Annotated in this window: 47 protein-coding genes and 2 tRNA genes (2 of these 49 cut by a window edge); 26 read left to right on the top strand and 23 right to left on the bottom strand. The window is 63.5% G+C overall.

The genetic code is table 11. The annotated features are described in order from the left end of the window. Positions 1-123 carry the 5' end (the start) of a hypothetical protein gene (locus tag FJ936_RS30415; RefSeq protein ID WP_181171003.1) on the bottom strand. Its footprint begins 144 nt before the window's first position, so the window shows 123 of its 267 coding nt (coding positions 1-123); it begins with the start codon at positions 121-123; its stop codon lies off the left edge, out of view. A gap of 363 nt (positions 124-486) precedes the next feature. Here FJ936_RS30415 and FJ936_RS03280 point away from each other — a divergent pair, with 363 nt between their 5' ends. Continuing rightward, positions 487-1,248 carry a Stf0 family sulfotransferase gene (locus FJ936_RS03280; protein WP_015319279.1) on the top strand — a complete coding sequence of 254 codons (762 nt, stop codon included), beginning with the start codon at positions 487-489 and terminating at the stop codon, positions 1,246-1,248. A gap of 66 nt (positions 1,249-1,314) precedes the next feature. On the opposite strand, the gene FJ936_RS03285 is transcribed toward FJ936_RS03280, so the two are convergent. The 5 genes from FJ936_RS03285 to FJ936_RS03305 form a co-directional block, all read right to left on the bottom strand. Further along, a tRNA-Gly gene (locus tag FJ936_RS03285) sits at positions 1,315-1,388 on the bottom strand. Positions 1,389-1,440: 52 nt separating this feature from the next. Next, complete coding sequence (locus FJ936_RS03290; RefSeq protein WP_140787184.1) at positions 1,441-3,372, bottom strand: acyltransferase family protein; 1,932 nt, start codon at positions 3,370-3,372, stop codon at positions 1,441-1,443. Between the two features lie 206 nt (positions 3,373-3,578). After that, the gene (locus tag FJ936_RS03295; protein ID WP_140787185.1) at positions 3,579-5,072 is read right to left on the bottom strand and encodes a hypothetical protein; all 1,494 of its coding nucleotides are present in this window, start codon (positions 5,070-5,072) and stop codon (positions 3,579-3,581) included. Beyond that, positions 5,069-5,527 carry a GtrA family protein gene (locus FJ936_RS03300; RefSeq protein ID WP_140787187.1) on the bottom strand — a complete coding sequence of 153 codons (459 nt, stop codon included), beginning with the start codon at positions 5,525-5,527 and terminating at the stop codon, positions 5,069-5,071. The genes FJ936_RS03295 and FJ936_RS03300 overlap by 4 nt, the downstream gene beginning before the upstream one ends. Before the next feature lie 32 nt (positions 5,528-5,559). Continuing rightward, complete coding sequence (locus tag FJ936_RS03305) at positions 5,560-6,588, bottom strand: glycosyltransferase family 2 protein (protein WP_210241762.1); 1,029 nt, start codon at positions 6,586-6,588, stop codon at positions 5,560-5,562. A 341-nt stretch (positions 6,589-6,929) separates the two neighbouring features. On the opposite strand from FJ936_RS03305, the gene FJ936_RS03310 reads away from it, so the two are divergent. Further along, positions 6,930-7,193, top strand: a complete 264-nt coding sequence (locus FJ936_RS03310; RefSeq protein WP_140614732.1) for a DUF6460 domain-containing protein — start codon at positions 6,930-6,932, stop codon at positions 7,191-7,193. A gap of 3 nt (positions 7,194-7,196) precedes the next feature. Here FJ936_RS03310 and FJ936_RS03315 read toward each other — a convergent pair whose 3' ends face one another. Further along, the gene (locus tag FJ936_RS03315; protein ID WP_015319253.1) at positions 7,197-8,099 is read right to left on the bottom strand and encodes a histone deacetylase; all 903 of its coding nucleotides are present in this window, start codon (positions 8,097-8,099) and stop codon (positions 7,197-7,199) included. A gap of 132 nt (positions 8,100-8,231) precedes the next feature. Between FJ936_RS03315 and FJ936_RS03320 the strand changes: the two genes are divergently transcribed. Next, entirely contained in the window at positions 8,232-9,572 is a 1,341-nt protein-coding gene (locus tag FJ936_RS03320; protein WP_140787189.1) for an MATE family efflux transporter, read from the top strand. On the opposite strand, the gene FJ936_RS03325 is transcribed toward FJ936_RS03320, so the two are convergent. Both FJ936_RS03325 and FJ936_RS03330 read right to left on the bottom strand, forming a co-directional pair. Beyond that, positions 9,565-10,644, bottom strand: a complete 1,080-nt coding sequence (locus FJ936_RS03325; protein ID WP_140787191.1) for a quinone-dependent dihydroorotate dehydrogenase — start codon at positions 10,642-10,644, stop codon at positions 9,565-9,567. The genes FJ936_RS03320 and FJ936_RS03325 overlap by 8 nt on opposite strands. Next, positions 10,641-10,991, bottom strand: a complete 351-nt coding sequence (locus FJ936_RS03330) for a DUF952 domain-containing protein (protein ID WP_015319250.1) — start codon at positions 10,989-10,991, stop codon at positions 10,641-10,643. Before FJ936_RS03330 ends, FJ936_RS03325 begins: the two co-directional genes overlap by 4 nt. A gap of 107 nt (positions 10,992-11,098) precedes the next feature. On the opposite strand from FJ936_RS03330, the gene FJ936_RS03335 reads away from it, so the two are divergent. Next, positions 11,099-11,533 carry a hypothetical protein gene (locus tag FJ936_RS03335; protein WP_140787195.1) on the top strand — a complete coding sequence of 145 codons (435 nt, stop codon included), beginning with the start codon at positions 11,099-11,101 and terminating at the stop codon, positions 11,531-11,533. Between the two features lie 122 nt (positions 11,534-11,655). Next, positions 11,656-12,315, top strand: coding sequence for a response regulator transcription factor (locus FJ936_RS03340; protein ID WP_015319247.1), 660 nt, complete (start codon positions 11,656-11,658; stop codon positions 12,313-12,315). A gap of 133 nt (positions 12,316-12,448) precedes the next feature. On the opposite strand, the gene FJ936_RS03345 is transcribed toward FJ936_RS03340, so the two are convergent. After that, positions 12,449-15,958, bottom strand: coding sequence for a PAS domain-containing hybrid sensor histidine kinase/response regulator (locus FJ936_RS03345; protein ID WP_141906085.1), 3,510 nt, complete (start codon positions 15,956-15,958; stop codon positions 12,449-12,451). A 241-nt stretch (positions 15,959-16,199) separates the two neighbouring features. Between FJ936_RS03345 and mscL the strand changes: the two genes are divergently transcribed. Both mscL and FJ936_RS03355 read left to right on the top strand, forming a co-directional pair. Beyond that, entirely contained in the window at positions 16,200-16,619 is a 420-nt protein-coding gene (gene mscL / locus FJ936_RS03350; RefSeq protein WP_141906086.1) for a large conductance mechanosensitive channel protein MscL, read from the top strand. A gap of 112 nt (positions 16,620-16,731) precedes the next feature. Then, positions 16,732-17,898, top strand: a complete 1,167-nt coding sequence (locus FJ936_RS03355; RefSeq protein WP_141906087.1) for a pyridoxal phosphate-dependent aminotransferase — start codon at positions 16,732-16,734, stop codon at positions 17,896-17,898. Between the two features lie 65 nt (positions 17,899-17,963). Here FJ936_RS03355 and hemA read toward each other — a convergent pair whose 3' ends face one another. Beyond that, positions 17,964-19,241: a 5-aminolevulinate synthase gene (gene hemA / locus FJ936_RS03360; RefSeq protein WP_141906088.1), complete on the bottom strand. Its 1,278-nt coding sequence runs from the start codon at positions 19,239-19,241 to the stop codon at positions 17,964-17,966. A gap of 279 nt (positions 19,242-19,520) precedes the next feature. Between hemA and galE the strand changes: the two genes are divergently transcribed. The 3 genes from galE to FJ936_RS03375 all read left to right on the top strand — a co-directional run bounded on the left by galE (position 19,521) and on the right by FJ936_RS03375 (position 23,713). Then, positions 19,521-20,516, top strand: coding sequence for a UDP-glucose 4-epimerase GalE (gene galE / locus FJ936_RS03365; RefSeq protein ID WP_140614724.1), 996 nt, complete (start codon positions 19,521-19,523; stop codon positions 20,514-20,516). Between the two features lie 118 nt (positions 20,517-20,634). After that, the gene (locus tag FJ936_RS03370; protein WP_141906089.1) at positions 20,635-21,885 is read left to right on the top strand and encodes a D-amino acid dehydrogenase; all 1,251 of its coding nucleotides are present in this window, start codon (positions 20,635-20,637) and stop codon (positions 21,883-21,885) included. Position 21,886: 1 nt separating this feature from the next. Next, positions 21,887-23,713: an alanine racemase gene (locus tag FJ936_RS03375; protein WP_141906090.1), complete on the top strand. Its 1,827-nt coding sequence runs from the start codon at positions 21,887-21,889 to the stop codon at positions 23,711-23,713. On the opposite strand, the gene FJ936_RS03380 is transcribed toward FJ936_RS03375, so the two are convergent. The 7 genes from FJ936_RS03380 to FJ936_RS03410 form a co-directional block, all read right to left on the bottom strand. Continuing rightward, on the bottom strand, positions 23,714-25,090 hold the full coding sequence (locus tag FJ936_RS03380; protein WP_141906091.1) for an FGGY-family carbohydrate kinase: 1,377 nt from the start codon (positions 25,088-25,090) through the stop codon (positions 23,714-23,716). Next, the gene (gene rhaM / locus FJ936_RS03385) at positions 25,087-25,404 is read right to left on the bottom strand and encodes an L-rhamnose mutarotase (protein WP_140614720.1); all 318 of its coding nucleotides are present in this window, start codon (positions 25,402-25,404) and stop codon (positions 25,087-25,089) included. Before rhaM ends, FJ936_RS03380 begins: the two co-directional genes overlap by 4 nt. Further along, entirely contained in the window at positions 25,404-26,405 is a 1,002-nt protein-coding gene (locus FJ936_RS03390) for an ABC transporter permease (protein WP_140614719.1), read from the bottom strand. Before FJ936_RS03390 ends, rhaM begins: the two co-directional genes overlap by 1 nt. Next, a complete protein-coding gene (locus tag FJ936_RS03395) occupies positions 26,402-27,382 on the bottom strand; it encodes an ABC transporter permease (RefSeq protein ID WP_141906092.1) in 981 nt (326 codons plus the stop codon). The genes FJ936_RS03390 and FJ936_RS03395 overlap by 4 nt, the downstream gene beginning before the upstream one ends. Next, positions 27,379-28,920 (bottom strand): sugar ABC transporter ATP-binding protein, encoded by a 1,542-nt coding sequence (locus FJ936_RS03400; protein ID WP_141906093.1) that lies wholly within the window; start codon positions 28,918-28,920, stop codon positions 27,379-27,381. Before FJ936_RS03400 ends, FJ936_RS03395 begins: the two co-directional genes overlap by 4 nt. An 83-nt stretch (positions 28,921-29,003) precedes the next feature. Further along, positions 29,004-29,999, bottom strand: coding sequence for a rhamnose ABC transporter substrate-binding protein (rhaS, locus tag FJ936_RS03405; protein ID WP_141906094.1), 996 nt, complete (start codon positions 29,997-29,999; stop codon positions 29,004-29,006). Positions 30,000-30,053: 54 nt separating this feature from the next. Then, positions 30,054-30,857: a DeoR/GlpR family DNA-binding transcription regulator gene (locus FJ936_RS03410; protein WP_140713945.1), complete on the bottom strand. Its 804-nt coding sequence runs from the start codon at positions 30,855-30,857 to the stop codon at positions 30,054-30,056. Positions 30,858-31,044: 187 nt separating this feature from the next. Here FJ936_RS03410 and FJ936_RS03415 point away from each other — a divergent pair, with 187 nt between their 5' ends. The 3 genes from FJ936_RS03415 (at position 31,045) to ggt (ending at position 36,501) form a co-directional block, all read left to right on the top strand. After that, a complete protein-coding gene (locus tag FJ936_RS03415; RefSeq protein ID WP_141906095.1) occupies positions 31,045-33,147 on the top strand; it encodes a bifunctional rhamnulose-1-phosphate aldolase/short-chain dehydrogenase in 2,103 nt (700 codons plus the stop codon). A gap of 112 nt (positions 33,148-33,259) precedes the next feature. Further along, entirely contained in the window at positions 33,260-34,552 is a 1,293-nt protein-coding gene (gene rhaI / locus FJ936_RS03420) for an L-rhamnose catabolism isomerase (protein ID WP_140787216.1), read from the top strand. A gap of 215 nt (positions 34,553-34,767) precedes the next feature. Then, positions 34,768-36,501 (top strand): gamma-glutamyltransferase, encoded by a 1,734-nt coding sequence (ggt, locus tag FJ936_RS03425; protein WP_140787218.1) that lies wholly within the window; start codon positions 34,768-34,770, stop codon positions 36,499-36,501. A gap of 81 nt (positions 36,502-36,582) precedes the next feature. On the opposite strand, the gene FJ936_RS03430 is transcribed toward ggt, so the two are convergent. Beyond that, complete coding sequence (locus FJ936_RS03430) at positions 36,583-36,924, bottom strand: hypothetical protein (RefSeq protein ID WP_015319229.1); 342 nt, start codon at positions 36,922-36,924, stop codon at positions 36,583-36,585. Positions 36,925-37,194: 270 nt separating this feature from the next. Between FJ936_RS03430 and FJ936_RS03435 the strand changes: the two genes are divergently transcribed. From FJ936_RS03435 to FJ936_RS03445, 3 genes are read left to right on the top strand one after another with little or no spacing between them, the layout of a single operon-like run. Further along, positions 37,195-38,121, top strand: coding sequence for an ABC transporter substrate-binding protein (locus tag FJ936_RS03435; RefSeq protein WP_246680397.1), 927 nt, complete (start codon positions 37,195-37,197; stop codon positions 38,119-38,121). Continuing rightward, entirely contained in the window at positions 38,114-40,162 is a 2,049-nt protein-coding gene (gene fhuB / locus FJ936_RS03440) for a Fe(3+)-hydroxamate ABC transporter permease FhuB (RefSeq protein ID WP_140787220.1), read from the top strand. Before FJ936_RS03435 ends, fhuB begins: the two co-directional genes overlap by 8 nt. A gap of 28 nt (positions 40,163-40,190) precedes the next feature. Beyond that, positions 40,191-41,048, top strand: coding sequence for an alpha/beta hydrolase-fold protein (locus FJ936_RS03445; RefSeq protein WP_141906096.1), 858 nt, complete (start codon positions 40,191-40,193; stop codon positions 41,046-41,048). A gap of 9 nt (positions 41,049-41,057) precedes the next feature. Here FJ936_RS03445 and FJ936_RS03450 read toward each other — a convergent pair whose 3' ends face one another. From FJ936_RS03450 to FJ936_RS03460, 3 genes are all read right to left on the bottom strand, one after another. Continuing rightward, the gene (locus FJ936_RS03450) at positions 41,058-41,492 is read right to left on the bottom strand and encodes a hypothetical protein (RefSeq protein WP_015319225.1); all 435 of its coding nucleotides are present in this window, start codon (positions 41,490-41,492) and stop codon (positions 41,058-41,060) included. A gap of 463 nt (positions 41,493-41,955) precedes the next feature. Continuing rightward, a tRNA-Phe gene (locus FJ936_RS03455) sits at positions 41,956-42,031 on the bottom strand. A 172-nt stretch (positions 42,032-42,203) separates the two neighbouring features. After that, on the bottom strand, positions 42,204-43,076 hold the full coding sequence (locus tag FJ936_RS03460; protein WP_140614694.1) for a helix-turn-helix domain-containing protein: 873 nt from the start codon (positions 43,074-43,076) through the stop codon (positions 42,204-42,206). A 104-nt stretch (positions 43,077-43,180) separates the two neighbouring features. Here FJ936_RS03460 and FJ936_RS03465 point away from each other — a divergent pair, with 104 nt between their 5' ends. From FJ936_RS03465 to FJ936_RS03485, 5 genes are all read left to right on the top strand, one after another. After that, the gene (locus FJ936_RS03465) at positions 43,181-44,452 is read left to right on the top strand and encodes an ABC transporter substrate-binding protein (protein ID WP_140660714.1); all 1,272 of its coding nucleotides are present in this window, start codon (positions 43,181-43,183) and stop codon (positions 44,450-44,452) included. A 94-nt stretch (positions 44,453-44,546) separates the two neighbouring features. Next, entirely contained in the window at positions 44,547-45,407 is an 861-nt protein-coding gene (locus FJ936_RS03470) for a sugar ABC transporter permease (protein WP_015316252.1), read from the top strand. Beyond that, positions 45,404-46,240, top strand: a complete 837-nt coding sequence (locus tag FJ936_RS03475; protein WP_140660715.1) for a carbohydrate ABC transporter permease — start codon at positions 45,404-45,406, stop codon at positions 46,238-46,240. Before FJ936_RS03470 ends, FJ936_RS03475 begins: the two co-directional genes overlap by 4 nt. A gap of 8 nt (positions 46,241-46,248) precedes the next feature. Further along, positions 46,249-47,343 (top strand): sn-glycerol-3-phosphate ABC transporter ATP-binding protein UgpC, encoded by a 1,095-nt coding sequence (ugpC, locus tag FJ936_RS03480; protein ID WP_141906097.1) that lies wholly within the window; start codon positions 46,249-46,251, stop codon positions 47,341-47,343. 36 nt (positions 47,344-47,379) lie between these two features. Next, positions 47,380-49,407: an aldo/keto reductase gene (locus FJ936_RS03485; protein ID WP_141906098.1), complete on the top strand. Its 2,028-nt coding sequence runs from the start codon at positions 47,380-47,382 to the stop codon at positions 49,405-49,407. A gap of 17 nt (positions 49,408-49,424) precedes the next feature. On the opposite strand, the gene FJ936_RS03490 is transcribed toward FJ936_RS03485, so the two are convergent. Next, a complete protein-coding gene (locus FJ936_RS03490) occupies positions 49,425-50,300 on the bottom strand; it encodes an AraC family transcriptional regulator (RefSeq protein WP_141906099.1) in 876 nt (291 codons plus the stop codon). A 248-nt stretch (positions 50,301-50,548) separates the two neighbouring features. Between FJ936_RS03490 and FJ936_RS03495 the strand changes: the two genes are divergently transcribed. The 5 genes from FJ936_RS03495 to FJ936_RS03515 all read left to right on the top strand — a co-directional run. Then, entirely contained in the window at positions 50,549-52,015 is a 1,467-nt protein-coding gene (locus FJ936_RS03495) for an alpha-glucosidase/alpha-galactosidase (protein ID WP_141906100.1), read from the top strand. 101 nt (positions 52,016-52,116) lie between these two features. Then, positions 52,117-54,198, top strand: a complete 2,082-nt coding sequence (locus tag FJ936_RS03500) for an ABC transporter substrate-binding protein (protein WP_141906101.1) — start codon at positions 52,117-52,119, stop codon at positions 54,196-54,198. Between the two features lie 134 nt (positions 54,199-54,332). After that, the gene (locus tag FJ936_RS03505) at positions 54,333-55,340 is read left to right on the top strand and encodes an ABC transporter permease (protein WP_141906102.1); all 1,008 of its coding nucleotides are present in this window, start codon (positions 54,333-54,335) and stop codon (positions 55,338-55,340) included. Continuing rightward, positions 55,341-56,477 carry an ABC transporter permease gene (locus tag FJ936_RS03510; protein ID WP_015316260.1) on the top strand — a complete coding sequence of 379 codons (1,137 nt, stop codon included), beginning with the start codon at positions 55,341-55,343 and terminating at the stop codon, positions 56,475-56,477. Positions 56,478-56,487: 10 nt separating this feature from the next. Continuing rightward, positions 56,488-57,671, top strand: the 5' portion of a protein-coding gene (locus tag FJ936_RS03515; RefSeq protein WP_141906103.1) for an ABC transporter ATP-binding protein. The gene runs 484 nt beyond the window's last position; the window shows 1,184 of its 1,668 coding nt (coding positions 1-1,184); it begins with the start codon at positions 56,488-56,490; its stop codon lies beyond the right edge, outside the window.

The following is a 57,671-nucleotide window of genomic DNA, read 5'->3' on the forward strand; positions in this document are numbered from 1 at the left end:
CTGGACAAGCCGGATCCGGCTGTCTTCGAAGGGGATGAAGCGGTCGAGGTAGAGCAGGTCTCGCATCGCGACTGGCATTTTCGCCGCCATCATGGCCACGATGGCTACTGGCGTCGTCGCCACGGGCGTCGCCGCGGCTGGAGACGAGTTTGCCGCAGCTACTGGCGCCATGGCCGCCGCCGTACCCGCTGCTGGCGCGAGCGCGTCTGGCTCCGCGTATGGCTGTAATCTCTTCTTGCTGACGCTAAGCCGGCCACCGCAGGTGGCCGGCACCTGTGTTCAGTCTCTTCAAGTCCGGCGTTGATTACCCAACTGTAACGTGTTTGGGACTCGCACTTTTGCCTAGCTGCCGCCGAATCGGCGGAACCATATGAGCCTTTGTCCGTTGAAGCCTGTTTAAAGCGGAGCTTTGACCATGCCGAGGGACCACCAAGAAGAACGGCATTCTGCAATCAAGATCATGCGTGCCGCGGAGAAGCGGCACGCATGAAGGGCGTCGCCATACTGACCGAAGCCCGCAGCGGCTCCGAATGGCTTGGCAGTCTCACGAACAGCACGGGATTGTTGGGCAAGTCGGCCGAGTGGCTCGATACGGCCAATCTGGGGTGCAAGCCGAAATCCTTCGATGACCTGATGTCCGCCGTGATCGATCGCGGCGGAACCGCAAACGGCACGTTCGCCGTGAAACTGTTTCCGCGGCATCTTCACTGGTCGCAGGCCAGATATGGAGTTGACTTCCTCGCTGAATGCAGCCGGCGCCATGCCATGGGCTTGGTCCTGCTGGAGCGGCGGGACCGCCTTCGCCAGGCGATTTCCTATTGCCGGGCAAAGGCGTCGGGGCATTGGAAAAGCACGATGGACGGCGCCGATCTGGTTCCGCGATACGACTTTGCCGGCATCTGCCAGGCCTATTTCCTGATCGAGCAGAGCTATGCCTTCTGGGAAGCTTACCTGCGGCTGGCCGATCTGGCATACGATCACTTTTTTTATGAGGATCTGTTGGACGATCCTCGGCCGTACGTTGCGTCGGTGGCCCGGCAGTTGTCGGTTGAAATGCCGGACGGAGGGTTCGAAACGAATTTACGCCTGCAGCGGGACGATCTCACCGAAGATTGGGCGGAGCGGTTCCGCAACGACGTCAAATCGGAAGACCTCCTGGCGCATCTGCCCAGGAAGGTGGCGCCGCGGAACATCAACAATCTCGCCCGGTTCCTCCTCAAGAAGCAGATGCTAACCGGACAGGCCTAGGCGAATCCCGATAGTGCTGCCAATCGGACAGGGGCCGGCCTAGGCAATCGGCTTTTCGCATCAGACTGGAGCGGGTAGCGGGAATCGAACCCGCGCGTTCAGCTTGGGAAGCTGACAGGCTACCATTACATCATACCCGCGCTGCAGCCTCGTTATCATGACGGCATGGCCTCGGGCAATCGCAAACCGGTTTCACAAGGCGGGCTTCGCCAACTCACCGGTGACGGTCGGCGTTGGCTCCCTGGCCTTTGCGACTTCGCCGCCGGCGGCGAAGCTCGGCCAGTATTTCGAGATGGCCAGCGTCGCGCCGGCGGAAGAGAAATGGCCATAGTCGAAATAGAGAAACTGCTTGCTGCCGGCATCCGCATAGGAGCAACCGGTTGCGTCGCACAGATAGGTGAGCGGGTCGATGAAGGTCGCGCCGTTGGCGAAGAGTTGCACCTGCTTGTTGATGTCGGGATCCATGGCCATCGGCCAGGATGTATTCGCGGCGCCCTCGTGTTTTGCAAAGAAAGCGATCTTCTGGACGTCGGCGATGAACTCCGGAGACTGGCCGATGACATAGACCTTGACACCCATGTCGCGTAGCCGGTCGATCGTCGTCTGCAGGCCATCGAAGCCCCTGGCCTGGTAGTCGGTCCATCGACCGCTCAGGATCACCGCCTGGATATTGGCATCACGGATGATCGACAGCGCCCGTTCGTTGAAGCGGGTGCAGGCCGGCCGGGCATAGGAAAAATAGCTCAGGTTGGGTGGGCAGCCGGCATAAGTATATTGGACGACGTTGGCCTGGATTTTCTGCGCGTTGGCTTCCAGGCCCGATACGTAGTGAGCCGCGAAGGAATCGCCCCACAGCAGCACATTGGTGGCAAAGCCGTGCGTGCGCGTGCAGCCGGCAAGGTTCCAATCCTCGATCCGGCTCGCACCCTCATTGAAGCAGACACCGTTGCGCCAGTCGCCCACCAGGATCCGTTGCGTCGAGAAATCCGGGAACCGCTGCGGAAAGCCCTTGCCCAGCACACCGGCCAGACCGCCGACGCACAGCAGGGCGATCGCCGTCGCCGAAAAGGCGAAGATCGGCAGCGGGGCGGTCAAGGCCCGCTTCCGCCGGAAAGGCTGCTCGACATATTTCCACGAGAAGGTCGCCAGGGCGACGCTGGCCACCGTCATCGCGACGATCATCGGCACCGAGATGGCCTTCAGCGAGAGGTAGTGGACGAAGGAGTTGATCGGCCAGTGAACAAGGTAGAGCGAATAGGAGATGAGGCCGATCCAGACCATCGGGGCGAACTGAAGCACACGCGTGGCGAGGGGCACGGGTCGGTTCGCATGGTTCTGGCCCGCATAGATCAGCAGGGCCGTTCCGACGCAGGGAAACAGGGCGTTATAGCCCGGAAACGGGTCGCTCTCCGAGATCGTTAGGAAGCCGAAGCCGAGCAGTGCAAAGCCGGCCAGGCCGATCAGTTCCGTCGCCGGCCGGCTGGCAAGTGGCGGCGGCCTTTTCAGCATCAGCATGGCGCCCAGCGCCAGTTCCCAGATGCGTGTCGGCAGCAGGTAGAAGCCGGCGGTCGGCGCCAGCGTGGTCGCCATCACCGCCAGGGCAAAACTGCCGATGGTGATGGGCAGAAGTATCGTCAGCCAGCGCTTCGAGGCATAGCGGTAGATCAGATAAACCAGGATCGGCGCGAAGATGTAGTACTGTTCCTCGACCGAAAGCGACCATGTGTGGAGCAGCGGCCGCAGTTCGGCGTCGATCGAAAAATAGTTCGTCGTCTTCCAGAAATAGATGTTCGACCAGAAGGTCGAGGCAGCGATCACGCTGAGGCTGAATTCGTGCAAGTCCGACGGCAGGAGGATGAACCATGCCGCGATGCTTGCAAGCAAGATGACGAAGGTCAGCGCCGGCAGGATGCGCCGTGCGCGGCGCCAGTAGAAGCGGCCGATCGAAAACTGGCCGCGCTCGAGATCATCCAGCAAGCTGCCGCTGATCAGATAGCCCGATATGACAAAGAAAATATCGACGCCGGTGAATCCCCCTGGGATGGCGGACACGCCAAAATGAAAGAGCACCACGGGCAGCACGGCAACGGCCCGCAGGCCGTCGATGTCGCGCCTGTAGTTCATTCGGACAGTCCGCGGCTCGCGGCCCGCCGATCTCGTGCGAAGCATGCCACGCCACTCATGCGACGATGCCTTGGTTGTGCGAAAAATCGTGACGCGTGGGGTTCACAGGCTCTCCTCTGCGAAACGATTTTGCTGCACTGCAACATGAGTGTCAAGCCGGAACGCCATGCCTTGAACGCCGGCGAAGCCGGTTTGGAAGCGGCCGATCAGGTTGCCGGCAGGTAGATCACGGCATAGTCATCGGCATAGGCCCGCTTCCAGCCCAACTCGGCGAAGAAGGGGATGCGGGTATCCGCGGCTGTAAGCAGTGCCCAGCCGATGGCGTATTTCTTCAACTGCGCCTCGAGCAGTGGTTTTCCGCCGGTCTGCCCCGTCGCCTCATCCGCTTTTGTGAACCCGCCCAGGAACAGCTGGTCCGTCCTGCCGTCGACATAGGTCTTGATGTCGTGGAAAATCAATGTGCCGCCGAAATTGTAGGAATTCAGCACATTGCCTGCGAGGTGGTGATCCCTGGCGAACGCAAGGGCGCCGCTGGCTGATGTCTTTGGGCTCGGCGCGACCTGGTAGGCGGCGTTGTTGAGCGCAAGCATCGCAACGACCAGCGACACCGCCGTCGCGCCGCGGAGCAGATGGAACCGGCTGGCGAAGAATTTTTCCAGTCCGTCGCGCTCTTCTTTCAGCCAGGCGCCTGCGGACAGGGCGGGATATTGGCGCGCGACCTCGACCGCGACCACCAGGGGAACAAGCAGGAAGAACAGATAGACGAACCGCAGATGCGAAAGGTAGACGTGCAAGGTGAAGACGATGAACAACGCCTTCGCCCAGCCGATCCGTAGCCTCGATGTCAGAAGCCCGAAAAAGGCCAGCAGTATCGCGGCTTCCTGGAGGACCTGTTCCTGGGCATTGAACGGCCGCCACTCCAGGATCAGCGGCACCGCCTCATTGCCATAGGCGACGGTGAGCGTGGCCAGGATGGCCTGCACGCCATAAGGGTGTATCAGGCTGACCAACGGACAGAGCAGGCCAAACGCCACCCACTTCGCCAAAAGTGCGGGTTTCGACAGGCCGGTGCGCGCCAGCAGATCGAGGCCGGCGAAGGCGGCGATGATGAAGCTCAGAGTGAACGTGGCATGCAGGTTCGCCCACAATACGACCAGACCGAGCAGCCAGAGCGGCGGGGCCTTCTCGTCCTGCGCGGCACGAAACAGCATCGTCGTCCAGACGACGATGATCGGTAAGGTGAAGACGTGCGGGCGCGCCGTATAGATCGGGCTGATCAGGAAGGCCGCGACGAATGCCAGCGCCACGGCCAGAACCGGTTTCAGGTGCGCGCTGAGGAACCATCCCGACAGGAAGACCGCGAGACAGATCGTGCCGATGATCAGCGTGACGACGCCGTTCCAGCCACCCGCGCTGTAGGCAAGGGCCAGCAGAACCTGCCCCAGCCATTCCTTGGCGATCCACGGTTGGCCGGCGAAGGTGTAGGAATAGGTGTCGACGGTCGGAAGCGTCCCGTTTGCCAGGAAATCCAGCCCCACTTTGACATGCCACCAGCTGTCGGGGTCCTGCAGGGTTGCGCTGGCAAAGGTTGCCAGAACCGTCGCCATGACACCCGCGCCGATGAGGCAGAATATCAGCCTGGCGCGCTGTGCGTCCTCGAGCGGCGAGAACACTGGAACGATTGCCTCGACCTTGTTCATGTCGCCGCTCCAGCGGACTTCATGTCGATCGCGACCAAGACAGTGTCCTTTGCCGCGCCGACGAAGACGAAACGGACGGAGCCGAGATAGAAGAGGACCGAGTAGAGGCAGTTTCCCGCCAGGTGGACAAACGGATTTTCGACGACGCCGGCGGACATGGCGGCGACCGCTACCGTCAGATTTGCGGTATAAGCCACAACGAAGGCAAGCGCATACCGCACCGCCGTGCCGGAGCGAAAACCGCCTGCACGGCCGAAGGTCCAGCGGCGGTTGAGGAAGAAGCCAAGGACAAGACCGCCGGCATAGCCGGTCATGTTGGCGGCGATGTCGCCAAGGCCCAGCTTCAGCCCAGCCAGGATAAGACAACAGCCCAGCGCCGTGTTGAGCAGCCCGACCGCGCCAAACCGCAGCATCCGCGAAAAGCCGGCCGGAACAGTCGACCATATCCTGCCCATGGCGTTCCCGTTACCCACGGTCGACCCTTACCTCAACGACGGGCCGCCCGTTTCACTATTTCCTGGAGGCGGTGGACCGGCAGGTCCTGGTCCTCGGCCGCCGCCTGGCTTCGTGAAACGATCTCGTTGACGAAATAAAGCGGTCGCCGCTTCGTCTCCATGTACATGCGGCCGAGATACTCGCCGAAAATGCCCAGCACCAGAAGCTGGACGCTGCCCAGGATAAGCATGATCGCGGCAAGGCTCGTCCAGCCCGGCAGAACATTGCCGATAGACCATTCGAACAGCGTATAGCCAAGCACGACCAGGCCGAGCAGGCCGAACATCATGCCCAGCAGCGAAGCGAAGCGCAAAGGCACGATCGAAAAGCTGGTCATAGCGTCGACCGCCAGAAGAACCATCTTCTTCAGCGGGTAGTGCGTTGCGCCGGCAAAGCGCCGCTGCCGTTCATAGGGAAAGGCGGCCTGCCTCAGCCCGATCCAGCTCACCATGCCGCGAATGAACCTGTAGCGTTCGGGCATCGCGATCAGATGGTCCAGCGCGCGCCGGCTCATCAGCCGGAAATCTCCGGAGTCCGGCGCGATCTCGACATCGACCATCCGGCCGAGCAGGCGGTAGAACATCGAGGCGGAGGCCAGCTTGAACCAGCTTTCGCCCTCCCGTTTTACCCTTTGGCCGTAGACCACGTCGAAGCCTTCATCCATTTTCGCCATCATTGCGCTCAATAGTTCGGGCGGATCCTGAAGGTCGGCGTCGAGGATGAGAATGCGTTGGCCGCGGCAGAATTCCAGCCCGGCGCTCAAGGCGATCTGATGGCCGTAGTTGCGGGCAAGGTCGATGGCGACCACATGGTCGTCCTTTTCGGCCAGTTCGAAAACGGCATCACGGGTTCCGTCGGTCGCTCCATCGATGACGAGCACGACCTCGTAGGAGAGGCTTTGCTCGAGGCATGCCGCGCTGACGCGTCGATGAAGCTCCGCCACGCCGTCGCGCTCATTGTAGCAAGGCACGACGACCGACAACATGGGTGCGCGGTGCGCGCCGATTTTTCCCGTTCCCACCAAAGCCTGGCTCCCGCTTGGGAATGGCAATAGCGGCAATTGGTTAGAAAACAGAAAACAGGTAAGCCGGGGGTCGTGCGGCCGCCACGCTTGGCGGCGCCGATGGCACGTGTCACGAACGAACCGGCAGTTCCATGCGGATGCGGGCACCGCGCCATAAGCCCGCCAGGATCCGGCTTTCACCAGCTGTGGCAGGGCAGAGCGCCCTCCCGATGGCGCCCAACATCTGCCGCGGCTTATCAATTCCCCCGCACCGGCCCCTGGCGGCTTGATGGATGGCCGCCAAGCACGTATCTCTGCGCCGTGCCCATGAGTCGGGGCATCTCAATCGGGAGACGGCCTTGTCCGCACTGACGCGCTTTCTCGGTGACTCGCCGCTCAGGATTGTTCTGAAGCTGCTGGTGGTATCCTTTCTCGTCGGCCTGGTCATGAACGCTTTCGGTTGGTCGCCGATGGACGTGTTCTACGGCATCCAGAAGTTCTTCATTGATCTATGGAATCTCGGCTTCCACGCCATCGACCGTTTCCTCGGCTACATCCTGCTCGGTGCCGCGATCGTCGTGCCAGCCTTCATCCTGCTCAGGATCGCCAACTACCGGAAGTGACCTTCAGGCATAGTCCGATGCGACCTCGAACAAGATGGCGTGGCGCGCGGCAAGTGCCGGCACATCGGTGGAATAGCCGCCGCCGATGACACCGCAGACGGGAATGCCGAGCGCCCGGAAATGGCCGATGACCATCTTGTCGCGGGCGCGCAGGCCTTTGTCGGAAAGCGACAGCCTGCCGAGCCGGTCCTCGGCATGGACGTCGACGCCGGCATTGTAGAAGACGATGTCCCAACGCGCCTGGGCCGACAGCTCCAGCAGGATGGTATCGAGCCTTTCGACATAGGCGGCGTCGCCCGTGCCGTCGGGCAGGGCGACGTCGAGGTCGGAGGCGATCTTGCGCGCGGGGTAGTTGCGCTCGCCATGCATGGAGAAGGTAAAGGCGCGCGGCTCGTCGCCCAGAATATCCGCCGTGCCGTCGCCCTGGTGCACGTCGAGATCGACCACCAGGATACTGTGTGCCGCGCCCTCCTCAAGCAGCACCAGCGAGGCGACGGCGACGTCGTTGAAAGTGCAGAAGCCGGCGCCTTGCGCGCGCCGCGCGTGATGGCTGCCGCCGGCGGTGTTGCAGGCGATGCCGTGACGCAGGGCAAGCCGCGCCGCCGCCACCGTGCCACCGGCGGCAAGCTGCGCGCGCAACGAGACGCGCGGGCCGACCGGAAAGCCGATCTCGCGCTCGATTTTTTCCGGGACCGAACAACCGAGAACCTGCTCGACATAATCTGTCGCATGGGCGAGCTTAAGCCACGACGCAGGCGCGGGTTCGGCTGTGTTGAGCGCCCCGGCTCCGGCCAGGCCGCGTGCTCGCAAGGCCTCCATCAGCAGCGGATATTTGCTCATCGGAAAGCGATGGCTGGTCGCGAAGCCGGCGTCGTAGTCGGGATGGTGGACGATCTGCAGGGGCATGAACTGGATCGGACGGTTTCGCGCCAGAGCGGGATTTCGGTTGGCCGCCGCGGAAGGGCGATTGCGCGGCGGCCGGAAAATGGGGCACATCGGTTCCCCGATCAAGCCGCAAATCAGCAAGGCAGCAATCCTTTGGACAAGGGCGCCATCCCAACCGAAGCCAGGGCGTTTTCCGTCACCAACCGGTCGGTGCTTGCCATCGCCGTGCCGATGACGCTCGCCTATCTGACGACGCCGCTGCTTGGCCTCGTCGATACGGCTGTTGTCGGCCAGTTCGGTGACGCCGCCTTGCTTGGCGGCCTGGCCGCCGGCGCGCTGGCTTTCGACGTCGTCTTCACCACCTTCAATTTTCTGCGCTCGGGTACCACCGGCCTCGTCGCCCAGGCTTTCGGGCGTGGAGACGCGCTGGAGGAACAGGCGGTGTTCTGGCGCGCCGTGCTGATCGCGGTCGTTGCCGGTGTCGTGCTGGCAGCGCTTTCACCGCTCATCGCCGTTGGCGGCCGGTGGTTCATGGACGCCGGGCCACGCGTCAGCGACGCGATGGGTGTCTACATCAGGATCAGGCTGCTTGCCGCCCCGTTCTCGCTGATCAACTACGCCATCCTCGGCTACGTGCTGGGGCGCGGCGAGGGCGGGCTCGGCTTAATCCTCCAACTGGTGCTGAACGGCACCAACATCGCGCTGTGCTTCCTGCTCGGCCTTGAGCTCGGCTGGGGTGTTTCCGGCGTCGCCTGGGCAACCGTCACCGGCGAATTCCTCGCCATGCTGCTTGGTCTCGCGATCGTGGTTCGCCGGTTCCGATCCACCCCGCCCCTGCCTCGGCAGCGCCTGCTCGATATGGGCGCCTTCCTGCGCATGCTGTCGCTCAACCGCGACATCATGATCCGCTCGTTCTCGCTGCTCGCCGCCTTCGCGCTGTTCACCCGCCAGGGCGCGCAGTTCGGCACGGTGACGCTGGCCGCCAATGCGGTGCTGATGAACTTCTTTCTCGTCGCCGGCTATTTCCTCGACGGGTTCGCCACCGCCGCCGAACAACTCGCCGGCCGCGCCGTCGGCGCGCGCTCCGAACAGCCCTTCCGGCAGGCGGTGCGGCTGACCCTGTTCTGGGGCCTTGGTCTGGCCGGTGCCGCGACGCTGGTGCTGCTCATGGCCGGCACCAACCTGATTGCCGTCGTAACGACGTCGCAGGAGGTCCGCGCCGTGGCCGACACATACCTGCCTTGGGCCGCGTTCACCGCGCTGAGCGGTGTGCTCGCCTTCCAGATGGATGGTGTCTTCATCGGCGCGACCTGGTCGCGCGACATGCGCAACATGATGCTCTTGTCATTCCTCGCCTTTGCCGCCGCGCTGATCACGCTGGCGCCCGCCTTCGGCAATCACGGCCTGTGGGCGGCGCTGCACGTCTTTCTGCTGGTGCGTGGATTGAGCCTGCTGACAATTCTGCGGCTGCGGATGCAAACCGCGTTCAGCTGAGCGGCTTCGACGCCCATCGGTCGAGATGGCTGTCGCGCAACTCGCGCATCGACCTGAGTTTTTCCGTCTCGGCAAAACGTGTCATTCCGGCGACGATCCGGCCCGGCAGCGCCGGTCCGCCATAGATCATGCCGGTGTAGAGCTGGACGAGATCGGCGCCGGCGCGGATCTTTTCCAGAGCCGTCTCCATTGAGTTGACACCGCCGACACCGATGATGGCCATTTCGGGCCCGAGCAGCTTGCGCATCCTGGCCAGCACGATGGTCGAGCGCTCGAATAGCGGCTTTCCCGAAAGCCCGCCTGTCTCCCGCGCGGCATCGTTGCTGCGCAGCGCCGGGCGGGAAATGGTTGTGTTGGAAACGATGATGCCGTCGATCTGCTTTTCGATGACCGCGGCGGCGATATCCTCCAGTTCGGCCTCGACCAAATCAGGCGCGATCTTGAGGAAGATCGGCGGCTGCGCGGACGCTGCAGTGCGCGCGGCCCTGACCCGGGACAATAATTCGCCGAGCTGCTCGCGCGCCTGCATGGTGCGCAGGCCTGGTGTATTGGGCGAGGAAATGTTGACGGTGAGATAGCTGGCATAAGGAGCAAAGCGGGAAACGCCGCTCTCATAGTCGCCGACGCGGTCGGTGCTGTCCTTGTTGGCACCAATGTTGACGCCGACGATGCCGCCGCGCCCCAAGCGCGCCACAAGCCTTTTTTCGGCGGCCGCATGGCCCTCATTGTTGAAGCCCAGCCGGTTGATGACAGCTTCATCCGATGTCAGCCGGAAGATGCGCGGCTTCGGGTTGCCGGCCTGCGGCAGCGGCGTCACCGTGCCGACTTCGGCAAAGCCAAAGCCGAGGCCAAGCAGCGCGTCGGGTACTTCGGCGTTCTTGTCGTAGCCAGCCGCCATGCCAAGTGGGTTCGGGAAATCGAGACCGCAAAGGCTGACCTTCAGCCTCGTATCGCGTACCGTCCGCGCGCCGCCCGGCAGGCCGCAGCGCAGTGCCGCGATCGACAGGCCATGCGCGGTTTCCGGATCGAAGGTGAACAGCAGTTTCTGGCCGATCCGGTCGAGCACGCTCATTGCCCCTCCAGGGCCGGGAACTGGTGGGTACCGTCGGCCCCAAGCGGCAGCGGCTTGACCCAGAGCACCGCTTTCAGGTCGAGCACGCCGTAGAGGTGCGGAAACAGCGCGCCGCCGCGCGAGATTTCGTATTTCAGCGCATCACCCAGGCGGTTTCCGTCGACGGCGACCAGCAGAAGGTCGGTCTGGCCCTGGAAATGCTTTGCCGCGGTTTCCCTGGCCTGCGCCGCCGTCGAAAAATGGATGAAGCCGTCGGCGGTGTCGATCGGCGCTCCGGCGAAGCGGCCTTTGGCTTCGGCCTCGCGCCAAGGCGCTTGCGGAGTTATCTTGTAGATAATCTGTGACATGGTTGCGCTATAATCCGAACCAGTCGCGCGGGGAAGGCCAGGCCAAGGGTCTTCCCCATTTCCGGCGCAAACATGCGATATTTGAGGCCTTGGCCATGGAGGACAACATGCGTCTGCAGCACATCTTGATCCCCGCCGCGCTCGTTTCGCTGATCGCGGCTTCAGCTTATTCGGAAGAAACAGACCGCTACCGGCTGGAAAAGTCGGCCACCGGCTATATCCGCATGGATACGCAGACCGGCGCGATGTCGATCTGCGAGGAGCGTTCGGGCCAGCTCGTCTGCAAGATGGCGGCCGACGAACGCGCCGCCTACCAGGACGAGGTCGATCGCTTGCAGGCCTCGATGAAGGCGATGGACGAGCGCGTCACCAAGCTGGAGAATTCGCTCTCCGCCCGTCTCGAATCGAAACTGCCGAGCGAGGAGGATTTCAACACGACGATGAGCTACATGGAGCGCTTCCTGAAGAGCTTCATGGGCATCGTCAAGGATATGGACAAGGACAGCGGCGACGGCGCCCGGCCCAACTCGCAGAAGACCTGAGCGCCATAGACAAGGGAAAACGCGGCGCGCTGGCTTTGCCGCTTGAAAACCGTGCGCAGCCCCTCATAATCGTCCAACTGATCCCGCAAAAAGCAGTAAATCGGGGATTCGGGGAGGGACATTTGCCGTCAGGCTATTCTTTCGTGATCGCCGACGATCATCCGCTGTTTCGCGGCGCGCTGCGCGAGGCGCTTGCCGGCATCGGCAATGTCGCCGCCATCCATGAGGCCGGTGATTTCGAAAGCGCCAAGGCATTGGTCGTGGCCAATGAAGATGTCGATCTGGTGCTGCTCGACCTGTCGATGCCTGGCGCCAGCGGCCTCTCCGGCCTGATCTCGTTGCGCGGTATCCATCCTGCGGTGCCGCTGGTCGTGGTGTCGGCGCATGACGACCCGGCGACCATACGGCGCGCGCTCGATCTCGGCGCCTCCGGTTTCATCTCCAAGTCGGCCAGCATGGAGGAAATCCGCGGCGCCGTGCAGTCGGTGCTTGCCGGCGACATCGCGGCACCTGTCGGCGTCGATCTCGGCGTCGAACGCGATCCCGAAATATCGGACCTGATCAAACGATTGCAGACGTTGACCCCGCAGCAGACCCGCGTGCTCGGCATGCTGGCCGAGGGCCTGCTCAACAAGCAGATCGCTTATGAACTCGGCGTCTCCGAGGCGACGATCAAGGCGCATGTCTCGGCCATATTGCAAAAGCTCGGCGTCGACAGTCGCACCCAGGCGGTGATCCTGCTGTCCAAGATAGGCAGCGACCCGCTGCAGCCGGCGGGCTGAGTGCCGGCTGCTTGGCTCGGTCGGAACTTTTAACTTCGGCTCGCCGCATCGACCTGTTCCGATGCGCTCGCCGACATGTTCTGCGCCTATCTCGAAGCCCTGGAGCACCAGGCCTGATTCAGGCGCTTCGATGTCACTCCGCCGCCCGCACCATCGGCCTGAACCTGGCCATCATCGAACGCAGCACCGCCGGCTTCAACGGCTTGTTGATCATCGGGATGTCCAGGCCTGCCGCGGCTGCTCGTACCTCGTTGGAACGGTCGGCCGTGACCAGCACGGCCGGCAGGTCGTCGCCGTGGGTGGCTCGCAGCCTGATAATGATATCGAGACCGGTTTCGCGGTCGAGATGGTAGTCGGCAAGCACGATGTCCGGACGGTCGATCGCGGCCCTCTCCAGATCCTCCGAGCCGGTCACCGTGGCGACATTGCAGCCCCAGCCCTCGAGCAGCAGCCGCATGCCCTCGAGGATACGGATGTCATTGTCGATGCACAGCACATGCAGGCCGGAGAGCGAAGCCGCCGCGCGGGCCGGCGCCCTGGTCTCGACCTCGCGTCGCGGCACCTGCGCGACCGCCACGGGCAGGATGACGGAAAAGCGCGTGCCCTTGCCCGGGTTGGAGAAGATACGGATCTCAAGCCGCAACACCCTGGCGATGCGGTCGACGATGGACAGGCCAAGACCAAGACCTTCTGCTTCGCGTGCGCCTTCGTCCAGTCGGGTAAACTCATGGAAGACGGTGTTCAGCTTGTCGCCGGCGATGCCAATGCCGGTGTCGATGATCTGGATTTCCGCCAGTTCGCCGCGCCGCCGCACGCCGACCAGGATGCGGCCCTGGCGGGTGTACTTGATGGCATTGGAAACCAGGTTCTGGATCAGGCGGCGCAAAAGGTTGCGGTCCGTCATCACGGTCAGTGAGGACGCAATGATGGTCAGCTCGAGCTTCTTTGCTGCGGCCATCGGTCGAAAATCATTGCCGATCTGGCTGAGCAGGCCGTCGAGGTTGAAGGCGGTATCGTCCGGCTTCATGGCGCCGGCATCGAGGCGCGAAATGTCGAGCACGGCGCCGAGAATGGTCTCGACCGATTCCAGCGAGGATTCGATGTTGATGGCCGCCTTGCCGGCCGGACCCTTGCCGGCCTTCTCGATCAGCGAGGAGCAATAGAGCCGGGCGGCGTTCAAGGGCTGCAGGATGTCGTGACCGGCGGCGGCAAGGAAGCGCGTCTTGCCGAGATTGGCCTCCTCGGCAAGCATCTGGGCCTGCGCCAGTTCCTCGTTGACCCGGGTCAATTCCTCGTTGACCCCAGTCAGTTCGATGGTGCGGGTCTTGACGCGCTGCTCCAGTGATTCATTGGCGCTTTTCAGCGCGAGATCCTGTTCGACGCGGCCGGAAATGTCGGCATAGGTGGCGACGATGCCGCCGTCAGGCATCGGGTTGGAGCGCAGTTCGAGGATGCGGCCGCTGGTCTTCAGCTCCATCTGCCAGGGGCTGACGAAGCTGGTCAGCCGGTTGAGCATTGTCACGCGCTGGTCGGCGGGAATGTCGCCGCGCTCGGCCAGATGGCGAAGGATCTGGTCGAGCGAAACGCCGACCTGGCCCATCTCGTCGGGCAGGTCGAACAGCGCCCGGTACTGGCGGTTCCAGCAGATCAGCCGGAAATCGCGGTCGAAGACGGTAATGCCTTGCTCCATCTGGTCGAGCGCGATCTGCAGCAGGTCGCGGTTGTGCTGCAGCGCTTCCGTGGCGTCGTCGAGCAGGCGGAAGGCGTCGCGGGATTCGCGGTCGTGGCGCCGGAACAGCAGCGACAGGATCAACCGTGCCGAGGAAGAGCCGACGGCGCTGGCCAATAGCTGCTCGGAAAAGCGGATGACGTCCATGCTGGCCTGCTCGTTGCCATGCAGCGAGGTACCGTTGCTCTTCTCGAAGGATTGAAACGACCGCTCGGTGCGTTCGACGCCGAGATAGCGTGCGATCGTATCCTTGAGGTCGTTGACGGTGATGGCGGTGCGGAAGCGGCGCAGGCTCGGCATCGGTCCGGCTTCGCGCGGCACGAAGATCGATGCCTGGATGCGCTCCAGCGGCACCGACGCGCGCGACAGTGAGCCGAAGACGAAAAACAGCGCGTTGACCGACAGGCTCCACAGCACGCCGTGGTTCAGCGGCTCGGCGACGGTGCCGAACAGTGCCTGCGGCCGCAGTGCCTCGAAGCCGAACAGTCCGTGGACGATGATGCCTGTATCGGGCGCGACGAGCGACGGGACCAGCAGCGTATAGCCCCAGACCAGGATGCCGGCGACCATGCCGAGTGCCGCACCCCGGCCATTGGCGCCGCGCCAGATCAGCCCACCAACCAGGGCAGGGGCGAACTGCGCGATCGCGGCGAAGGACATCAGGCCGATCGAGGACAGCCGGGCGCTGTTGGTGCTCTCGCGATAATAGAGAAAGGCGATGAACAAAAGGATGAAGATCGACGCCCGCCGCACATTGAGGATGAGCGTCGACCAATCCTCGTTCTCCGAGGTGGTCGTCCGCAACAGCCGGCGCACGAACAGCGGGATGATCAGGTCGTTGGAGATCATGATCGACAGCGCCACGCTCTCCACGATGACCATGGCGGTTGCCGCCGACAAGCCGCCGATGAAGGCGGCCATGGCCAGGAAATCGTGGCCGCTGAACAGCGGCAGCGACAGCACGTAAAGGTCGCTGCTCGTCCTCGCGCCGACCAGCGTCAGGCCGGCAAAGGCGATCGGCAGCACGAACAGGTTGATTGCCACGAGATACAGCGGGAACACCCAGGTCGCGGTGCGCAGTTCGGCCTCGCTGCGGTTCTCGACGATGGTGACGTAGAACTGCCGCGGCAAAAGGATGATGGCAAAGCCGCTCAGGCACGTCAGCACCAGCCAGGTGGCCAGCGATGTCGAATAGCCCATTGCCTGCCGCACCTGGCCATTCTCGGCCAGCCGGTCGAACATGTCGCCGGGGCCGCCGAAGATCAGGAAGGTGACCATCAGGCCGATGGCCAGGAAGGCGGCGAGCTTGACCACGGTCTCCACCGCCACCGCCAGCACCAGCCCATCCTGGTGTTCGGTGGCATCGGCGTGGCGCGTGCCGAACAGGACCGCGAACAGCGCAAGCAGCATGGCGACGACCAGCGAGATGTCGCTGACGAACGGATCGAAGGACGGCGGCGAGCCCGTATAATGCTCGACCATCAGGCTGACCGAGCCGGAGATCGCCTTCAATTGCAGCGCGATATAGGGCACGGCGCCGATCGTGGCGATCAGCGTGGCGATGGCTGCCACGGTGAAGCTCTTGCCGTAGCGGGCGCCGAGGAAGTCGGCGACCGAAGTGATCTTCTCGGTCTTGGCCAGCCGCACGATGCGGTTGAGCAAGGGAAAGCCGAACACGAACACCAGCACCGGGCCGGTATAGATGCCGAGGAACTCGAGGCCGCGTTCGGAGGAAAGGCCGACCGAGCCGAAGAAGGTCCAGGACGTGCAGTAAATGGCAAGGCTGAGCGCATAGATGAAAGGTCGCGCCCTGCTGGGCCCTGACAAGGCCGAGCGGCGGTCGCCCAGGCTGGCGATGGCGAACAGCAGCGTCACATAGGCGATCGCGATGATGACGATGAACAAGCCCTGCACGCCGGCAAGATCCTCCCTGTGCCGATTTTCACCTGGCCGGGTCAGACGCAATCACAGCTTGGGCGCCAAGTCCATCACGGCTTTGGGCACCTGATTTCAAAGAGGTAACGCAGGGTAAGGCGAAACCGGTGGTTTTCTCCTTTTTGCCCATGTTGCAACTTGAGGTTTTTGTTATGGTATCGCCGGGGCGGTGCTTCCGGGATGGGACGGCTGCGCGGCCCGCCATGATAAGGAGGGTCGAATGCTGAAAGAATTCCAGGAATTCATTTCCAAGGGCAATGTGATGGACTTGGCCGTCGGCGTCATCATCGGCGCTGCCTTCGGCAAGATCGTCGATTCCCTGGTCAACGACATCATCATGCCGATTGTCGGAGCGATCTTCGGCGGCTTGGACTTCAACAACTACTTCTTTGGGCTTTCCTCGGCCGTCAACGCCACCTCGCTGGCGGAAGCCAAAAAGCAAGGTGCTGTTTTTGCCTATGGCAGCTTCATCACCGTGGTGCTGAATTTCATCATCCTAGCCTTCATCATCTTCCTCATGGTCAAGGCCGTGAACAACATGCGCAGGCGCCTGGAAAGGGAAAAGCCGGCTCCAGCGGCCGCGCCACCGCCGGCCGATGTGCAGCTTTTGACCGAAATCCGCGATCTGCTGGCCAGGTGATAGACGGATAGGGTTCTTCTGGACCAAAACCCCGGTCGTTCGCGGCCGGGGTTTTCTGTTTTCGCATCTGGTAAACAGCACCTGCGAACGCCCCGAGACAATGGACCTGCCCATGACCTTGATCCAGACCCTGCGCCCCGAGGCCCTGGCCGCGCCCGAAAGCGGTATCGTCGCCGTCGTCAACTATGGCAGATTGCGCGAAGGCCTGATCCCGCTTTGGGCCGGCGAGGGCGACCTGCCGACGCCGTCCTTCATCACCGATGCGGCGTCGAAGGCGTTGGCCGGCGGTGAGACGTTCTACACCTGGCAGAGGGGCATTCCCGATCTCAGGCAGGCGCTGGCACGCTACTACGAAAGGCACTTCGCCAAGACCTTCGCCGAGGAGCAATTCATCGTCACCGGCTCCGGCATGCATGCCATCCAGCTGGCGCTCGACGCGCTTGCGGGAGCCGGCGACGAGGTGATCTACCTGTCGCCAGCATGGCCGAATTTCGACGCCGCCGCCGCCATCGCGGGTGCCGTGCCGGTGCCGGTCACGCTCGACCATTCCGGAAATGGCTGGTCATGCGACGTCGAGAAAATAGCGGCGGCGGTCACACCGCGCACGAAGGCGTTGTTCATCAACACGCCGTCCAATCCGACCGGCTGGACCGCCGATCACGAGACCTTGCGGGCGATCCTCGATCTCGCCCGCGCCAAGGGCCTGTGGATCATCGCCGACGAGATCTATTCGCTGTTCCACTATGGTCACGGCCGCGCGCCGTCCTTCCTCGACATCGCGGAGGCGGAAGACCGCATCCTGTTCGTCAACAGCTTCTCCAAGAACTGGGCGATGACCGGCTGGCGCGTCGGCTGGATCAAGACGCATCCAAGCCTGCAGCAGGTGTTCGAGAACCTGATCCAGTATTCGAACTCGGGCGTGGCCCAGTTCATGCAGCGCGGCGCGGTCGCGGCGCTCGACGAGGGCGATGCCTTCGTCGCCGAACAGGTGGAGCGGGCGAGGCAAGCGCGCGACCTGGTCTGCGGCATTCTGGGCGAAACCGGCAAGGCGCGCTTCACCGTGCCGCAGGGCGCATTTTACCTGTTCTTCACCGTCGACGGCATCACGGACTCGCGGGCAGCCGCTTTCGAAATCGTCGACAAGGCCAATGTCGGCCTGGCGCCCGGCACCGCCTTCGGGCCCGGTGGCGAAGCGTTCCTGCGGCTGTGCTTCCACCGCCGGCTCGACCAGCTCGAGGATGCGGCAAACCGGCTGGCAAGGTGGATGAAGACTGTCTGAACTCTGACGAAGCCCGAATTGAAAGCCGCGTCAGCTGGCCGTCGGAGTAGAGTTTCAAACGGGCTTCAGCCGCCCGACTTGGGCACCAGCAGTGGAATGATGCGGTCGCTCTTGGTCACTGAGGGCCGTCCCGCCGAACCGAAGGGGATGCCGAGCGCGTCCCAGGTTTCGACCAACGCGTCCTGCAGTTCGGCGATCAGCGCATCGGAATGGAACGGCGTCGGCGTGATGCGCAACCGTTCGGTACCGCGTGGCACCGTCGGGTAGTTGATCGGCTGGATGTAGATGCCGTGGACGCCGAGCAGGCGGTCGCTCGCCATCTTGCAGAGTTCAGGATCGCCAACCAGTACCGGCACGATATGTGTCGGCGATTCCATCACCGGCAGACCGGCCGCCGACAGGATCTGCTTGGTTCGGCTCGCCTGCTGCTGCTGGGCGTCGCGCTCGGCCTGCGAGCGCTTCAGGTGACGGATCGAGGTGGTGGCGGCCGCGGCGATCGCCGGCGGCAGCGCGGTGGTGAAGATGAAGCCCGGCGCGTAGGAGCGCACCGCGTCGATGACGGCGCTGGTGCCGGTAATGTAGCCGCCCAGCGTGCCGAACGCCTTGGCCAGCGTGCCTTCGATGATATCGATGCGGTCGGCCAGGCCTTCGCGCTCGGTGATGCCGCCGCCGCGCCGTCCGTACATGCCGACGGCGTGGACCTCGTCGATATAGGTCATGGCGTTGTAGCGTTCGGCGAGTTCGACGATCTCCTTGATCGGCGCGATGTCGCCATCCATCGAATAGACGCTTTCGAAGACGATCAGCTTGGCGCGTTCGCGCCCCGCGGTCTGCAGCAGGCTTTCCAGATGCGCGACGTCATTGTGGCGGAAGATCTTTTTCTCGGCGCCCGAGCGCCGCACGCCTTCGATCATCGAGGCATGGTTCAGTTCGTCCGAGATGATCAGGCAATTGGGCAAAAGCCGCGCTACGGTCGAGATCGAGGCCTCGTTGGAGACGAAGCCGGAGGTGAATACCAAGGCGGCTTCCTTGCCGTGCAGGTCGGCCAGCTCATGCTCGAGCTCGACCAGCGGGTTGGACGTGCCGGAAATGTTGCGGGTGCCGCCGGCGCCCGATCCCATCTTGCCGGCCGCGTTCTGGAATGCGGCGATCACGTCAGGATGCTGGCCCATGCCGAGATAGTCGTTGGAACACCAGACGGTGATTTCCTCGGCGCGGCCGTTGGAACGCCAGATGGCGCGCGGAAATTTGCCCGCGATACGCTCCAGGTCGGCGAAGACGCGGTAGCGACGCTCGGCATGGAGCTGATCGATCGCTTCCTCGAAAAACCGCTGATAGTTCATGTCGACTTCCCAATTTTGCGCGGCATCATAATCATTGGCCTTTTGGCCGTCCACCGGGCCATTTTGGTCAAAATGCCACGCCCCGCACCTGTTCCTAACGTTGGCGGATCGTGGCCTATTCCGCTTCACGACACGCTCAGTGGATCACTTTTGTTTCCGCATGATGCCACATCAAGTGAACGCCGGTTACCTCTCGTTCTAATGGTCATGCGCCGGGCTTTCCAGTAAGGCGGTTGTTGAGACAGTTTCCGATAAATCTTGGGTAAGCGAGGACTTGGGATGACGGTTTTGGTGACAGGCGGCGCCGGCTATATCGGCAGCCATATGGTCTGGGAATTGCTGGATGCAGGCGAAAGCGTGGTCGTTCTCGACCGCCTTTCCACCGGCTTCGAATGGGCAGTGGCGCCGGAGGCAAAGCTGATTGTCGGCGATGTCTCCGACAAGGAATTGGTCGGCGGGATCATCCGGGACAATCATGTCGACGCCATCATCCATTTCGCCGGCTCCATCGTGGTGCCGGAATCGGTAGCCGATCCGCTCGCCTACTACGAGAACAACACCTCGAAGACCCGCACGCTGATCGAAACAGCGGTCCGCGAAGGCGTGCCGAATTTCATCTTCTCCTCGACAGCCGCCGTCTATGGCGGCGCCGGGCTGGAGCCGGTGCGCGAGGATGCCCGCCTGGCGCCGGAATCGCCCTATGGCCTGTCCAAGCTGATGAGCGAGTGGATGCTGCGCGACGCGGCCCTTGCGCACGACATCCGCTACACGGCGCTGCGCTATTTCAACGTCGCCGGCGCCGACCCGAAGGGCCGCACCGGCCAGTCCACTCCGGGCGCCACCCATCTGATCAAGGTCGCCTGCGAGACCGCGCTCGGCAAGCGACCCTTCATGCAGGTCTTCGGTACCGACTATCCGACGCCGGACGGCACCTGCATGCGCGACTATATCCACGTCAGCGATCTGGCCGCCGCGCATCGCCTGGCTTTGCAGCGGCTGCGCGCCGGGGGCGCCAGCCTCGTCGCCAATTGCGGTTACAGCCATGGCTATTCGGTGCTCGAGGTGATCGAAAGCGTGCGGCGCGCCTTCGGCCATGATTTCGAGGTCAGGATGGGCGACCGGCGTCCCGGGGATGCCGCGGCGGTGGTTGCGAATTCCGATCTCGCCCGGTCCGAACTGGGCTGGACCCCGCAACGCGACGATCTCGACCAGATCGTCAACGACGCGCTGTCCTGGGAACGCATCCTGACCAGCAAGAACTCCGCGCGGGGCTGAGCGCGCTTTCCCCAGGGGCTCACAAGCCCAGGGCTCGCAAGGCGCGCGGCGACGCGCTATGCAAGTGTTCGCGACACAGCGTGGAGGCGCGGTGCCGCAATGAGCTTTGGGGGATGGCATGAAGATAACGGTGCTTGGTGCCGGCGTCGTCGGTACGGCGGCAGCCTACTATCTGGCCGCAGACGGCCACGAGATCACCGTCATCGAGCGTCATGCGGCGCCGGCGCGAGGCACCAGCCAGTCGAATGCCGGGCTGGTGTCTCCAGGTGACGCCACCGCCTGGGCCTCGCCCGCGGCACTCAAGACGTTCCTGCGCGGGCTCTACAATCATGATCTCGGCATCAAGGTGCGGCTGCGCTTCGATCCCTATTTCCTCGCCTGGAGCCTGCGCTTCCTTCGCCAGTGCACGGTGGCCCGCCTGCGGGCCAACAGCCAGGTCAAGCTGCGGCTGGCGCTCTATTCGCGCGACTGCATCAACGCCATATCCGCCGGTACCGGCATCCACTATGACGAGCGCAAGAAGGGCATCCTCTACTTCTTCCGCTCGCAGCACAGTCTCGACACCGGCACCGACAATTACCGCTATCTGGCCGAGCATGGCCTGCCCATCGAGATCGTCGGCCGCGACCGGCTGGTCGAGCTTGAACCAGGTCTTGCCGGGGTGAAGGAAAAGATCGCCGGCGGTGTCTACTCGCCGATCGACCAGACCGGTGATTCCCGGCAGTTCGTGGAAAACCTCTCTGCCTATGCCGCCGAAAAGCTTGGCGTGAGATTCCTTTATGGGACGACGGTCGAGGGCCTCGACATCGAAGGCGACCGGGTGCGCGCCGTGATGACCTCGTCCGGACCGATCGCCGGCGATGCGGTGGTCATATCGATGGGGCCGGAGAGCGGCCTGCTCGGCCGGCGCTACGGCATCGACCTGCCGGTCTATCCGGTGAAGGGCTATACCGCGACGATTCCGCTGGAGGATGAGAGCAAAGGCCCGACCATGGGCGGCGCCGACGAGGATCAGCTGATGGCCTATTCGCGCCTCGGCAATCGATTGCGGTTGGCTTCGACCGCCGAATTCACCGGCTTCGACCGCACCCACAAACCCAGCGACTTCGCCACCATGTTCAGAACCGGCAAGGACCTGTTCCCCGGTGCTTTCGACGAGAGGAAGGCCGAGCTATGGGCAGGTTTGCGGCCGATGATGCCGAACTCGGTGCCGGTCATCGGCCAGGCGAAATACCGCAACCTTTACCTCGACACCGGCCACGGCCATGTCGGCTGGACCATGGCGTGCGGCTCGGGAAAATTTCTCGCCGACCTCATCGCCGGCCGCAAGCCGGAGATCGACCCGCAAGGCCTGGTCTACAGGGGATAGGATGTCGGGACCGCAAGTCGCCATCGACCTTGGCCGCATCGAGCGCAACGCCCGCACCGTTGTGGACCGCTGCGCGCTTTCGGGCATCAAGGTTTTCGGCGTCACCAAGGGCACTTGCGGCATGCCGCAGGTGGCGCGCGCCATGCTGCGCGGCGGCGTCTCCGGGATCGCCGAGTCGCGTTTCGAAAACATCCGCCGGCTGCGCGACAGCGGTATCAGCGCGCCGATCATGCTGTTGCGCAGCCCGCCGATGGCGCGCGTCGAGGAGGTGGTGCGCACCGTCGACGTCAGCCTGCAGTCGGAGCTGACGATCATCCGCGAGATCTCGCGCACCGCCGAGCGTATGGGCCGCGTCCACGACATCATGCTGATGATCGATCTCGGCGACCTCCGCGAAGGCATCTGGCCGAACGACCTCATCCCCACCGTCGAGCGGATTCTCGACATGAAGGGCGTGCGCATCGCCGGCATCGGCACCAATCTCGGTTGCTTCGGCGCCATCATGCCGACGGAGGAAAATCTCGGCCAGCTCGTCGCTCATGCCTACAAGACCGAACGCCTGTCCGGGAAAAGCCTGGACTTCATCTCCGGCGGCGCGTCGTCGTCGCTGCCGCTGCTGCTTGAAGGCAAATTGCCGGCCGGCATCAACAATTTGCGCATCGGCGAGGCGATCCTGCAGGGCGGTGTCGAGACCTTCCGCGATGTCCCATGGGCGGAACTCGAACCCGATGCCTGCCGGCTGACCAGCGACGTCATCGAGGTCAAGCTCAAGCCGTCGCGGCCGATCGGCACCTCCGGCTACGACGCCTTCGGCAACCAGCCGGTCTTTCCCGACGAAGGCGACAGGCTGCGCGCCATCGCCAATATCGGCCGCGAGGACGTACTGGTCGAGGGACTGACGCCGATCGCCAAGGGGATAAGGGTGCTCGGCGCCTCCAGTGACCATCTGCTGCTCGATGTGCAGGATGCCGAGCCGCCGATCGCCGTTGGTGACCGCGTCGCCTTCCGCATGAGCTACGGCGCCATGCTTCTGGCGATGACCTCGGAATATGTCGAAAAAGCACCGATGCACGATGTCGCGGATTTCTCCGGCCGCAAGATGGTGTCGATCTCGGCCGAAGCGGAAGCGGCTCGCATCCTCGCGCGCGAAGCAACCGGCGCCCGGCTGGAGGCGATGAATTTCGACGTCGTCGAACTGGCCGATGTCGATCGACCGCCCTCGGGCCTGATCCGGTTCGCCGCCGGCGCCGATCGTCGCATCGCGCACAAGGCGCTGACCGCAACGGCCCGCGCGACCCACTCCTTCGGCCTGATCTGGATCGATTCCATCGCCGCGCTGATGCCGGAGGACGAAGATGGCATCGACCTGCCGGAGGCGTCGGTACTGGCGCGCTCGCTTGGCCTCGACCACAAGGCCGGCGCGCTGCAGCCGCAGCTGTCGCCGGAAAACGTCGTCATCATCGGGCTGCGCCATGCCGACCCGGCGGAAGTGCGGGTGCTGAAGGATTCGCGCGTCTCGGCCTTCACGATGACCGATATCGACGCCATGGGCATGCGCGACCTGATGCACGAGGCAATCCGTATCGCCACCTCGGGCACGCAAGGGTTTCATGTCAGCTATTCGCCCACGGCGACCGAATTCGCCGGCTGGGCGGCTGGCTCCGGCGGCCTCACCGTGCGCGAGACGCATCAGGCGATGGAGGCGATAGCGCTTTCCGGCGGGTTGCTGTCGATGGATGTCTCCGGCCTGAGTACCGATCTGGAGCCCAGGATCGGTAGCGACACGGTCAACTTCGTCATGTCGGCCTTCGGTAAGCGAATTCTCTGATCAGCCAATAGCCTCGACGGCTGCTCGCCACGCGCTGATATATTCCGCCCAGGCCGGATCGGCCGGCGGCTCCAGTGTTTGACCTTTGCCATGCGCCGCGCGCTGGTCCGATGCAAGCAGGGCGGCCCCGATGCTGGTGCCGGTAGCGGCTTCCGATGCGATGAGGGCGCGGCCAGTGCTCGCGGCGAGCATCCGCGTGAACAATTGATTGCGCGCGAAAGGCCCCTCGACGGTCGTCGGGCCATCGCCGCCGACGAGGTCGAGGCAGGTCGCCGTCATCAGCGCCAGGTAGAAGGAGATGGCGGCAAAGCGTTGGCCGGGAGGGATCGCCTCGCCCTTGCGCCATGCGGCGGTGTGATGCGGAAACGGCCCCGAGCCTTGCTGGATCGAAGGCAAAAGCAATGTCTTGCGCGCCAGCACCGCGGTGACATCGCTGTCGCTCCAGCTCTGCGCCGAGCCCTCGGTCAGCAGCGAGAATTCGCGGCCACCCATGAACCGCGCCGAGGGCACGGGGTCGCCGAGCGCATTGACATTGACCAGCGTATCCCTTGCCGGATCGAGCGCCACCGTCTTGCCGCCGACCGCCATCGACACCACCCAGGTGCCGGTCGAGACCACGCAGAAGGGCGGCGCATCTGACAGGAGGTGGGGCAGCAGCGAGGCGTTGGAATCGTGCAGGCCGCAAAAGACCGGGGTTTGTGGATCGAGCCCGGTCCGCTCCGCAAGCGCGGGCAGGATCGAGCCAAGCCGGTCCCTGGCCGGCCGCACCGGCGCCATCAGCTCGCGCCAGCCCAGGCGATCGACCAGCGCCGAAAAATCCCCCGTCCAGGGGTTCCACAAATCGGTGTGGCAGCCGAGCGAGGTGACCTCGTTGGCGGCCACGCCGGTCAGGCGCAGCGCCCAGTATTGCGGGTACATCAGCATCGCGGCGGCCCTGGCGAACTCCGTCGGGAAACTTTGCTGCTGCCAGAAGAATTGCGCGCCGAGATTGAGGCCGAGCGGCAGGCGCGGCGTGCCGGTCTCGGAGAAGGGCGGGCGGATCGCGTCATAGTCGGACGCCAGTTCATCGGGCCCATCGTATTCATAATCGAGGACAGGCAGCACCAGCTCGCCCGTGGCATCGACCAGCACGCCGGTCGCGCCATGCGTGGTGATCGAAACTGCGTCGATGCGCTGTTCGCGATTGAGGTCGGCAAGACTGTCGAGGATGAACGCCCACAGCGCGTCGACATCGTGATGCGGGTAGGGCGCTTGTCGCACCGGCGCGTTCGCCACCCGGCGCAGCTTCACCTCGCTCAATGTGGCGAGATCGACCAGCGCCACCTTGGCGTTGGTCTTGCCGATGTCGATGACGGCGATATGGCGGACCGCGCTCATTCCATATGGAACATCATTTCCAGCGGCACCGCCACCGGCTCGTTATCCGGTTTCGTCTCCATGATGTCGGCCATTTCAGCCCACCAGCGCTGCATCACCGGATGCTTCGGCAGATCGTCCATGCCGTGGCCATCGCGCCGCCACAGCACGCCGAACAGGATGTTCGTCTCCTCGTCGAGATGGATGGAGTAGTCGGAGACGCCGGCCTGCTTCAGCAACGCGACCAGCGACGGCCAGATTTCATCGTGGCGCTTTTTGTACTCGGCCTTCATGCCGGGTTTGAGCATCATCTTGAATGCGTATTTCTCGGGCATCAGGCCAGGCGTCCCCCGCGCAGCCGCCGCCAGACGATCGGCAGCGCTATGACGGTGATCAGCAGCAGGCCGATGAAGATCGACATGACGATGCCGGGCACGTTGAGCAGGCCGAGCCCGAAGGTCACCAGCCCCATGATCAGGGCGGCAAGCACCACGCCGACGATGCTGCCGGCGCCGCCGAGGATGCTGACGCCGCCGAGCACCACCATGGTGATGACCTCCAGCTCATAGCCCTGCGCGATCGACGGACGCGTCGAGCCGAGCCGCGACGTGATCAGCACGGAGGCGATGCCCGACATCAGGCCGGTCAGGCAAAACAGGATGAATTTTATGCGGCCGACGCGCACGCCGGAAAACTGCGCCGCGACCGGATTGTTGCCGATCGCGAAGACCCGGCGGCCGAAACTCGTGCGGTGCAGCAGGAACCAGTAGACCACCGCGGCGATGAGGAAGAGCACCAGTTCGAACGACACCACCCACCAGACATAACCCTGGCCGAAGAAGGCGAAGCTTTCGGGATAGCCCTTGTAGGCCTGGTCGCCGAGAGTGATGAAGGCGATGCCGCGAAACAGGCTCATCGTGCCGATGGTGACGACGATGGAAGGCAAGCCGAGGCGCGTGACCAGCAGTCCGTTGAAGGCGCCGCAGCCGAGCCCGACGACGATGCCGATCAGGACAAGCACTGGCGTGCCGGCGCCGGCCTGCACCGCCATGCCCATCATGGTCGAGGCGAGCGCGATGATGGCGGCCACCGACAGGTCGATCTCGCCGGAAATAATCAGTAGCGCCATGGCGAACGCGATCAGGCCCTTCTCTGTGAAATTGAAGGTGAGATCGGACAGCGAATACGGATCGAGGAAATAGGGTGAGGCGAAACTGTTGATGGCAAAGATGGCGATGGCCACCAAGACCAGCAGCGCTTCCCAGGAAAAGATCGCCGAAGAGAGCGGCTTGTCGAGCCGGTCGGGAATGTGGCGAGGGGCAAAGACGTCGGTCATGTCACCGCTTCCACCTTCTTGAGAATGATGCGGCCCTGCTGGCGTTCGCCGCGCGCGTTGAGCACGACCGCCAGGATGATGGCGCTGCCCGAAATAGCCATCTGCCAGAAGGGCGAGATGTTGATGACCGGCAAAGCGTTGGAGATGATGCCGAGGAACAGCGCGCCGAGCACGGCGCCGCCGACCGAGCCGATGCCGCCGGCGATCGAGATGCCGCCGATGACGCAGGCGGCGATGATGTTCAACTCGTAGCCGTTGGCGACCTCGACCGAGGCGATCACATAGCGCGAGATCCAGAGATAACCGCAGAGGCCACCGATCATGCCGGAGATGCAGAAGACGATGAATTCGGTCCGCCCGACATCGATGCCGGTATAGACGGACGCCGTCGGATTGACGCCGATGGCATAGATCGAGCGGCCGAGCGCGGTGCGCGTCATCAGCACGAAGAACAGCGCGATCACCAGGATGGCGATCCAGGACAGAACCGGAATGCCGAGGAAAGCAGCGCGCTGGAAGCCGATGAAATCCGGACTCATCCTGTCGGCATTGACCCAGGCGCCGCCGGACAGGACGAAAGTGGCGCCGCGATAGATGGTGAGCGTGCCCAGCGTCACCACGATCGAGGGGATGTTCAGACGCCACACCAAAAGGCCGTTGATGGCGCCGAGCACCAGCCCGACTGCGAGCGCGATGACGATCAGCAGCGGGATCGGGATCGCCGGGTGCGCGGCGTTCAGCATCGCCACCACCATTCCGGTGAAACAGAGGTTCGACGCCATCGACAGGTCGATCGAGCGCGTCAGGATGACGACCATCTGGCCGAGCGCCAGGATCATCAGGATCGAGGTGTCGTTGAACACCTGGCGCAGATTGCCGGGGTCGGCAAAGGCGGGGAAGCGCGTCGAGATCAGCCCGATCAAGGCGACGATGGCCGCGAGCAGCCAGATTTCGCGGTATTTGAGGAAAGCTTTCATGCCGCGATCCCTGCTGCTGTCCTGACCAGCGTCTCGGCATCCAGTCCCTTGTTGTCGTAGACCGCCGCGACAAGGCCCTCGCGCATGACGACGACGCGATCGGACATGCCGAGAATTTCAGGCAGTTCGGACGACACCATGATTACCGACAAGCCCTGCGCCACCAGTTCGGCCATGAAGCCGTGCACGGCGGCCTTGGAGCCGATATCGATGCCCTTGGTCGGCTCGTCCAGGATGATCACCTTGGGCGCGGTCGCCAGCCATTTGGCGATGACCACCTTCTGCTGGTTGCCGCCCGATAGCGTGCCGACATCCTGGCTCAGCGAGGAGGCCCTGAGGTCGAGCCGTTCCGTGTAGGAACGGGCCAGCGAAAACTCCTCCGCCAGCCGCAGCATGCCTGATTTGGAGGTGCGGGCGAGCGATGGCAGCGAAACATTCTGGAAGATCGGCAGGCCGATAACCACGCCCTGCTTGCCGCGTTCTTCCGGGACGTAGACGATGCCGGCCTCGATCGAATCCGCGGCCGATTTCGGCGCGATCGCCTTGCCATCCAGCGTGATCGTGCCGGCGCTTATGCGGGTAATGCCTGAAATCGCCTGCATCACCTCGCTGCGCCCGGCGCCGACCAGGCCATAGAAGCCAAGAATCTCGCCCTTGTGCAGTTCGAAGCCGATATCCCTGAACTCGGTCGGATGCGACAGGCCGGAAACGGAAAGCACCGGCGCGCCGATCTCGGCCTTGCGCTGCGGAAAGATGTGGTCGACCGAACGGCCGACCATCATGCGCACGATCTGGCTCTGGCCGGCATCCCTGATCAGGCCTTCGCCGACCATCTCGCCGTCGCGGAACACCGTGTAGCGATCGGCAATGCGATAGATCTCGTCGAACTTGTGGCTGATGAACAGGATCGCCTTGCCCTGCTCCCTGAGGAATTCGATCAAAAGGAAAAGCTCCTCGATCTCCTTCATCGAAAGGGCTGCGGTCGGCTCGTCCATGATGACGATCTGGGAGTCGATCGACATGGCGCGCGCGACGGCGACGAGATGCTTGTTGGCGATGCCGAGATCCCTGAGCCGCGCATCGGCATCGATATGGCCGGCATGCATGGTGTCGAGCACTTCGCGCGCATTCTTGCGCATCGTGCGCCAGTCGATGGTGCCGAAGCGCGTGCGCGGCGCATGGCCGAGGAAGATGTTTTCGGCGACGCTGAGATCGTCGAACAGCACGGTTTCCTGATGGATGGCGGTGACGCCGTGGCCGAAGGCGGCGTGCGCGCTGGGCAGCGCGACGGCCTGGCCGTCGATGCTGATCGTGCCCGCATCGGGCTGGTAGATGCCGGTCATGATCTTGACCAGCGTCGACTTGCCGGCGCCATTCTCGCCGATCAGCGCGGTCACCTGGCCGGGATAGAGCGACAGGCTGACATTGTGCAGGGCACGGACACCGGGGAAGCTCTTGGAGATGCCGGACAGTGCCAGGCGCGGAGCGGAGGCCGGAAGCCGCTCGTCAGTCTCGCTGTGTCGGGCCGTCGTGTCCATATCCGTATCAAGCCCTGAAACTAGGTCCGTTTGAAGTCGCGGCGGGATGTGAGTCCCGCCGCGCCAGCTTGAAAGCTCCGAGATCAATAGATCTTGGAGAACTTCTCGATGTTGCTCTTGTCGAACTGGAAGGGCGGAGCCATCGCGGCCGAGTTGGTGTCGTCGAGCGTCACCTTGCCGACGCGGCCGATCGACAGCGTCGCACCCGGCTTGGCCTCTTCCTTCTTCACCGCCAGGTCGTGGGCGAGGTAAACGGCGGAGTAGCCGAGGTCGATCGGGTTCCACAGCGCAACCGCCTGGCTGGCGCCGTTGTCGATGAACTTCTTGAACTCCGACGGCAGCGCAAGGCCGGTGACATTGACCTTGCCGATCAGGTTCTCGTCGGTGACGACCTGGGCGGCGGCGACGACGCCGACGGTGGTCGGCGCGATGATCGCCTTGAGGTTCGGATAGGACTTCAACAGGCCCTTGGCCTCGTCCGTGCTCTTGGCCGAATCGTCATCGCCATAGACGGTGGCGACCAGCTTGATCTTGGGGAACTTCTCCGGCAGCACCTTCTTGGCAGCTTCGATCCAGGAATTCTGGTTGGTCGCGGTCGAGGAAGCCGACAGGATGGCGACATCGCCGCCTTCCGGCAGATAGTCGGCGGCGAGCTTGATGATGGTCTCGCCGATCAGGCTGGTGTCGGACGGATTGAGGTGAAGCTGGCGGCCTTCCTTGGCGACGCCCGAATCCCAGGAGATGACGGTGATGCCGCGTTCCATCGCCTTCTTCAGCACCGGCACCAGCGCGTCGGCGTCATTGGCCGAAATCGCGATGGCGTTGACCTTCTGCGCGATCAGCGAATTGACCACTTCGATCTGCGCCTCGGCGGTCGCCTTGGTCGGGCCGGTGTAGATGATGTCGACGTCGCCGAGTTCCTTGGCCGCCTCTTGCGCGCCCTTGTTGGCGGCATCGAAGAAGCCGTTGCCGAGGGACTTCACCACCAGCGCGATCTTGACGTTTTCCGCGTAGGCGGCATTCACGAACATGGCGGCCGAGAAGGCCGCCGTCACCATCAATTTCTTCAAGAAGCTCATCGAATTTCCTCCCTTGAGCGTTGCATTCCATCGCCGCTGCGGGCGTGAGGTGTCTCAGGCCTGCAGTGAAGATTCTTCTTTTGTCGACTTGCGGGCGACGATCAACGTCACCCCCGCGGCTTCCAGCATCTTTGCCTCGCGGTCCTCGATGCCGTCGTCGGTGATGACGGTGGCAATGCGCGAAAGACCGCACAGGATCAGGCTGGAGCGTTTGCGGAATTTCGAGGAATCGACCAGCACCACCAACTCGTCGGCCTGGTCGATCAGCTTCTGCTCCGCCTGGATCAGCAGTGGATCGCCTTCCATCAGGCCGAGAGGCCCCAGTCCCTGAGCGCCCATGAACATGCGGCGTGCGTAGAAATTGCGCGTCACGTCATTGTCGAAGGGCGACAGGATGATGTTCTGCTCGCGATAGATGGTGCCGCCCGACAGCATGACCGTGTTCTTGGAGTGCTTGAGCAGGTGCTCGGCGATCGGGAACGAATTGGTGAAGATCGGCATGCGGAAGCCGGTCAGGAAATGCACCATCTGGAAGGTGGTGGTACCGCCATTGATGATGATCGGCTCGCCGTCCTTGCACAACTCGACCGCTTCACGAGCGATCGCCCGCTTCTGCGCCGCGTTGAGGGTTTCGTTGACGGAAAAGGGGCGGCCGGCCAGCCCGATGAACTGCGGCGGCGAGATCGCCTCGGCACCACCGCGTACACGGCGCAGGCGCTTTTGGACATGGAGAGCCGCGATGTCGCGCCGGATCGTCGCCTCGGACGATTCCGTCAGGTCGACCATTTCCTGCACCGTCACCACAGGTTTTTCCTGGACGGCGGACAGAATGATCCTGTGGCGCTCTTTTTCGTGCATGGTTCCTCCCTGCCTGAGCATCTAGGCACCCAAACCGAGCAGTGTCAATCATTTCCGATCATATAATTTCATTGTGCAGTGCAATATGATTGATATTGATCGTTTGTGATTGACAAGCTCGCCTCTTGCGTAGACATTCCCGAGCGAAAAAGGAGCGCATGGTGCGCGCTCCAAAGGGAGGATTACTATGCTCGACAAGCGCTCCGGCTCGCGCCTCGCCAATCTGTGGGACGACGCGAAGGCGAAGGGGATGAGCGAGCCCGAGCTGCTGGTCTACCGCTCGAACACGCTCGGCTCCGACAAGCGCGTCACCAATTATGGCGGCGGCAACACCTCCTCGAAGATATGGCAGAAGGATCCGCTCACCGGCCAGGATGTGGAAGTGCTGTGGGTGAAGGGGTCGGGCGGCGACAGCGCCTCGATCAAGCTTGATGGCTTCGCAACGCTCTACATGGACAAGCTGCGGGCGCTGAAGGGGCTTTATCGCGGCGTCGAGCACGAGGACGAGATGGTGGGCTATCTTCCCCACTGCACCTTCAACCTCAATCCGCGCGCGGCCTCGATCGACACGCCGCTGCACGCCTATGTGCCGAAGCCTTTTGTCGACCACATGCATCCCGATGCCATCATCGCCATCGCCGCCGCCAAGGATTCCAGGGTGCTGACGAACGAGATATTCGGCGATGCCATTGGCTGGCTGCCGTGGAAGCGGCCGGGCTTCGAACTCGGCCTGTGGCTGGAGAAATTCTGCATCGAACACCCCACCGCCAAGGGCGTCATCCTCGAAAGCCACGGCCTGTTCACCTGGGGCGATACGCCGAAGGAGTGCTACGAAACGACGATTTCGGTGATCAACCAGGCGATAGAGTGGTTCGAGCGCCGCTCCGAAGGCGTGGCGATCTTCGGTGGGGAGGTGGTGAAGTCGCTCGATGCCGCTGCCCGCCGAGCGATTGCCGCCAAGCTGATGCCCAGGATTCGCGGCCTGATCTCGGAAAAGAGCCACAAGCTTGGCCACTTCGATGACTCGCCCGCCGTGCTCGAATTCGTCAACTCCAGGGATTTGCGCCCACTGGCCGCACTCGGCACCTCGTGCCCGGACCACTTCCTGCGCACCAAGATCCGTCCGCTGGTGATCGAATTCGATCCCGCAAGGCCGGATGTCGACGCCGTCATCGCGCGCCTCGCCGACGACATTGCCGAATATCGTGTCGGCTACCAAGCCTACTACGACAGCTGCAAGCATGCGGACTCGCCTGCTATCCGCGACCCCAACGCGGTGGTCTATCTGATGCCCGGCGTCGGCATGTTCACCTTCGCCGGCGACAGGGCGACAGCGCGCATCTCGGGCGAATTCTACGTCAACGCCATCAACGTCATGCGCGGTGCGTCGACCGTCTCGTCCTATGTCGGCCTGCCGGCGCAGGAGGCCTTTGACATCGAGTATTGGCTGCTCGAGGATTTGAAGCTGCAGCGCATGCCGAAGCCGAAGTCTCTCGCCGGCCAGATCGCACTGGTCACCGGCGGCGCCGGCGGCATCGGCCGCGCCACGGCCAACCGCCTGCTGCGCGAAGGCGCCTGCGTCGTGCTGGCCGATATCGACGAGGCGGCACTCGCTGGCGCCAACGAGGAACTGGCAAAAGCCTATGGCAGGGATTTCGTCCGCCCAGTTCTCATCAACGTCACCTCGGAGGACCAGGTCGTCGCCGGCTTCGCCGAGACGGCCGTCGAGTTCGGCGGCATCGACATTCTGGTCTCGAATGCCGGCTTGGCATCGTCGGCGCCGATCGAGGAGACGACCCTGGCGCTGTGGAACAAGAACATGGACATCCTGTCCACAGGCTATTTCCTGGTCTCCAGAGAAGCATTCCGGCTGTTCCGGGTACAGAAGATCGGCGGCAACGTCGTCTTTGTCGCCTCCAAGAATGGCCTGGCGGCATCGCCCAACGCCGCCGCCTACTGCACCGCCAAGGCCGCCGAAATTCATCTCGCCCGCTGCCTGGCGCTGGAGGGCGCGGAAGCCCAGATCAGGGTCAATGTCGTCAACCCGGATGCGGTGCTGCGCGGCTCGAAGATATGGACCGGCGAGTGGAAGGAACAGCGTGCCGCCGCCTACAAGATGTCGACCGACGATCTGGAAGAGCACTACCGCTCGCGTTCGATGCTGAAGCGCTCCGTCTTCCCGGAAGACATCGCCGAGGCGATCTATTTCCTCGCCTCCGACATGTCGGCCAAGTCGACAGGCAACATCATCAACGTCGACGCCGGCAACGCACAGAGCTTTACGCGGTAGCCGCTCGCCGGCGCTCACGCTGGCCCCTTCTCTCCCGTCGCTATACGGGGAGAAGTTTCCGGCAGGCGGATGAGGGGCGCCGCCGACCGAATGCATTCTGGGAGGAACAGCAGTGTCAGAATCCATCATTTCCGCCGACATCGTCGCCAGCAGTAACGCCGCGCGCAAGATTGACCTCGATCGTGACTATGCCTCGCTCGGCGAGCGCCTCGACCGACGCGGCATCGCCATCGACTCTATCCGCGACAAGGTGGAAAAGTTCGCGGTCGCGATCCCGTCCTGGGGCGTCGGCACCGGCGGCACCCGCTTCGCCCGCTTTCCCGGCGCCGGTGAGCCGCGCGACATCTTCGACAAGATCGAGGATTGCGCTGTCATCCAGCAGTTGACGCAGGCGACGCCGACCGTGTCGCTGCACATTCCTTGGGACAAGGCCGATCCGAACCGGCTGAAGCAGGCGGCCTCCCGCTTCGGGCTTGGCTTCGATGCGATGAACTCCAACACCTTTTCCGACGCGAAGGACCAGACGCTTTCCTACAAATTCGGTTCGCTGTCGCATGCCGACGCCGACACGCGTCGTCAGGCGGTCGAGCACAATCTCGAATGCATCGAGATCGGCAAGACGCTTGGGTCGAAGGCGCTGACGGTGTGGATCGGCGACGGCTCCAACTTCCCCGGCCAGGTCAATTTCGCCAAGGCGTTCGAGCGCTATCTCGATGCCATGAAGGAGATCTATGCCGGGCTGCCGGACGACTGGAAGCTGTTCACCGAACACAAGATGTATGAACCTGCCTTTTACTCCACCGTCGTGCAGGACTGGGGCACCAACTACATCATATCAAGGGAGCTCGGCGACAAGGCCTTCTGCCTGGTCGACCTCGGCCATCATGCGCCCAACGTCAACATCGAGATGATCGTCTCACGGCTGATTCAGTTCAAAAAACTCGGCGGCTTCCACTTCAACGATTCGAAATATGGCGACGACGACCTCGATGCCGGGTCGATTGACCCCTATCGGCTGTTCCTGGTTTTCAACGAATTGGTCGATGCCGAGCTGTCAGGCCCCGAGGGGTTCGACCCCGCCCATATGCTCGACCAGAGCCACAATGTCACCGATCCGATCGAAAGCCTGATGCTGTCGGCGGTCGAGGTGCAGCGCGCCTATGCGCAGGCGCTGCTGGTCGACCGAAAGGCGCTTGAGGGGTTCCAGGACGGCAATGACGCTCTGATGGCGACGCAGACGCTGAAGGCGGCCTACCGAACCGATGTCGAGCCGATCCTTGCCATGGCACGGCTGAAGACAGGTGGCGCCATCGATCCGGTCGCCGCATACCGGGCGGCGGGCTATCGCGCCAAAGTCGCGGCGGAGCGGCCAGCCGTCGCAGGTGGTTCCGGCGGGATCGTTTGAGGTAGAGCCGATCTTCCCCTTTGCGGGGGAGATGTCCGGCAGGACAGAGGGGACGCTGTCGCGCCGACGTCCGAAAGTTGGCGGTCCTTCACGCCTCCTCTGCCCTGCATCTCCACCACAAGCGAGCAGTCACCAACCCGTGAATGTCTTCATTGAAGATGGACTCGATCGCTCCAAGTAGCTCTTCTAGGCAAGCATCACTTGGAGAACCCGCCATGCATCTCACCCGTAGGACATTGATCGCCCTCGGTCTTTCCATCGCCTTCACCTTTTCGCCATCGGCTTTCGCCGCGTCGCCAGCACCGGCCAAGGGCGAGAACGGCATGGTCGTCACGGCCCAGCATCTGGCTTCCGAAGTCGGCGTCGAGGCGTTGAAAAAGGGCGGCAATGCCGTCGATGCGGCTGTCGCCGTCGGCTATGCCTTGGCCGTCGTCTATCCCAATGCCGGCAATATCGGCGGCGGTGGCTTCATGACCATCCGCTTCAAGGACGGCAAATCGACCTTCCTTGATTTCCGCGAGCGGGCGCCGCTTGCCGCGACCAAGACCATGTATCTCGACAAGGACGGCAACCCGGTGAAGGGCGCTAGCCTGGACGGCTATCTCGCGGTCGGCGTACCAGGCTCGGTGGCTGGTTTCGAGATGGCGCGCCAGAAATATGGCACCTTGTCCAGGCAGGACCTGATGGCGCCGGCGATCGCCTATGCCAGAGATGGGTTCGTCCTCAACCAGGGCGATGCGGCTTCGTTCGCCGGCAGCGCCGAAAGGTTGGCGAAGGACCCAGCGGCGGCGGCGGCCTTCCTCAAAACCGATGGCAAGCCCTATGGCGTCGGCGAGAAGCTGGTTCAGCCCGACCTTGCCGCGTCGCTCTCGGCCATTTCCGAGAGAGGTCCCGATGCCTTTTACAAGGGCGCCATCGCCGACGCCATCGTCAAGGCGAGCGGCGCCAAGGGCGGTATCCTGGCCAAGGGCGATTTCGAACAATACGCGGTGCGCGAGTTGAAGCCCGTCACCTGCTCCTATCGCGGCTACGAGATCATCTCTTCGCCGCCGCCGAGCTCAGGCGGCGTCATCATCTGCGAAATCCTCAACGTGCTGGAAGGCTATCCGCTGTCCTATCTCGGCGCCGGCTCGGCCGAGACCGTCCACGTCATGGTCGAGGCGATGCGCCACGCCTATGTCGACCGCAACTCCGCGCTCGGCGATCCCGATTTCGTCGACAATCCCGTCTCCAGGCTGCTGGACAAAGCCTATGCCAAGGACATCCGCGACAAGATCGATCCGTTCCGCGCCGGCGTGTCGCAGGATCTGATGCCGAAGGGCTTCGGCGAGTCGAAGGAGACGACGCATTATTCGATCATCGACAAGGACGGCAACGCGGTCGCGGTCACCTACACGCTCAACGGTTCGTTCGGTGCCGGCGTGGTCGCCGACGGCACCGGCATCCTGCTCAACAACGAGATGGACGACTTCACCCAGAAACCCGGCGTGCCCAACCTCTATGGCCTCGTCCAGGGCGAGGCCAATGCCATCCAGCCGAAGAAGACGCCGCTGTCCTCGATGAGCCCGACCGTGGTGGCCAAGGATGGCAAGCCGTTCATGGTCATCGGCAGCCCAGGCGGCTCGCGCATCATCACCATCACGCTGGAAGCCATCGTCAACGTGATCGACCACGGCATGAACATCCAGGAGGCGATCGACGCGCCGCGCATTCATCACCAATGGCTGCCCGATACCGTCTATGTCGAGCCGTTCGGCCTTTCGCCGGATACAGAAAGACTGCTGGCCGGGATGGGCTATCGCCTTGATCTCAGTGACCAGAGCTGGGGCCAGGCGGCGGGCATTCTCGTCGGCGGCAAGAGCCTGGCGGAAATCGAGAAGGGCGGCGGCGCGCGCTACAATGGCGCCATCGACAGCCGCGCGGCAGCCGGCGAAGCGCTCGGATATTGATAGGCCGCAAGACCGTTGCTTTCCGCATGAGGCCGGATTCCGCCTTTCGGGACCGGCCTCCGCCTCATGGCCCGGGAGCCGTCAGGTCACCAGCGTGATGGTCGACGCGATCAGCATCAAGGCGGCGATGCCGACGAACAGCGCATAGATGCGTGGCCGGTCGAGCAGCAGCGCGTTTCCCGATATCCAGGCCGACGTGGCACCGCCCAGCGCGAACAGGAACCCGTTGCGGTGGCCGAAAGTCATCGACGCGGCCATCAAGCCGCCGATGATCAGGGCGCCGAACACGATGATCACGGCGACCGCGTACTTCTCGAAGTCGTTATTGCCGATCCCTGGTCCGATCGCGTTCAAATTCGGCAGGTCGTCCGGATCGAAGGGGTTCGCCGACCCGTATTCGTCTTGACCCATGGATTCTCGCATCACTTGATCTCCGCTGACCGGCAACAAACCATCAACGCCTGCCGAGCGCAACCCGATCACGCTGTGGCGGATGCGCCCGGCACCGCCTCCGGCCCCTTTTCGGGGATAGTTTGCTGACGGATTTTAGGAGCTGTTGCCGGATCGCGTCACCTGCCTTCTTGGGGTTTGTCGCCGCCGGCCTCGTCTTAAAACTTGACTAAGAATATCCTGTTTAATAGTCAACTCGGATTGGTCGCCGGAGACCAGGCCCCGGGCAACAGGCAAGCCAAGTTGAATACAGATCATCAACCCCGGCCAGGAGAGGTCAATCGTCCGGGCGTCCGGATCACGCGTCGCCACGCGCTCGCGCTGTTCACTCTGCCGTTCACCGGCGTGGTGACGCCAGCCGCGGCCAGCCCGCCGCGCATCGTCTGCCTCGATGACGGGTTGGCGGAGACCCTGCTCATGCTCGGCATCACGCCGGTCGCTATCGCCGACCGTGAGGTCTGGGAAAGGTGGGTTGTGGAGCCGCCGCTGCCGCCCCTAGTCGCCGACATCGGCACGATCCTGGAGCCCAATCTCGAATTCCTGCAACAGCTTCGTCCCGACATCATCCTCTCCATCCCTTATCTCGACGGCATCAAGCCGCTGCTCGAGCGCGTGGCACCGGTGACGACGATCGGCATCTATACGCCGGGCGGTCAGCCCTATCAGCGCGCCATCGAGGCGACCCGGCAATTGGCCGGGCTTGTCGGCAAGGAAAGGGAAGGCGAGGCGCTGATAGCGGCGACGGAGGCGCATTTTTCGACCATCAAGCAGCAGCTGGAACCGCTTTCGGCGCGGCCGATCTATGTCGTCAGCTTCCTCGATCCGCGCAATGTGCGCGTCTATGGCGAAAAAAGCCTGTTTCAGGCGGTGTTCGACCGCATCGGCATCCGCAACGCCTGGGCCGGAGAGACTAATTACTGGGGATTTGCAACCGTCGGCATCGACGGGCTGGCAACGTCTGATGATGCGCGCCTTGCCTATCTCGAACCCTTGCCCGAAGGGGCGGGCGGAACGCTGACCGAGAGCCCGGTCTGGAATGCCATGCCGTTCGTGCGCAACGGCTCGATCATGCGCCTGCCTGCGGTGCTGATGTTCGGCACGCTGCCCTCGGCGAGCCGTTTTGCCCGCCTGCTGGCCGCGGCGCTGACGGCGGAGACCGCCCGTGGTTGAGCAGGAAGCGATCTTGCCCGACAATGCCGTCCTCGTCCGCGGTCGCGCCCCGTCGCCTCGCATACCAGGCGGATATCCCCTGGGCGCGATCCTGCTTTGCGTCGTGCTTCTCTGCGCGGCCGGCGCCGCGACCCTCTCCAACATGAGCGTGCAATTGTCGCCGGCACTCTGGCTGGGGGCGCTCGCAAGCCCCGATATCGAGGATATCAGGCAGGTGCTCGTCCACTACGCCTTCCTGCCCCGGCTCGCCGTCAGCCTTCTCTGCGGTGCGGCCCTCGGACTGGCCGGGACGGTGCTGCAGCAGGTTTTGCGCAATCCGCTCGCCTCGCCCGAAACCGTCGGTGTCTCGGCCGGCGCCTATCTGGCGCTGGCGCTGGCGACGCTTCTGGCGCCGCCGCTGCTTGCCTTCGGCCGCGAATGGGTGGCGCTTGCCGGCGCCTTCACTGCCCTTGCGGCGGTCCTGGCACTCTCCTGGCACAAGGGCCTGTCGCCGCTTTCGGTTGTGCTCGCCGGGCTGGTCGTCAGCCTTTATGCCGGCGCCATCGGTGCTGCGCTTGTGGTGCTTCGGCACGAATGGCTGGCCAGCCTGTTCCTCTGGGGCGCCGGTTCGCTCGGCCAGCAGGACTGGTCGGTGACCCGGTGGCTCTTGCCGCGCCTTGGTGGTGCCGCGCTGGCGATCGGCCTCATGGTGCGGCCGCTGACCCTGCTTGGCCTCGACGACGAAGGCGCGCGCAGCCTCGGCGTCCCGCTCGGTGCCTATCGCTTCGCCGGACTGGCGGCGGCGGTCGCCCTGATCGCCTTCGTCGTTGCCGCCGTCGGCGTCATCGGCTTCGTCGGCCTTGCCGCCGCCACGCTCGCGCGCATCGGCGGCGCCCGCCGGCTCGGCGAGCAACTGGTGATGGCGCCGCTTCTCGGCGCGGCACTGCTGTGGGCCGCGGACCAGGGAGTGCAGGTCGCGACCGGGCCACAGGGCGACCTGCTGCCGACCGGCGCGATGACGGCGCTTCTCGGCGCGCCTCTGCTTCTTTGGCTTCTGCCGCGCCTCGCGCTTGGCGCGGAAGCACCGGCACTCGCCGCCGAGCGCTTGCCCAGAACGAAAAGGCCCTGCCTTGTGCTGGCGGCGATCGGCGGCCTCCTGCTTTTGCTGCTCGTGCTGGCGCTGCTCTACGCGCCGGGCACCGATGGTTGGACATTCGCGTCCGGCGATCAGCTGCGGCCCTTGCTGGCCTGGCGGCTGCCTCGAGTGTCCGCGGCACTTGCCGCCGGCGCCATGCTGGCGCTGGCCGGGCTGATGATGCAGCGGCTGACCGGGAATCCGATGGCCAGCCCCGAAGTGCTCGGCATCAGCGCCGGTGCTGCGCTCGGCATGATGGGGGCGCTGTTCGCGCTCGCCGATGCCAGCCGCCCGGTACAGACCCTGGCCGCCACGATCGGCGCCTTCGCCGCCCTTCTGGTGACGCTGGCGATCGGCCGCCGTACCGCCTATGCGCCAGAGCGGCTGCTGCTTGCCGGTGTCGCCTTGACGGCCCTGTTCGACGCGCTGATCCTGGTGCTCACCGCCACGGGCGATCCGCGCGCCATGCTTTTGCTCAATTGGCTCACCGGCTCGACCTACGGCGTCGACGCCGGCTCGGCGCTTCTGACCTCGACGTTTGCCTTTTGCCTGTTCCTGCTCGCACCGTTCTTCCTGCGCTGGCTGGACATGCTGCCGCTCGGCTCCGCCGCGGTGCAAAGCCTCGGGGTCAACCTCAAGGCAACACGGCTGCTGGTGCTTTTGATGGTGGCAGCGCTCACCGCCGCCTCGACCCTGGTCGTCGGGCCGCTGACCTTCATCGGCCTTATGGCGCCGCACCTGGCGTGGCGCCTTGGCCTGTCGCGTGCGCTGCCGCAAGCGATCGGCGCGATGCTTGCCGGCGCGCTGATCATGGTCTGCGCCGACTGGATCGGCCGCACCGCCATCTTCCCGCGCCAGATTCCGGCCGGCCTCGTCGCGACGCTGATCGGCGGCCCCGTCCTGATGTGGCTCTTGCGCCGCCGCTGAGCCTTGTCCCGTGGAGATATCCAAGCCGATGGCGACGCCAGCCTTGATTGCCGACACCACCGTCCACGACTTCGTTGGCAAAAGCGGAGGCGATCCCTGGCGGGTCTTCATCCATGTGCCGTCGGGGCCAATGCCCGAGGCCGGCTGGCCGGTGCTCTACATGACCGACGGCAACGCCGTTATCGGCACGGCGGTCGACGCGATGCGCGCGCAGGCCCTCTATCCCGCCGGCACCAATGTCGGCTGGGGCGTCATCGTCGCCATCGGCTACCCCGTCGAGGGCGCCTATGACCCGCTGCGCCGCTCATGGGATCTGGGCCCCCCGCCGGGCAGGACCTATCCGCCCTTCCACGAGGGCACGCCGGAAGTCAGGACCGGCGGGGCGGGGGATTTTCTGGCCTTCATCGAAGCCGAGCTGAAGCCGTGGGTCGCCAGCCGGACCAGGATCGACGAGAGCCGCCAGGCACTTTACGGCCACTCTTTCGGAGGCCTGTTCGCGCTCTACGCCCTGTTTACCCGCCCGCTCTCATTCAGCACCTTCATTGCGGCCAGCCCTGCCATCTATTGGGAAGATCGCGTTATCGACCGCTTTCTCGAAAGGTTCGAAGCCGCTGTTCCCGGCCTGAAAGCCGACGTAATCCTGTCGGCCGGAGAGTATGAGACCGAAAAGCTGGCGCCGTTCCAGGTCGGCGCGGAAGACGAGGAAAAGCGCCTGGCGCAGAAAAAGCTCATCCTTACCGACGAATTCGCCAGGGCGATGGCGGAACGCCTCGACGCGCTCCCGGGCCTGCGGGCAAGCTTCGAACTCCATGCCGGCGAAAACCACATGTCGATCCTGCCGGTGACGGTCAACCGGGCGGTGCAGGCGGCGTTCGCGGTGCGGTAGAATTTCTATTCAGCGCGCAGGCGGCAGTTCGAACAGTTTTGCGCCGTTTTCCTGGCCGCGCTCGACATAGCCGATAATGCCGAACCACCTGGCGACGTCGGGCCCTTGGAGCCAACTGCGCGAGTGGATTGGAAGGTTGCCGGCAAGCGCCTGGATATGCCTGATATGCCGCTTGCAGAAACGGACGGTCGAGCCGCGGAAGAAATCCTCCCGCGCGGCGAACAGCGTATCGGCGGCATCGCTGTTTTCATGCCACGCGATGATCGCCACGGCCTTCTCGCCCTCGACAAGCGCGTGCGCGCGGCCTTCCTTCAAATTCATCATCAGATTGTCGTAGGCGATCTTGCTGTCCTTGCCGGCCGCCGCGTACTCGTCCGACATCCGCTTGGACAGGCCATGGAAGACATCCTCGAGATCCCCAAGCGTTGCTGCGCGTGCTCTCATTTCACCTCCTGCAGCCCCGGCAGGGAGTTTGCCCTAGGGTTGTGGGATCACCAAGCAAATTGAATCCTCCATAAGCCCGGCGAAGGCAAAGTCGTTCCGTCCATCGATCTTTGTGACAGGGCGGGCACCCGCACCAAGCCGACAGAAGGCTTCGGCCTCCCGGTTCTTTAAGACACGAGGGAACAAGAGCCTGTGGTTGCGGTTAACTGGATATGCCAGCCAAGATCCAAGAACCACGGCCGAAGCCCGGCCCGCAGCCACCCGTCCGTCGGCCGGACAAGGAAGCACCGTCAGAGCCTGAGCATGTCGATCCGCCACCACGAGACGTGCGAGAGGCGCCGGCACCAAATCCCGATGGCGACAAGAAAGCCTAAGCGACGCCACGCGAACGCGCCTGCAACAGGCGCATGCGATTGATAGCGATCAGGTGGTCACGCCATAAGCGCTTGGATTTTCAAAATGATGGTGCCCAGAGGCGGATTCGAACCACCGACACGCGGATTTTCAGTCCGCTGCTCTACCAACTGAGCTATCTGGGCCTGTTCCGGCTAACGAAAACTCGCGCTCCGGATTTCATGAAGGCACCGTGGGCGCCCCTTGAAAGCGCGTGGGTTATAGCATGGGAATCCGGCCTGTCCAGCGCCCAGATGTGGATTTCCCGCAGGAAAAGAAATGTCGCCCGATGGGCCGGTTTCCATGCCGTGCGCCCGCCTATCTGGCGCTTGGCAGCCCCTTGCGGAAGTCGGATGGGGTCATGCCGGCCAGCTTGCGGAAGGATTTGTTAAAGGCGCTGAGCGAGCCGAAGCCCGAGTCCATGGCGACCCGCAGCACATTGGCGTCCTGATGCATCAGAAGCGCCTGCGCGTAGCTCAGCCGCAACAGGTTGACATATTCGTTGAGCGTCATGCCGGTTGATTTCTTGAAGAGGCTCATGGCGTATTTGGGGTGGATATCGGCGGCGGCCGCTATGTTCATGCAATCGATGTCGTAGAGGAAATTTTCGGCGATGAAATCGCACATGCGCCCGACATTGCGTGAGGACTGCTGGTCGAAGGGGCTGCCCGCCTCCTGCCCGGCGGCGTTTTCCGGCACCAGCCGATAGGGCTCGAACCGCACCCGCTCCAGCCGCAGCAGGAGTTCGTTGACGGCATGCTCGGTCTTGGCCGGGTCGCCCGAACGGGCGTAGCGGTTCCAGCGGGCGAAATTGTCATTGTCGGATTGATCGGTGGCGCTGGTCACCAGCGTCGCGCCCGTCATCAGCCGGTGGCGTATATCCGCCGGCAGGTGCAGCCGGAAGAAATGCACCAGCGGCAGGTGCGCGCCGGCATAGACGGCGTCGTCGCTCAAATCGTCCATCTGGTGCGGCAGGCCGCCCCAGAACAGGCACATCTCGCCGGCCGAGAGCGAGATTTCGTGCTCGTTCATGCGGTAGTGGACGGAGCCGCGGACGATGAAATTCACCTCGACCTGGGCATGCCAATGCGGCTTCAGCATCACCAGCGGATTGGTGTGGAACATCTGCAACAGCAGCGGCAGGCCTTCCACACTGCTGGCACCAGGCTGGTAAAACGGCCGTTCGGGCATCTTACTTTCCGCCAATTTCGTATTCCCTTTGTCCGGGACAGGCCTTTGCCGGTGCCTAGTCTAGCCAGGCTCGCAGAGAGAGCAAATGAAATGGGAGGATTTCAATGCGCATCACACTGTCCTGCGCCGCGCTCGCGCTTGCCTTGGGCTCAGCCCCGGCCTTCGCGCAATCCGGCGAAATCACCATCTGGAGCTGGAACATCGCCGCCTCGTCGCTGAAGGCAACGGTTGCCGGTTTCAACAAGGTCCATCCCGACATCAAGGTCACGGTCCAGGATCTCGGCAACCAGCCGACCTATGACAAGTCGATCGCCGGGTGCGCGGCCGGCGGCGTCGGCCTGCCCGATATCGTGACCATCGAGAACGGCGAGGCCGAGAATTACTGGAGCCAGTTCCCCGACTGTTTCGTCGACCTGCACACGTTGGGCTACACGGCGGAAGACCAGAAGAAATTCCCCGATTTCAAGCGTACCGAACTCGAAGTCGGCGACAAGGCCTATGCCATGCCGTGGGATTCCGGCCCGGTCGCCGCCTTCTATCGCCGCGACTTCTATGAAAAGGCTGGCGTCGATCCGGCATCGATCAAGACCTGGGACGATTTCATCGCCGCCGGCAAGAAGATCCAGGCCGCCAATCCAGGGGTCTCGATGACCAATGCCGATTTCAACGGCGACAGTGAATTCTTCCGCATGATCTCCAACGAACAGGGCTGCGCCTATTTCGCCGAGGACGGCCAGTCGATCACGGTCAACCAGCCCAAATGCGTCGACGCCATGACCAAAGTCAAGGAGATGAAGGACGCGGGCATCGTCTCGTCGGCCGACTGGGGCACCAAGATCACCAACAACACCGCCGGAACCGTCGCCACCCAGGTCTATGGCGGCTGGTACGAAGGCACCATCCGCACCGAATCGGCCGGCGAAAACGGCAAATGGGGCGTCTACCTGATGCCGAGCCTGACCGCGGACGGGCCGCACGCCGCCAATCTCGGCGGTTCGTCGCTCGCCATCACCTCGGCGTCTAAGAACAAGGAAGCGGCCTACGAGTATTTGAAATACACGCTCGGCACCAATGAAGGCCAGATCACCATGCTGAAGGAGTTCGGCCTCGTCCCATCGCTGGTCTCGGCCCTGAACGACCCTTATGTCAGCCAGGGCCAGCCCTACTGGGGCGGCCAGGCGGTGTGGAAGGATATTCTGGGCACCTTGCCCAAGGTCGTTCCGAGCCGCGGTACGCAGTTCCAGAGCGATGCCGAGATCATCGTGCGCGCCGTGCAGACCAAATACCTCGCTGGCGGATATCCCGACGCCAAGGCGGCACTCGACGATGCCGCCAGCCAGATCGCCTCGGCGACTGGGCTGCCTGTCAAGTCCTGAACTCCCAGGACGGGGTCCGGGACGGCAGCTATGTCGTCCTGGACCCGCCGCTTGCACGCTTGCTTTCAACACCAGGGATGAAGGAGGACAAAAGATGCGCGCCCGCAATGCCACGGCCTATCGCTTCCTTACGCCCTATCTCCTGATCTTCGCCATCTTCTGGGTGTGGCCGATCATCTCCTCGTTCCTGATCTCGTTCCAGGCGACGCGCACCGTGCCGTGGCGCTTCGCGCCCGGTTTCAACTGGGGCCGGCTAGTCGGCGACCCCGCCTTCTTCAACGCGCTGAAGAACACGCTGCTCATCCTCGTCATTCAGGTTCCGGTGATGATCGCGCTGGCCATGGTGATGGCGGTGCTTCTGAATTCGCCGCTGCTCAAGGCGCGCGGCCTCTACCGCTTCGCCTTCTTCGCCCCGGTGGTGGTCGGCGAGGTCGCTTATTCGGCGGTGTTCCGGCTGATGTTCAGCCTCGATTTCGGGATCGTCAACAAGCTGCTGAACAGCATCGGCCTGCCCAAGGTCGACTGGTTTTCCAATGTCACGCCGGCCATGGCTCTGATCATGATCGCGGTCACCTGGCGCTGGGCCGGCTACAACGCCATCATCCTGCTGGCCGGCATGCAGTCCATTCCCGAGGATGTCTACGAGGCAGCGACGCTCGACCGGGTGAGCAAGCTCAAGCAATTCTTCTACATCACCCTGCCGCTGTTGAAGCCGGTCATCGTCTTCTGCGCGGTGCTGTCGATCATCGGCACCATGCAATTGTTCACCGAGCCGTTCCTGATCACCGAGCGCGGCGGGCCGGGCGGCGGCACCGAGACGCTCGGTCTGCTGCTTTACCGCCAGGGCTTCCGCTCGCTCAATTTCGGCTATGCCTCTGCCGTCGCCTACACCATGGCCGGGCTGGCGATCGCCATCACACTGGTGCAGCTATGGCTGACGAGGGAACCGAAATGAGCTCGCTCTCATCGGCAAGACTGAAACGAAGCATCGCACTGCACCTGTTCCTGACGCCGCTGGCGCTGATCTGGTTGTTTCCGCTGTGGATGATGGTGGTGTTCTCGACCATGCCCGACAATGGCATATTCAGCCCGGGCATCGAACTGTTGCCGCGCGGCAATTTCATCGACAATTTCAACAATTTGCAGCGCGACACAGACTTCGTCGGCGCCATCGTCATCTCCGTTTGCGTGGCGGTGACCTACACCGTCTTGTCGGTGCTGTTGACCTCGATGGCCGGCTGGGCGCTGGCCCGCTACCAGTTCTTCGGCAAAAGCGTGGTCGTGGCCATCATCCTGGGCACCATCACGCTGCCCTATGCGGTGGTGCTGATCCCGCAATTCATCATGGTGGCGCGCGACTTCAAGCTTGCCAACACCTGGGTGGCGCTGATCGTGCCGCCGCTGTTCAATTCGCTGGGCGTGCTGTTCATGCGCCAGAGTTTTTCGATGATGCCGGACGATCTGTTCGATGCGGCCCGCGTCGAGGGCGTCAAGGAGTGGCGGATCTTCGTCTTCATCGCCTTGCCGCTGGCGCGGCCGATGCTGGCGGCGCTCTGCATCATCCTGTTCCTCGCTTCCTGGAATAATTATCTGTGGCCACTTCTGATCAACAGCCAGCCGGGTTCGATGACAGCACCCGTGGCGCTTGGCACGCTGATCGGCCTGACCAAAGTGTCGTGGGGCGGCATCATGGCGGGCGCGGTCATGCTGACCGTGCCGATGCTCATCGTCTTCGTGCTCCTGCAGCGTCATTTCATCGCCGGCATCGCCGCCGGCGCGGTCAAGTAAGGAGCAGAATGGCAACCGTTATCCTCACCAACGTCGCCAAGCGCTTCGGCGCGTTCGAAGTCGTCCACGGCGCCAACATCGACATCGCCGACGGCGAGTTCGTCGTCTTCGTCGGCCCGTCGGGCTGCGGCAAGTCCACGCTGCTCAGGATGATCGCCGGGCTGGAGGACATCAGCGGCGGCGAGATCGCCATCGGCGGCAAGGTGGTCAACGATGTCGAGCCGGCCGACCGCGGCATCGCCATGGTGTTCCAGTCCTACGCGCTCTATCCGCATATGAGCGTCGAGCAGAACCTCTCCTTCGGGCTGCGCATGACCGGCAACCCCAAGGCCGACACCGAGCGGCGGGTGAAGCGCGCGGCCGAGATCCTGCGCATCAGCGAATTGATGGACCGCCGTCCGAAGAAACTTTCCGGTGGCCAGCGCCAGCGTGTCGCCATCGGCCGCGCCATCGTGCGTGAGCCGCAAGTGTTCCTGTTCGACGAGCCGCTCTCCAATCTCGATGCCGAACTGCGTGTCCAGATGCGGGTCGAGATCTCAAGGCTGCACAAGGAACTCGGCACCACCATGGTCTATGTCACCCACGACCAGACCGAGGCGATGACGCTGGCCGACCGGATCGTCGTGCTGCGCGCCGGCCATATCGAGCAGATCGGCCGGCCGCTGGAACTCTATGACAATCCCGACAATATGTTCGTGGCCGGCTTTGTCGGTTCGCCGAAGATGAACTTCATCAAGGCCCGCGTCGTCGGGCACGATGCGCGCGGCGTCGTGGTCGAACTGGCAGGCCAGGAGAAGACCCGCATTGTGCAACCGCTGACAGGCGCCGCGCCCGAAACGGGCAGCCCCGAAATCGGAAGCAAAGTCATCGTCGGCGTGCGGCCCGAACATTTCGGCAGCGCCGGAGAAGGCGATGCCGATCTTGCCGTCACCATCGACGTGGTGGAGCACCTGGGTGGCACGAGCTTTCTCTATGCCAGAACGGCCAATGGTGACGACGTGGTGATCCAGCGCGACGCGGCAAAGGTTCCCGACACGTCCGAGGTCATCGTATCCATCCGCAAATCTTACCTGTTCGATGAAAAAGGGCTGCGGCTGCGCTGATCGGCTGCCCCTTCCCAGCCTGCAAGGAGAATGACAATGACTTCAACCACGCCCATCCGCTGGGGCATTCTAGGCCCGGGCAGCATTGCCAAGGCCTTCGCCGGCGGCGTCGCCGGCTCCCGAAATGGAAAGCTGGTCGCCATCGGCGCACGCAATCCCGGCAAGGCTGGTCTGGCCGAGAGCTTTCCGGGCGCGCGCATTCTCGACGGCTACGAGGCATTGCTCGCCGATCCTGAAATCGATGCGGTCTACATTTCGGTCCCGCATCCTGGCCATGCACAATGGGCGATCAGGGCGGCGGAAGCCGGAAAGCACGTGCTCTGCGAAAAGCCGCTGGGGCTGACCGCGTTCGAGGCCGACGCCATGATGCATGCGGCGCGGAAGGCCGGCACTTTTCTCGGCGAGGCCTTCATGTACCGTCTGCACCCGCAGACGCAGCAACTGGTGGGCCTGGTCAAGTCCGGCGTCATCGGCGAGATCAGGATGATCAAGTCGAGCTTCGGCTTCGCCATGCCTGATTTCATGCCGGAGCACCGGCTCTATGCCAACGACCTCGCCGGCGGCGGCATCCTCGACGTCGGCGGCTATCCCGTGTCGATGGTGCGCCTCATTGCCGGCGCTGCCGCGGGAAAGCCATTCGCCGAACCCGACAAGGTGGTGGGCGGCGCCCACCTTGGCCAGTCCGGCGTCGACGAATGGGCCTCCGCTGTCCTGCATTTCCCCGGTGGCATCGTCGCCGAGGTTTCCTGCAGTATCTCGCTGAACCAGGACAACGTCCTGCGCATCTTCGGCACCAAGGGCCGCATCGAGGTGCCGGACTTCTGGTTCGCCGGCGGCGACCGCGATGTCGGCCTCGGCCGGATCGACGTGATCGGCGCCGACGGCGCGCAAGAGACCATCAGCGTCAACGAGAAGCGCCATGTCTATTCCTTCGAGGTCGATGCCGCCGGCGAGGCGATCCGCGCCGGGCGACAGGAATTCGCCTGGCCGGGGATGGGCTGGGCCGACAGCCTCGGCACCTTGCGCGTGCTAGACAGATGGCGCGCGGCGGTGGGGCTGGAGTACGAGATCGAGAAGGCCTCGCTGCGCACCAACACCATCTCCGGCCGACCTCTGCGGCCCGGCGGCACCGCGATAGGCAAGCGCACCATTCCGGGCCTGCCGAAACCGACCTCCGTGGTGGCGCTCGGCTTCGAGGATTTCCGCACCTTCTCCTCCGGGTCGATCCTGCTCGATGCCTTTTTCGAGGCTGGCGGCAATCTGTTCGACACCGGCTACGTCTATGGCGGCGGCTACACCGAGACGCTGCTCGGCCAATGGCTGAGAAACCGTGGCGTGCGCGAGCAGTCGGTGATCATCGCCAAGGGCGCGCACTCGCCGCTCTGCTATCCCGACGTGATCGCAAAGCAGCTTGCCCAGTCGCTCGACCGCCTGCAGACCGACCATGTCGACATCTATTTCATGCATCGCGACAATCCGGACGTGCCGGTCGGCGAGTTCGTCGACGCCATGGACGCGGAGGTCAAGGCCGGGCGTATTCGCGGTCCCTTCGGCGGCTCCAACTGGACGATGCAGCGCATGGACGAGGCCATTGCCTATGCCGAGCGCACTGGCAAGCAGAAGCCCGGCGCGCTCTCCAACAATTTTTCGCTGGCCGAAATGCTGGAGCCGATCTGGGCCGGCTGCATCACCTCCTCCACCGACGACTGGAAAGCCTGGCTGACATCCAGGCAGATGCCGAATTTCGCCTGGTCGAGCCAGGGACGCGGCTTCTTCACCGACCGCGCCGGGCGCGACAGGCTGGACAGCGAGGAACTGGTGCGGGTCTGGTACTCCGAGCGCAATTTCGGCCGCCGCGACCGGGCGATCGAACTCGCCGCCAGGCTGCGCAAGAGCCCGATCCATATTGCGCTGGCCTATGTCCTCAACCAGCCTTTCCCATCGGTCCCGTTGATCGGGCCGCGCACGCTGGGCGAACTGGACGACAGCCTGCGGGCGCTGGACATCGCGCTTTCGCCGGCCGAACTCGAGTGGCTGGACGGCGGCAGCCTGCACGCGGCCTGACTGGGTCTCAAGCGGCGTCAGGTCTCGTCGTCCGACACCTTGGCGCCGCGCCTGGCCGGCGTTCGCAAGCTGGCATACATGCCGGTGGTGCGGAACTGGCTGGGCGTCGTGCCGTAGAGGCGGCGAAAGACCTTCGAAAAATAATTCGCATCCTCGAACCCGCACAGGATGGCCACTTCCTTCACCGGCAGGAAATCGGCCTTGATCAGCAATTTCGCCGCCCGCTGCAGCCGCTGCTGCAGCACGAACTCGGCGGGCGGCAGGCCTTCGCTCTCGGCGAAGCAGCGTGAGAAATGAGCCCGGCTCAGTCCGCTGATCTGGACAAGGTCCGCCACCGGCAGGGCTTTGTCGAGATTGGCGTTGATATGATCGATGACCGGCTGCATGGCACTCTGTTTTTCGGCAAAGGCGTGCGAGCCGAACACATCGTCGTAGAGCGCCATCGCCGCCTCGTAGGCGATGGCCGAAGCAGCGCCTGGAGAAGCGGCCCCTTTGATAAGACGCAGACTGCAATCGGCAAGATGATCGATCGTCGCCGGCTGCAGCCGAAAGACCGGTCCCGACACGTCGAGGATCGACTTGTGGACGCGCAACGCCTCCTCGCCGTTCATCGAGATCCAGAAATATTCCCAGCGCTCGCCCCTGGCCAGCCAGTAGCGGTGGTTGTGCGGCACCAGCACCAGCAGCGTATCGTTCGTCTGCAGGCGGTAATTGCGGTTTTCGTAGCGCAACCGGCCGGTACCGCCGATCGTATGCTGCAGGACGGTGAACGGCGTCTGGCCGCGCTTTCGCCCGTCCCAGTCATAGGTCACGTCCTCGCGCACCTCATAGCCCGTGCTCGTCGGCATGGCATGCAGGCGCTGGCGGCCGCGCGGCAGCGAGACGGTCCGCATCGACTCTCCGTTGGCGATCAAATCCCGCAGCACAAAATTACCCCTGAAAGCATAATCCTTCTCTGGTCGCGCCCGCGAATAAGCGCATAATCGCGCCTCGAAGAACGCGAATAGCCCGCGAACGAGGAGCGGGCGGGAGGAGAGAAAAGCCGGATTCCGGCTTGAATGGCATGCGCCCAGAGGCGTGTGGCCATCTTTCTTCCCTTGCTGCTCCTTGCCTAGCATTCGATTGGACCGAGGTGAAGGTGATGAGTTTCAAAATCGCTATTATCGGCGCCGGCAGCGTCGGTTTCACCAAGAAGCTGTTCACCGACATTCTGTGCGTGCCGGAATTCAAGGACATTGAATTCGCGCTGACCGACGTCAGCGAGCACAATCTCGCGATGATCAAGGCGATCCTCGACAGGATCGTCGAGGCGAACAATCTGCCAACGAGGGTGACCGCGACGACCGACCGCCGCAAGGCGCTCGAGGGCGCGCGCTACATCATCAGCTGCGTGCGGGTCGGCGGCCTCGAGGCCTATGCCGATGATATCCGCATTCCCTTGAAATATGGCATCGACCAATGCGTCGGCGACACGATCTGCGCCGGCGGTATTCTCTACGGTCAGCGCAACATTCCGGTGATCCTGGATTTCTGCAAGGACATCCGCGAAGTCGCCGATACCAACGCCAAATTCCTCAACTATGCCAACCCGATGGCGATGAACACCTGGGCGGCGATCGAATACGGCAAGGTCGACACGGTCGGTCTCTGCCATGGCGTCCAGCACGGCGCCGAGCAGATCGCCGAGGTGCTGGGCGCGAAATCGCCACGGGAACTCGACTATGTCTGTTCCGGCATCAACCACCAGACCTGGTTCATCGATTTGCGGCTGAACGGCCGCAAGATCGACAGGGATGAGCTAATTGCCGCCTTCGAGGCACATCCGGTCTATTCCCAGCAGGAAAAGCTGCGCATCGATGTGCTGAAGCGCTTCGGCGTCTATTCGACCGAAAGCAACGGCCATCTCTCCGAATATCTGCCCTGGTACCGCAAGCGCCCCGACGAGATCACGCGCTGGATCGACATGTCCGACTGGATCCATGGCGAGACCGGCGGCTACCTCCGCTATTCCACGGAAACCCGCAACTGGTTCGAGACCGAATATCCGCAATTCCTCGAAGCGGCGTCGAAACCGATGGACGCTTCAAAGCGCTCGAACGAGCATGCAAGCCACATATTGGAGGCGCTGGAAACCAACCGCGTCTATCGTGGCCACTTCAACGTCAGGAATGACGGCGTGATCACCAATCTGCCACGGGACGCCATCATCGAGTCACCCGGTTTCGTCGATCGTTTCGGCATCAACATGGCCGCCGGCATCACGTTGCCGGAAGCCTGTGCCGCTACTTGCATGGCCTCGATCAACGTCCAGCGCATGTCGGTCCACGCGGCGATATCTGGCGACATCGATCTTCTGAAGCTTGCCGTGCTGCATGACCCGCTGGTCGGCGCGGTGTCGACGCCGGAGGAGGTCTGGCAGATGGTCGACGAAATGGTCGTCGCCCAGGCGCAATGGCTGCCGCAATATGCTCATGCGGTTCCGGCAGCCAAGGAGAGGCTGTCGAAATCCACGGTCAAGACGCGGGAATGGGCCGGTGCCGCGCGGCGAAGCGTGCGCTCGATCGAGGAACTGCGCGCCGAAAAGGCCGCGCTGAAACAGGCCGTCTGAGAACCGGGCGGCGGCGGATCCACGGGAGGCAGATCCACCGCAGTCTGCCGTCCAGGCAAGATACGAGCAGCAGCAAACGTCTGAACACGAGGGAGGAGACAATGAGGAACCTACGCAGCATTGGCATTGCCGCCGGACTGGCGCTAAGCGTCTCCGTTCCGGCGCTCAACGCTTTCGCTTCCGAGCCGACAGTCCCACCGGTTCCGGCGACGTTTCCGGCCGAGGGCAAGATCAAGTACGTGCCGCGCGACTCCATCCTGGAGTTCAAGGCGCTGCCCGACTATCACGAGCCCGATTGGGTCACGGAAAAATACGTCAAGGCCGGCAAGCTGCCGCCGGTGAAAGATCGGCTGCCGAAAGAGCCGCTTGTCTTCAAGACCGCCAACATGCCGGACGGCGTCGGCGTCTACGGCGATACGATGCGCCATGTCATCGGCGGAAGGCCCGAAGGCTGGAACTACGGCGCCGGCCAGACCCAAGGGTGGGGCGGCATCGACATCGGCCTCTCCGAATGCCTGACGCGCACAGCGCCACTGTTCCAGGTCGAGGCGAAGGACACCGAGCCGCTGCCCAACCTCGCCAAAAGCTGGGATTGGTCAGCCGATGGCCACAAGCTGGCCATGCATCTCGTCGAAGGCGCCAAATGGTCGGACGGCGTGCCATTCAACGCCGACGACGTCATGTTCTACTGGGACGACGAGGTCATGGATCCCAACGTCTCGCCGCTCAATGGCGCCACCCAGGAAACCTTCGGCGTCGGCACGACGCTGAAGAAGATCGACGACTACACCGTCGAGTGGACCTTCAAGGACGCCTTCCCGAAACAGCACCTCTACGCAATGGCCTATGGCACCTTCTGCCCCGGTCCCGCGCATATCTTGAAGCCGCAGCACCCGAAATATTCGAAGAACACCTACGACCAGTTCAAGAACGCCTTCCCGCCGGAATATATGAACATGCCTGTCATGGGCGCCTGGGTGCCGGTCGAATATCGGGCCGACGACATCATCGTCATGCGCCGCAATCCCTACTATTGGAAGGTGGACGAGAAGGGCAACCAGCTGCCCTATCTCAACGAGCTGCATTACAAACTGTCGACCTGGGCCGACCGCGACGTTCAGGCGGTCGCCGGCGCCGGCGACTTCTCCAACCTCGAGCAGCCGGAAAACTTCGTCGCCTCGCTGAAGCGCGCGGCGGAGGCGAACGCGCCGGCGCGCCTTGCCTTCGGCCCGCGGCTGATCGGCTACAATCTGCGCCTGAACTTCTCCGCCAATGGCTGGGGCAACCCGGACGAGCGCGGCCAGGCGATCCGCGAACTGAACCGCAACGAGGATTTCCGTAAGGCCGTCACCATGGCGCTTGATCGCAAGGCGCTGGGCGATTCCCTCGTCAAGGGGCCGTTCACCGCCATCTATCCAGGCGGCCTTTCCTCGGGCACCAGCTTTTATGACCGCAAGTCCACCGTCTACTATCCTTTCGACCTCGAGGGTGCCAAGGCCGAACTCGCCAAGGCCGGTCTGAAGGACACAGACGGCGACGGCATCGTCAACTTTCCGGCCGCGACCGCCGGCGGCAAGAACGTCGAAATCGTGATGCTGGTCAACAACGACTACACGACCGACAAGAGCCTCGCCGAAGGCGTGGTCGCGCAGATGGAGAAGCTTGGCCTCCGGATCGTGCTCAACGGGCTTAACGGCACCCAGCGCGATGCAACGCAATATTCAGGCCGCTTCGACTGGCTGATCCGGCGCAATGAGCAGGAGCTGACTTCCGTGGTGCAGAACACCGTGCAACTCGCTCCGGTCGGCCCCAAGACCAGCTGGGATCACCGCGCGCCGGAAAGCGGCGAGGTCGACCTGATGCCTTTCGAGAAGGACCTCGTCGACATCGTCAACAAGTTCGTCTCGTCGGCGGACAACAGCCAGCGCGCCAGTCTGATGCGGGACTTCCAGAAGATCTCGACCGAGCACGTCTACAATGTCGGCCTGACGGAATATCCCGGCGCCTTGATCGTCAACAAGCGCTTCTCCAACATCCCGCAGGGCACGCCGATCTTCATGTTCAACTGGGCCGAGGATTCGATCATCCGCGAACGGGTCTTCGTCGCGGCCGACAAACAGGCGAAATACGAATTGTTCCCCGAAGAGCTTCCCGGCAAGCCTGGAGACAAGGGCCCGATGTAAGTTTAAGGGCCGATGCAAGTTTACCTCCCCTGACTGAGAGACACCCGGCCGCGTCGATGGCGCGGCCGGGACAAACCAACCCTCCGAACGCCCCTCCAGGGGAGCGTCCGGCGAGATGAGGAAGCGGACCGTCCATGCTGCGATTCCTGCTCACGCGCATAGCGTCGGCAATCCCGGTTCTCGCTATTTTGAGCCTCGTCACCTTTGCCATAATCCAGGCGCCGCCTGGCGATTATGCCGATTACATCCGCTCGCAGCTGATCAACCAGGGCGGAGCCTCCTTCGCGGAGGCCGACGCGCAGGCCCAGGCCTACCGCGTCGAACACGGCCTCGATAAGCCGCTGCCCGTCCAGTATCTCAACTGGATCGGCGGCATCGTCACCCGCGGCGATTTCGGCTACAGCCTCTATTACAACAAGCCGGTGGCCGAGGTTGTCGGCGAGCGCCTGCCGCGCACGCTGCTGCTCGCGCTGGTCTGCCATCTGCTCGCCTCGGTGCTCGGCATCACTTTCGGCATATGGGCCGCGACCCGGCAATACACCTGGATCGATTCCACGCTGTCGGCCATCGCCTTTCTCGGCATGACGGTGCCGCGCTTCCTGATGGCGCTGATCATCGTCTATTTCCTGGTCTTCCAGTTCAACGTGTCGGAGATCGGCTCATTCTTCTCGCCGCAATATGGCGGCGCGCCATGGTCGTGGGCCAAATTCGTCGACCTGGTCAAGCATGTCTGGCCGGTGGTGGCGATCGCCACCTTCGGCGGCCTCGCCTACAATATGCGCGTCATGCGCGGCAATCTGCTCGACACGCTCAACGCGCAATATGTCGAGACGGCGAGAGCCAAGGGCCTGACCGGCAGTGCCGTCGTCATGCGCCACGCCGTGCCCAATGCCTTGCATCCGCTCGTCATGTACCAGGGCGTGGTGCTGCCATACATGCTGACCGGCGAGATCGAGACGGCGATCATCTTCGCGCTGCCGACCGTCGGTCCGGCGATCGTCGGTTCGATGGCGGTCGGCGACGTCTATGTCACAGCCACCTTCATGATGGTGCTGTCGGCGACGCTGATCGTCGGCAACATCATCGCCGACATGCTGCTCGTCCTGCTCGATCCGCGCGTGCGCCAGTTCGGGGAGGGCTAGATGCTGGCGCGAGAGCCTTCACCACCGCCACTGCCGGCCGAGCGAGCCACAGTAGCGCCCGCACGCGGCAATGAGAGCTACATGGCGCTTGTCTGGCGCCGGCTGAAGCGCTCCTGGACCGGGATGGCTGGGCTTTGGCTGGTCGTGCTGCTGCTGGTGATGGCCGTATTCGCCGAATTCCTGGCCCCGATGGATCCGAAGGCGACCGATGTCGGCTTCGCCCCGCCGCAGCTGCCGTCCTTCCACGACAAGGATGGTAATTTCGTCGCGCGGCCTAGGGTCTATGCGCTGGCCGATTCGGCCGATCTCGATCCGGTCACCTTCCAGCCCATCGTCGGCCCCGACTACGACCACCCGAGGCTGCTTGGCTTCTTCGTCGAGGGCGCGCCCTACAAGCTCTTCGGGCTGATCCCGGCGAACCGGCACTTGTTCGCCTCGACGGACGGCCAGCCGGTGCATTTCCTCGGCACCGACAAATTCGGCCGGGACGTGCTGTCGCGCGCCATCCATGGTTCGCGCGTCTCGCTGATGATCGCGCTGACGGTGGTCTTCATCATCACGGTCATCGGTACCACTGTCGGCATGGTGTCGGGCTATTTCGGCGGCCGGTTCGACGTCTGGATGCAGCGCTTCGTCGAACTGGTGCTCGCCTTCCCACAACTGCCGCTCTATCTGGCGCTGACGACGCTGATCCCTGTCACCGCGCCGACCAATGTGTTCCTCGGCTTTGTCATCATCGTCATGTCGGCGTTGGGCTGGGCGCAGATGTCGCGCGAGGTGCGCGGCAAGACACTGGCGCTGGCGCGCATCGAATATGTGCGCGCCGCCATGGCGGTCGGCTCCACCGACCGGCGCATCATCCTGCAGCACATCTTCCCCAATGTGATGAGCCACGTGATCGTCGCCGTGACGCTGGCCATCCCGACGGTTGTGCTGCTCGAATCCTTCCTCGGTTTCCTCGGTTTTGCCGTCAAGCCGCCCCTGATCTCCTGGGGGCTGATGCTTCAGGACACCGCGACCTATTCCGTCATCGGTACCTATCCCTGGATCCTGTCGCCGGTCGGTTTCGTGCTGGTCACCGTCTTCGCCTTCAACGCGCTCGGCGACGGCCTGCGCGATGCCGTCGATCCGTATTGAGGGGACAGGAATGACCGTCGTACTCGCCGAGCCCTTCGCACCAGCCTTTCGCCTCGATCCTGATGGGCGCCAGGGAGAGCCCGTCATCGACGCCCGCAACATCGAGGTCGCCTTCAAGGTCGAGCACGGTACCGTCGAGGCGGTCAAGGACATCTCGTTCCAGCTCTATCGCGGCGAGACGATCGCGATCGTCGGCGAATCCGGTTCCGGCAAGTCGGTGACGGCGCGCACCGTCATGGGCCTGCTGTCGCGCCGCGCAACGGTGTCACCGAAATCGAGCGTCTGTTATGACGGACAGGACATTCTGAAATTTCCCGAGAGCGCCCGGCGCAAGCTGCGCGGCAACCGCATCTCGATGATCTTCCAGGAGCCGATGAGCTCGCTCAACCCGATTTACACAGTCGGCAGCCAGATCGTCGAAGCAATCCGGGTGCATCGCAAGGTGAGCCGCAAGCAAGCCTGGGCGCGGGCGCTGGAACTGCTGCGGCATGTGCAGATTCCCGAGCCCGAGGCGCGGCTCAAGCAATATCCGCACCAGCTCTCGGGTGGGCAACGGCAGCGCGTGATGATCGCCATGGCGCTCGCCAACGATCCGGACGTGCTGATCGCCGATGAGCCGACGACCGCGCTCGACGTCACGGTGCAGGCGCAGATCCTCAACCTGATCCGCAATCTGCAGAAAGAGCTGCGGATGGCGGTGATCCTGATCACCCACGACCTCACCGTGGTGCGCAAGTTTTCCGACTACGTCTATGTGATGCAGCATGGCGAAATGTGCGAGCACAACGTCACTGAACGCTTGTTCGCCGATCCGCGGCATCCCTACACCAGGCGATTGCTTGCTTCCGAACCAAGAGGACGGCCGCAACCGTTGCCCGCGGGCTCTGGCACTATCCTCGAAGCGAATGGCGTGCGCGTCTGCTTCATGCTGCGCCACGGCACGTTCTTGAAGCCGGACTGGCGTGAACTGGTCGCGGTCGACGACCTCGACCTCAAGCTTTGCCGCCATGAGACGCTTGGGCTGGTCGGCGAATCCGGCTCCGGCAAGACCACGTTCGGCCAGGCGCTGCTCCGGCTGACCGAAGCGAAACGCGGTGAGATCCGCTTCGATGGCCAGCCGATCCATGGCCTGTCGCGAACGCAGATGCGGCCGCTGCGGTCGCGCATGCAGATCGTCTTCCAGGACCCGTTCTC

Source organism: Mesorhizobium sp. B2-4-13 (genome assembly GCF_006658535.1).
GTDB lineage: Bacteria > Pseudomonadota > Alphaproteobacteria > Rhizobiales > Rhizobiaceae > Mesorhizobium > Mesorhizobium australicum.

Excerpts from the sequence above, each read along its gene's own strand:
- FJ936_RS03280 (WP_015319279.1), top strand. The coding sequence starts at position 487 with ATGAAGGGCGTCGCCATACTGACCGAAGCCCGCAGCGGCTCCGAATGG.
- FJ936_RS03290 (WP_140787184.1), bottom strand. The coding sequence starts at position 3,372 with ATGAACTACAGGCGCGACATCGACGGCCTGCGGGCCGTTGCCGTGCTG.
- FJ936_RS03295 (WP_140787185.1), bottom strand. The coding sequence starts at position 5,072 with ATGAACAAGGTCGAGGCAATCGTTCCAGTGTTCTCGCCGCTCGAGGAC.
- FJ936_RS03300 (WP_140787187.1), bottom strand. The coding sequence starts at position 5,527 with ATGGGCAGGATATGGTCGACTGTTCCGGCCGGCTTTTCGCGGATGCTG.
- FJ936_RS03315 (WP_015319253.1), bottom strand. The coding sequence starts at position 8,099 with ATGCCCCTGCAGATCGTCCACCATCCCGACTACGACGCCGGCTTCGCG.
- FJ936_RS03325 (WP_140787191.1), bottom strand. The coding sequence starts at position 10,644 with ATGAGCGTGCTCGACCGGATCGGCCAGAAACTGCTGTTCACCTTCGAT.
- FJ936_RS03330 (WP_015319250.1), bottom strand. The coding sequence starts at position 10,991 with ATGTCACAGATTATCTACAAGATAACTCCGCAAGCGCCTTGGCGCGAG.
- FJ936_RS03335 (WP_140787195.1), top strand. The coding sequence starts at position 11,099 with ATGCGTCTGCAGCACATCTTGATCCCCGCCGCGCTCGTTTCGCTGATC.
- mscL (WP_141906086.1), top strand. The coding sequence starts at position 16,200 with ATGCTGAAAGAATTCCAGGAATTCATTTCCAAGGGCAATGTGATGGAC.
- FJ936_RS03355 (WP_141906087.1), top strand. The coding sequence starts at position 16,732 with ATGACCTTGATCCAGACCCTGCGCCCCGAGGCCCTGGCCGCGCCCGAA.
- hemA (WP_141906088.1), bottom strand. The coding sequence starts at position 19,241 with ATGAACTATCAGCGGTTTTTCGAGGAAGCGATCGATCAGCTCCATGCC.
- galE (WP_140614724.1), top strand. The coding sequence starts at position 19,521 with ATGACGGTTTTGGTGACAGGCGGCGCCGGCTATATCGGCAGCCATATG.
- FJ936_RS03370 (WP_141906089.1), top strand. The coding sequence starts at position 20,635 with ATGAAGATAACGGTGCTTGGTGCCGGCGTCGTCGGTACGGCGGCAGCC.
- FJ936_RS03375 (WP_141906090.1), top strand. The coding sequence starts at position 21,887 with ATGTCGGGACCGCAAGTCGCCATCGACCTTGGCCGCATCGAGCGCAAC.
- FJ936_RS03380 (WP_141906091.1), bottom strand. The coding sequence starts at position 25,090 with ATGAGCGCGGTCCGCCATATCGCCGTCATCGACATCGGCAAGACCAAC.
- rhaM (WP_140614720.1), bottom strand. The coding sequence starts at position 25,404 with ATGCCCGAGAAATACGCATTCAAGATGATGCTCAAACCCGGCATGAAG.
- FJ936_RS03390 (WP_140614719.1), bottom strand. The coding sequence starts at position 26,405 with ATGACCGACGTCTTTGCCCCTCGCCACATTCCCGACCGGCTCGACAAG.
- FJ936_RS03395 (WP_141906092.1), bottom strand. The coding sequence starts at position 27,382 with ATGAAAGCTTTCCTCAAATACCGCGAAATCTGGCTGCTCGCGGCCATC.
- FJ936_RS03400 (WP_141906093.1), bottom strand. The coding sequence starts at position 28,920 with ATGGACACGACGGCCCGACACAGCGAGACTGACGAGCGGCTTCCGGCC.
- rhaS (WP_141906094.1), bottom strand. The coding sequence starts at position 29,999 with ATGAGCTTCTTGAAGAAATTGATGGTGACGGCGGCCTTCTCGGCCGCC.
- FJ936_RS03410 (WP_140713945.1), bottom strand. The coding sequence starts at position 30,857 with ATGCACGAAAAAGAGCGCCACAGGATCATTCTGTCCGCCGTCCAGGAA.
- FJ936_RS03415 (WP_141906095.1), top strand. The coding sequence starts at position 31,045 with ATGCTCGACAAGCGCTCCGGCTCGCGCCTCGCCAATCTGTGGGACGAC.
- ggt (WP_140787218.1), top strand. The coding sequence starts at position 34,768 with ATGCATCTCACCCGTAGGACATTGATCGCCCTCGGTCTTTCCATCGCC.
- FJ936_RS03430 (WP_015319229.1), bottom strand. The coding sequence starts at position 36,924 with ATGCGAGAATCCATGGGTCAAGACGAATACGGGTCGGCGAACCCCTTC.
- FJ936_RS03445 (WP_141906096.1), top strand. The coding sequence starts at position 40,191 with ATGGCGACGCCAGCCTTGATTGCCGACACCACCGTCCACGACTTCGTT.
- FJ936_RS03450 (WP_015319225.1), bottom strand. The coding sequence starts at position 41,492 with ATGAGAGCACGCGCAGCAACGCTTGGGGATCTCGAGGATGTCTTCCAT.
- FJ936_RS03460 (WP_140614694.1), bottom strand. The coding sequence starts at position 43,076 with ATGCCCGAACGGCCGTTTTACCAGCCTGGTGCCAGCAGTGTGGAAGGC.
- FJ936_RS03465 (WP_140660714.1), top strand. The coding sequence starts at position 43,181 with ATGCGCATCACACTGTCCTGCGCCGCGCTCGCGCTTGCCTTGGGCTCA.
- FJ936_RS03470 (WP_015316252.1), top strand. The coding sequence starts at position 44,547 with ATGCGCGCCCGCAATGCCACGGCCTATCGCTTCCTTACGCCCTATCTC.
- FJ936_RS03475 (WP_140660715.1), top strand. The coding sequence starts at position 45,404 with ATGAGCTCGCTCTCATCGGCAAGACTGAAACGAAGCATCGCACTGCAC.
- ugpC (WP_141906097.1), top strand. The coding sequence starts at position 46,249 with ATGGCAACCGTTATCCTCACCAACGTCGCCAAGCGCTTCGGCGCGTTC.
- FJ936_RS03485 (WP_141906098.1), top strand. The coding sequence starts at position 47,380 with ATGACTTCAACCACGCCCATCCGCTGGGGCATTCTAGGCCCGGGCAGC.
- FJ936_RS03490 (WP_141906099.1), bottom strand. The coding sequence starts at position 50,300 with ATGCGGACCGTCTCGCTGCCGCGCGGCCGCCAGCGCCTGCATGCCATG.
- FJ936_RS03495 (WP_141906100.1), top strand. The coding sequence starts at position 50,549 with ATGAGTTTCAAAATCGCTATTATCGGCGCCGGCAGCGTCGGTTTCACC.
- FJ936_RS03500 (WP_141906101.1), top strand. The coding sequence starts at position 52,117 with ATGAGGAACCTACGCAGCATTGGCATTGCCGCCGGACTGGCGCTAAGC.
- FJ936_RS03505 (WP_141906102.1), top strand. The coding sequence starts at position 54,333 with ATGCTGCGATTCCTGCTCACGCGCATAGCGTCGGCAATCCCGGTTCTC.
- FJ936_RS03510 (WP_015316260.1), top strand. The coding sequence starts at position 55,341 with ATGCTGGCGCGAGAGCCTTCACCACCGCCACTGCCGGCCGAGCGAGCC.